The organism is Rothia sp. CCM 9419 (assembly GCF_048512815.1).
GTDB lineage: Bacteria > Actinomycetota > Actinomycetes > Actinomycetales > Micrococcaceae > Rothia.
The window spans coordinates 230,686-288,356 of the sequence record NZ_JBLXXY010000003.1; the positions used below are offsets into that span (position 1 = coordinate 230,686).

Here is a 57,671-nt window from a genome sequence, read left to right on the forward strand (position 1 = left end):
GGAGCGCTTGGGCGAGTTGCCGCCGAAAAATCAGCGGCTCTAGAACGTATCGACGCAGACCTCGACACCGTCCACCAAAAACTTGGTGAATACGACGGCGGAGGATACCCCGACGGTGTGACCGGCACCGGTGTGCGTCTGCTAGATCATGCGCTCTACGAAGCGAGTGGTGCACCTGCTGTTGTGAAAGTTGCTGAAAAATCTTATCGACTGCACGCAAGCGCACATACCGGTTGGATTGCAACCCGTTGGATGCTCAAATTCAAACCAGACCCTCTCAAACGACTCAACTTACATCGTGCTAGTGAAGAGAAAACGCTCACCCGTTCATCATTGCCACCGATGAATGAGACGCAAAAGTCAGTGATGAGTTCGGGGATTCGCCGTTTTGCAGATGGTGTTTCGGAAGGGGTTGGGCAGCCGTGGAGTCATAGTATTCGTGAAGCGGCTCGCTCCCGTCAAGAAGAACTTCCTCAAGCGCTTGAACGGTGTATTGCCACTACCGACTATCAGGCTCAGAAAAAACAATGGTGGTGGCATCTGCTGAACATAGTGCAGTGGCTTGCGCTCTTTAGCGCGGTTGCTGGTCTGCTATGGCTTACCGTTTTAGCGTGTGCCGGATATTTTCAGCTACGCTTACCAGCCCCACCCTATGTAGAAGGGTTCCCGTTCCCGCTCCCCACATTATTGGTGTTGACCGGTATTGGTTTGGGTTTGTGTGTTGGGTTATTGGGGCGTTTCTTCTCGTGGATAGGGCAGAAGTTCTATGCGCGAAAAGTGTCTCGTCAGATTGCTGGTAACATTGCCCATGTCTCTGAAGAGTACATTGTTGATCCTGTACGTTCGGAGGTCAGCAGACATGCCTTGTTCTGTGAATCTTTAGAGCAGGGGCAACGCTAAAAAATATTGAGGAGCCGTCGTGCCTGAACAAGAGATAACGTTACCGAAGGAGCTTTCTATCCGCTTATATGAAGAGCATGATGAGCTTTCTTGGGTGCGTTGTCGTCTCCTCTCCTTTTTAGATTGCAGTTATTTTGACGACGTACACCGCTACCGTGAACTCTACGAAAACCCTGCCGTCTGTGTGGTTGCCACTCGTGGTGAACACGTTGTGGGATTTTTAGATATTGAGTATGAAGAAGTCGCTGGGCAAGTGTGTAGCACCGAGGGGGAGCGTGGCGGTGTGATGTGGCATCTTGGTGTTTTGCCAGAATACCGGCAGATGGGTGTTGCCACGAAAATGTTTGAGTTCGCGTGCGAACGTTTACGTACTGCCGGCGTTTTTCGTATTCAAGCGTGGACTCAAGACGATGTGCCCGCGAACTCTTGGTATCGTGCTCAAGGATTTGAACAATTTACCGCACATTTGAATGTGTTTGCGCGAGGCCTTATAAGCAAGGGACAGATGAGTGACTTGCTACCTGGTATTGAAGATTCGTGGAAGTATCTTCCGCATATTCGTTCGCTGAACTTTGAGGCCCCTTGTGAAGCGCGTGAAGAGTTAGAGCGGCTTAGCTACCGTATCCATGAGGTGCGTGGCTATGAGTTGAATCTACAACCTGAGACCTCCTCGAATATGTAGAGGTGTGCTAAAAATTTTTTGATAACGCTACGGCACCCCTGTTGGTGTGTATTTTCCTTTGTGAAAGTTTCTTGGAAGATACACCCTTGGGGGTGCCGTAGTTTTTTGTCTCGTAGTGTTTTTAGGATGCGTTGCGTAGCGCGTCGGTTAGCTGTGCTGCTGCTTGGCAGACAACTTCTGCGTGGAGTCGCCCCGGCTGACGGGTGAGACGTTCAATAGGGCCCGAGATAGAGATAGCGGCGATGACTTTACCGGTTGGTCCGTGTACAGGTGCCGAAACTGAGGCTGTGCCGCGTTCTCTTTCTCCTACGGATTGTGCCCAGCCACGTCTGCGAACTGCCGCTAACATGGTGGCGGTAAAGCGTGCGTTGCGTAGGCCTTCAAGAAGTCGAGAGTGCTCTTCCCATGCGGTGAGTATTTGTGCGGCGGAGCCTGCCTTCATGGAGAGTTGTGTTCCTACGGGGATGGTGTCGCGTAGTCCGATAGGTCGTTCTGCTGAGGCGACGCATACACGCCAGTCTCCTTGACGGCGGTACACTTGAGAACTTTCGCCGGTAACGTTTCTGAGGTTGTTGAGGATAGGGCCGGCGGCACTGATGAGGCGGTCTTCGCCGGAGGCGGAGGAGAGCTCGCCAATACGTGGGCCGAGGGCGAATCGTCCTTGGGAGTCTCGTGAGACGAGTCGGTGGTGGACGAGTGCTACTGCTAGGCGGTGTGCGGTAGGGCGGGCGAGCGCGGTTGCTTCAACGAGTTGGGAGAGGGATGCAGGGCCAGATTCGAGTCGGTTGAGGATGGCTGCTGCTTTGTCGAGAACTCCTACCCCTGAGGATGTTTTGAGTTCTGGTTTGTCGTTGGTCATGGATTCCTCCAAGTGTGTAGCGTGGGGGACGCTTGATAGGTGCTTCATAGGTAGAGGTTACATAATCAGCACCATGATAGATATTTATGCATGTGTAGGTAAAATTATTACATTCTCAATATGTGATATGCAAGTTCATTTTATGGAAAGTTCCACTCTTTCTCGACAAAATATAAACAACATCACCACAGCACAAGGAAAAACCATGAAAGAAAGCACCCCAGACGCCCACATACACACACCCCGCACCCTCGCCGAAAAAGTATGGCAAGCCCACACCGTCGTCACCGGAGACAACGGAAAACCAGACCTACTCTACATCGACCTCCACCTCGTCCACGAAGTCACCTCACCCCAAGCATTCGAAGGCCTACGACTCGAACAACGCCCCCTACGGAGACTCGACCTCACCATTGCCACCGAAGACCACAACACACCCACCGAAAACATCTTCACCACCATCGCCGACCTCACCTCACGCACCCAAATCGAAACACTCCGCAAAAACGCCCAAGAATTCGGCGTACGCATCCACTCACTCGGAGACATCGAACAAGGCATCGTCCACGTCGTCGGCCCCCAACTCGGACTCACCATGCCCGGAATGACCATCGTCTGCGGAGACTCCCACACCTCCACCCACGGAGCATTCGGCGCACTCGCCTTCGGCATCGGAACCTCAGAAGTCGAACACGTCATGGCAACACAAACACTGCCACTAGCACCCTTCAAAACCATGGCCATCAACGTCGAAGGCACCCTCAAACCAGGAGTCACCGCCAAAGACATCATCCTCGCCGTCATCGCCGAAATCGGCACCGGCGGAGGACAAGGCTACGTCCTCGAATACCGTGGCTCCGCCATCCGCTCACTCTCGATGGAAGGACGCATGACCATGTGCAACATGTCCATCGAAGCCGGAGCACGCGCCGGAATGGTCGCCCCCGACGAAACCACCTTCGAATACGTCAAAGGACGCGAACACGCCCCCGCCGGAAAAAACTGGGAAGAAGCGCTCGCCTACTGGAAAACCCTACCCACCGACGAAGGAGCCGTTTTTGACCGAGAAATCTTCATCAACGCAGACGAACTAGAACCCTTCGTCACCTGGGGAACCAACCCTGGGCAAGGTGTACCACTATCACACAACGTGCCACACCCCGAAGACTTCGCAGAAGAAAACGACAAAGTAGCCGCAGCGAAAGCCCTCGAATATATGGGACTCACCGCAGGCACCCCCATGAAAGACATCCCCGTAGACGTTGTCTTCCTCGGCTCCTGCACCAACTCCCGCATTGAAGACTTACGTGCCGCAGCAGAAATTATCAACGGACAAAAAATTGCCCCCGGTGTACGCATGATGGTCGTCCCCGGCTCCCAAAAAGTACGTGCACAAGCAGAAGCCGAAGGCCTCGACAAAATCTTCCAAAACTTCGGTGCAGACTGGCGTTTTGCTGGATGCTCCATGTGCCTCGGCATGAACCCCGACCAACTCGCACCAGGGGAGCGCTGCGCCTCCACCTCCAACCGCAACTTTGAAGGACGCCAAGGCAAAGGTGGACGCACCCACCTCGTCTCACCACTAGTCGCAGCAGCCACCGCCATCCGCGGCACACTCAGCTGCCCCAGCGACCTCTAACCCTAACACCACACAATTAAGCCGCCCAACACACAAGGAACACAACACCGATGGAACCCATCATCAAACACACCGGAATCGGAGTACCACTACACGCCTCCAACGTAGACACCGACCAAATCATTCCCGCCGTCTACCTCAAACGCGTCACCAAAACAGGATTCGACGACGCACTCTTTGCCAACTGGCGCAAAGACGAAAACTTCATCCTCAACCAAGAACCCTACAAGAACGGCAGTGTACTAGTTGCAGGCCCCGACTTCGGCACCGGATCCTCCCGCGAACACGCCGTATGGGCACTCAAAGACTACGGGTTCAAAGTCGTCATCTCCGCACGCTTTGCCGACATCTTCCGCGGAAACTCCGGAAAACAAGGACTGGTCGCCGCCCAAGTACGCCAAGACGACGTTGAACTTATCTGGAAAACCCTCGATAACGAACCCGGTGCAGAAATTACCGTAGACCTCGAAACTAAAACCATTACTTGCGGGGCACTGACCGTACCCTTCCACATCGACGACTACGTTCGTTGGCGTCTCATGGAAGGACTCGACGATATCGGGCTCACACTCCAACACGAGGACGCCATCACCGAATACGAAAAAAACCGTCCAGCATGGCTACCTAAAACCCAATAAAATAGGTAACACCATTTTGTGCCAACATAAAAGGGGACAACCTTTACCCTCTTGATAAAGTTCACAGTGTACCGAATAGCACCCAAAACCCCTAAAAACTCGTGAAAAAATGTCATGAGAACCGCTTTTTGATATTGAACACTCAAACTAAACACAAAGACAGGGCTCTCATGACTTATTGTTAAGTAAAGTTCACTGTAGTTTTATGTGGACGACTCTTCACACGAGAGTCCAAAAACATAGGCACAGCACCAAGCTATGCCGGATCGCTCGCACATAAAGAACATCCGGTTCTTACTTATACGATTGGAAGCATATGATCAGCGCACTGCGAATTGAAGGTGGAACCCCACTAGTAGGTGAAGTGAAAGTACGCGGAGCTAAAAACCTCGTACCTAAAGCAATGGTTGCTGCTCTCTTAGGCAGCTCACCTTCTCTATTGCGCAATGTTCCAGAAATCAAAGACGTCAAGGTTGTTACCGACCTCGTAGAACTACACGGCGTCACCGTCGAACACAACCGCGAAACCGGTGAACTAACACTCGACCCAAGCAACGTCTCCCGCGCCGAAAACGCAGACATCCACGCGCACGCAGGAGACTCCCGCATCCCCATCCTGCTTTGCGGACCACTACTACACACCCTCGGCGAAGCCTTCATTCCAGACCTTGGCGGCTGCCGTATCGGCGACCGCCCCGTAGACTTCCACTTCAAAGTACTTCAAGACTTCGGCGCAAAAATCGATAAGCAAGAAAACGGTATTTCGATTAAAGCCCCTAAAGACGGTCTCAAAGGTAACACCATCAAACTCGACTACCCTTCTGTAGGCACCACCGAGCAAGTTCTGCTCACCGCTGTCCTCGCACAAGGTAAAACCGAGCTTAAAAACGCTGCCGTTGAGCCAGAAATCATGGACCTCATCGCCGTCCTACAAAAAATGGGTGCAATCATCACCGTCGAAACGGACCGCCAAATCATCATCGAAGGCACCGACCGTCTCGAAGGCTACACGCACGACGCACTACCAGACCGCAATGAAGCAGCATCATGGGCATCCGCCGCTCTTGCAACCGGTGGCGACATCTTCGTCCGTGGCGCACACCAAAAAGACATGAGCACCTACCTCAACGTCTTCCGCAAAATGGGTGGTGGCCTCGACATCCGCACCGACGGTATCCGCTTCTACCACCCCGGTACTGAGCTCAACCCGCTCTTCCTCGAAACCAACGTTCACCCCGGCTTCATGACAGACTGGCAACAGCCTCTCGTCGTTGCGATGACCCAAGCACAAGGCGTCTCCGTACTTCACGAAACCGTCTACGAAAACCGTTTCGGCTTCACCGACGCACTCATCAAGATGGGTGCAACCGTACAAGTTCACCGCGACTGCCTTGGACCTACCGAATGCCGTTTCGGAAATAAGAACTTCCGTCACTCCGCAATCATCACCGGAAAATCAAAACTTCGTGGCGCAGACATCAACGTCCCAGACCTCCGCGGTGGCTTCTCTCACGTTATCGCTGCACTTGCTGCAGAAGGCACCTCAAACGTCACCGGAGTATCTGTTATCTCCCGCGGTTACGAACACTTTGGTGACAAGCTCACCGCCCTTGGCGCAAAATTTGAGGTTATCGACTAAGATGGCAGGTTCACAGCCGCGGCAAGCATTGACAGGACTTAAACCCACTCCTTCTGGTGACGCACTATACCGCGTACTAGGACACAGTGCACGAGTGCTCTACCACTGCTTAATGGGACTGAAAATTGAGGGAATTGAAAAACTCCCACGAGACCGCGGATACCTCGTCGTCTCTAACCACCTTTCAGAAGTAGACCCCATTACGATTGCCTACCCTGTGTTCCTCACCGGAACTTTACCCAGATTCCTCGCAAAAGAATCACTCTTTAGAGCACCCGTCATCGGCTGGATTCTTCGCAAACTTGCTCACATCCCCGTGGCACGAGGATCCATCGACGCGCGTAAATCATTAGAGACCGCGCAAAACGTGCTCGAATCGGGGGGAGCGGTGGTCATCTACCCTGAAGGAACTCTCTCCGAAGACCCCCAAGGGTGGATGATTGCAGCACGAACCGGCGCCGCACGACTCGCCTTCGCAACAGGAGTTCCGGTTTACCCCATTGCCCATTGGGGAGACCAAGAATTTCTATCCCCAACAGGTAAGTTCCGCCCTTTCCCTCGTAAAAAAGTGCAGGTTAAAATCGGTGACCCTATCGACTTCTCTGACCTTCAAGGAAGCAGCCCTGCAGCGGCACCCACTAGGGAAGACCTCACTATCGCTACAGACCGTATGGTCTCAGCCATTACCGCACTGCTAGAAGACATACGAGGCGAAAAAGAGCCTGAAGGGCGATGGAACCCCATCACCAGACGGCGCGAACTACCCGGAGAAAAACATTAGGAGAACCATGAGTGTTGCCCCAGCTACCACAGCCCAAAACACCAATAGCATCCACAAAATTGCTGTTCTTGGTGCCGGTAGCTGGGGCACCGCTTTTGCTAAAATCACCGCAGACACCGCACGTGAAAAGAACAACGGAATACGAACCATCCTCTGGGGCCGAAACCCCGAACGTATGGAACAATGCCGTACTACACGGATGAACACCGCATACTTCCCACAACTCGTATTGCCGGAGAACCTAGAGTACACCTCCAACATCTTGGAAGCCTTAGCCGGCGCCGACATTATTGTGCTAGCAATACCAGCACAATCATTGCGCGAACAGCTCAAAAACCTCATCACACACATCCCTCCACACGCGATTCTGATATCACTTGCTAAAGGGTTAGAACAAAACACTGGGCTAAGAATGTCCGAAGTGATTGTTCAAGTTCTTGAAGAAGCTGGAGACCCTCACGCCATCGAACGCGTAGCTGTGCTCTCAGGCCCCAACCTCGCCCGAGAAATTGTTGCAGAACAACCAACAGCTTCTGTTATCGCCGCACACCACGAAACTACCGCGGCGCTACTGGCTGAACTATGCAACTGCTCATATTTTCGCCCCTACACAGGAACCGATATTATTGGTGTAGAAATAGGCGGAATTGTCAAAAACATTATCGCCTTATGCGTGGGAATCTGCGAAGGAAAAGACTACGGAGATAACTCCAAAGCATCAGTGATGACCCGTGGCCTTGCCGAGACTACCCGCTTAGCAGTAGCACTCGGCGCAGACCCCCAAACATTGAGTGGACTAGCCGGTATGGGCGACCTCATCGCAACCTGTTCCTCTTCTCTCTCACGAAACCACACCGCCGGGCGACTACTGGCTGAGGGAGTACGACCAGAACAACTCAATGAAGTGATGACGCAAACTGCAGAATCCATCAAATCGGCTGCAGCCGTCGTCGAACTTGCCCATCAACACCACGTTGAAATGCCTATCTGTGAAGCTGTCGTGGCAGTATTGAACGGCACCCTGACCGTTGAAACTCTTGCCCCACGACTCCTTGGCAGAACCCTCAAGCACGAAAACCATACACAACGCTAGAATAAGTGTTGTTATTTTTCCCCGACACACCTAAAAGAGACTTTGAGAGAGTTACATGTCTAATAGCACCATCACCAAACCCACCGTTGCAGTACTTGCCGGTGGAACATCTTCAGAACATTCCGTGTCTCTTGTGAGCGCATCGGGTGTACTCAACGCCATTGATACTCAAACCTACGATGTTGTCGTTATCGGCATCACCGAAGAAGGCCGCTGGTATTTAAGCTCCCCTGAAGAAATCAACAAACTCGTGAACGAAGCGGCACAAGAAACAGCTCGAACAGGTGAAGAAGTCAAAGCGTACTTCCGCGGTTCACAAGAACAAGTCTTCCTACCCCTTGGTGAAGGCGACTCAAAGCTTCGTCTATGCTCAGAAGGCGCCACAGAATTTCGTCTAGGCCCTAGCATCGACGTCGTATTCCCCGTCCTGCACGGACCCTTTGGCGAAGACGGAACGGTGCAAGGTCTCCTCGAAAGTGCAGGCCTCAAATACGTTGGATGTGGTGTTGCATCTTCTGCTATCGGTATGGATAAGCACTTCATGAAAGTTGCGTTCGAATCTGCTGGACTGGATGTTGGACCCTACGTTGTAGTAACACACCGCCAATGGGCAATGAACCCCAAACAGGCTCGACAAGAGATTAACAAACTCGGATACCCCGTGTTCGTCAAACCAGCGCGTGCTGGTTCCTCCTACGGAATTAGTAAAGTTGACAGTGAAGCAGACCTAGACGCCGCTATTGCCGAAGCACAAAAACACGACCCCAAAATTATTATTGAAGCAGGTATTGACGGTCGAGAACTCGAATGTGCCGTACTTGAAGTATCTTCTGCAGAACAGCCCATCAGTTCATGCGTCGGAGAAATCGTCAAAGAAGGTCAAACCTTCTACGACAGCACAGAAAAATACGATCCTAAAAGTAAAACCAAAACAGTGTGCCCTGCCGAACTAGATGAAGACGCTCAAACACGTCTTCGTGCTCTAGCAGTTCAAGCCTTCCTCTCCTTAGATTGTGAAGGTCTTGCTCGTGCAGACTTCTTCTACACTCAAGAAGGAAAACTCATCATCAACGAAGTGAACACAATGCCCGGTTTTACCCCTATTAGCATGTACAAAATCATGTGGGAAAAAACTGGACTCAAATACACAGAACTCGTAGATCGTCTCATCAAATTAGCACTTGAACGCGAACTCGGTCTACGCTAAAAATAAAGCGTGCCACGATAACAGCTAATACGCTACTGATCAGGAGTTTGGCGAACACAAAAAGTTCGCCAAACTCCTGATAACGTTTAAGATTCTAAACGAAGCTCATCGCTAAGATTCGTACACGCCTTAGTTTGGGGGAGTTGCTTGACCGCAGAACTAAGGTGAATTAATAACGTTGAAGAAGAAATTTTGTCGGCGTCAAAAGTGATACGTATAGCAGGTGAACGCCCGAAAGTTGTAGCATCCCACGTTCCAGTTGCCTGCTGAACCGACTGCTGAGCCTGTTCTTGCTCTTCTGCAGGTTTAAGAATCCAATCCACACCATTGACAGATACACAAGGATCTGACACCGGCTCTTGTACGATCACACCACATTTGAGGACAACAACACTGGGATCACCCCACGCTGTTGTTGCTTGAGCAGTCGTCTCACGTTGAGAAAAACCACCAATTTCTTGAGGCATCGCCACCATCGCATAGGCACAACGTGGGTTGGCTGCATCTTCTGCAGGAGTAAGGTACACCGCACCAGCACCGCACCCACTGAGCGGCATCGTCGCTAAACAGAGTGCAGAGGTGATACGAACAGAGGTTTTCTTCAAGATACTCACGTTCTCATTCTATCGTTGTGCTCAAGAAAATACCTCTTCACACTACTCGCGTACCCTCCCCGACACCTGATAGTGTGGGTAAAAGCTTGAGAACTTATCAAGAGAGTGAAGGAGGTTCACATGTCTAAACAACACAATATTGTGATGGTCAGCGTCGGTACTTTATGCGCATTAGCTATGTCTTTTATGACGTTCCCAGCAGACGCCCAAGACGCTTTACCTCCTACTGTTGAACCCTCTGCATCCCCCACAGAGCTACCACTGATTCCACTCAACCCGCCTATAATACATAATCCCACCGAAGAACCCACCACACCTGTCAGCGAACAACCTGCACCACCGGTAATCACCGAACCGACAACAACACCATCTGCACCTTCTGATGGCGACGACTTTCCTTTCCCCGAAACTTCATCACCAGCACCTGAAACCACTCAACCGAGTGAACCAACAGAACCTAACCAGCCTCAAGAACCACCAACACCTGAAACAACTCAACCGAGTGAACCAACAGAACCCAGCCAGCCTCAAGAACCACCAACACCACAAAATCCTGATGATGGAATCGGCTCAGGCGCAAACATTACCCCTGCACCGCCCCAAACCTCAGAACCAACAGCCACACCCTCACCAGCTGAAACAACAACACCCGAGCACAACGATCTGCCAACTCGTGGACAAGAAGAGAACACCACCCCAGACCCCTCACAAGAACAGGTCATACCTCATACCGAGGAAGCCACCCAACAGCTTCACCAATACGAGACTATTACACCCGAACTTCCTAACAACACACCTCACAACGAGCTACTTGAAGAAGCTACTCAAGGCAGAACCTTCTCTATGCAAGAACAGCTCAATAGCTTAGGAACACCACTAGAACCGTCGTTTTCGGCAGAAACAAACTCCACCGGAAAAAACGTGCCGAACTCTTCCCCTAACGACCGAAAAAACGCTCAACCTAGCACCGCAGAATGGGTGAAAGACTACCTCAATAACAACCATAAAACTGCTTATACCGAAAAGAACGCTCAACGTTTAGGCGTATTCGGCACTGAATCTGCAGAACATAGCTCAAATACGGTGACTGCTTCAAGTGCACGCACCCGCGGTAAAGCCATCATCGAAGGGTACACACCCACCGTCCTATTCTCTCTTTTTGGACTTGGCGGAATCTTCTACGTGATCCGTCAATTTATGCGCGAATCAACATCTAAAGACTTATGAACCTTACCTCGCACGTCAAAGACTTTAACGAAGAACAACTCTTAGACATGTTCTTACCCATCTTTGAAGAACACAACCAACGTGTTGCACAAAGACTCGAAAAGGTTCACAAACCGAACCCCTGTATTCTTGGTGCAGGAGATGACAGCGCCATCTTCTCTTTTAACCAGGGGCTAACCGTGATGAGTGTTGATACTCAAACAGAGAATCAAGACTTTCGCACCCAATGGGTGAGTGGCCACCAAAGTAGCGGATACGATGTCGGCTGGAAACTCGTCGCCCAAAACATTGCAGATATTGTGGCCATGCGTGCAGTACCTCAAACGCTATTGATAAGTCTTAGCCTTCCACCGCAGACGCCTTGCCAATGGTTACAAGACTGCGCACATGGAATTGTCGATGCTTTATCTCATCACGAAGCTGAAGAATGCACAATCTCTGGGGGAGACCTTGGCGCATCAACAGAAATATCTATTACCGTCACCGCGGTAGGACGGTGCCTAGGCGAACCGGTACGACGCAATAACGCACGTCCTGCCGACATTATCGCCGTTGCTGGTGAACTTGGCACTGCCGCGGCGGGGCTTGCTCTCCTTGATAGTCCCGAATTTTTAGGGGTTAATAACCCTGCATTATTAGACCTTGTATATACCCAAAAACGTCCCAGCACGCCTCTAACACTTGGGTTATCTGCAGAAACTGCTCATTCCATGATGGACATCTCAGATGGGCTTATCCGTGACGGGCAACGTATCGCCAAAGCGTCAAAAGTCTCGATGGATTTCTCTCTTGACCTTCTAGAAAAAGACCTGAAGAAGCTTCTCCCTGCCGCCCAGTGGCTCTGCCAACATACTCAAAAATACGCAACGTACACCCCCGAGCATCTGGCGAAGCAATGGGTTCTATACGGGGGAGAAAATCACTCTATGTTGGCAACTTTTTCATCGTTAGAAAAGCTCCCTCAAGGTTTTAGAGCCGTTGGCATATGCACTATTGCCACCTCCACGCCACAAATTTTTATTAATCACGAACCTGCAACAGAATACGGGTGGGATCACTTCTCATAACCTTGCACCTTATGGAAAATAAAGATTATGGTTCTGCCTGATACGTTTCTATAATGTCTCTTAGATAACGCACCATCCACACTTGAGGAAGAGTCAATGAGCGCGATGAAGAACACTCTCAACGTCATGTCTGTGTGGCCTCAATGGTGTCAAGAATCTACACAAATATTGAGTAGATACTGCCAACAACTCAACGACATTAATTTCTTCCCCGTCCCTGATAGCGATACTGGTTCTAACCTACTAGCTACCTGCCGTACTCTTTGCGAACATCTACACAACGGATGCGACCCCACGCACGCCACACAAGAAACCTTACGGACAAGCCGCGGCAACTCCGGAACATTACTCTCAGCATGGTTTAACGCTCTGACCCGCTCGCTAGGAAACGACGGAGAACTCACACCCGAAGCGTTGCATCTTGGATTATTTATCGCTCAAGAACACGCCCACGCCACCATGATAGAACCTGCCGAAGCAACTATGCTCACGGTCATGTCGGATATTGCGCGGGCACCTATTGCAACCTCGCATATTGAAGAACACGTGTTCTTCCTCGCCGAATGCGCCTATCAGAGCGCCGCCTCAACCCGCCACGTGCACGGTAGTGCAGATGCTGGGGCAGTCGGACTGTTCTTGGTTATCAACGCGCTCAGTAGCGTGTTAAACGGAAAAAGCATCGACGAGACAACGACGAACGACCTGTTTCAAATACCTGCCGAACTACTCGGTGAGCCGGATACACCGTCTGATGAACTGCGCGAACTCCTTTGCGAAATAGCGTTACCCCTAGAAAAAATGATGTTTTTGCGTTCACAATTAGAAGTATCTGGTCAGAGTCTGGCTATCGCTATGATTGATCAAACAGAGCACATCCCTCATTGGCGTATCCACATTCACGTGAAAGACCCACAACAGGTGAAAGAACTTCTCGAACAATACGGCACCGTTGAGAACCTCGAAATCCTAGCACTATGACTAAAACACCCAACGAACAGCAAGAACTCACCCAAAAAATTCACCAAAAATACCACCAAGAAGCACGCCTAGAGAACACAAAACTTAGCGTCTACCTCGGAAAAACTCTTGCCGCGCAATTATCAAAACACCTCGGCCTGCACACCGTTGAAGAACTGCTCAACTACCACCCCAAAAAATACCTCCCACGAGGCAAACTCACGCCCTTCTCAGAACTAGAATACGAACAAGACGTCACCCTCATGGCACAAGTGGTTGACGTCCGTACTCGATCCATGCGCTCTCGTCGAGGTTCTATCACCGAAATTATTATTAGTGACCAACTCTCTGACGAAGAAGACCATAACGACGAAGCGCCCCTTGGCACCGTCTACAGTTACCGAACCCAAAAACCCAGCCATCCGCTACTCACAGGTTCTGCCAGTGGATACTCTGATAGCTACGGTACGTTACCCTCACCAGCACACCAACTACACGGATACGCTCACCCCAGTAACGCCCACCGTATGACCCTCACCTTCTTCAACGCGTGGTCTGCAGCACGCGATATGAAAACAGGAGACCACGTCCTCTTCTCTGGAAAAGTAGGTGCCTACAAAGGAGAGCTGACCCTCACCAACCCCCACTATGCTGTGATTAGCGAATATCATCGTGCTACCGGAGACAACGTCTCATCACACGCCTACACTCAAGCACACGCACCCATTCCCGTCTACCGCGCAAACGCTAAATTTCCAACCGATAGAATCAGCGCCGCTATCGCAGAACTCCTTGACCACGCGCCATTATCTGAGCTAGAAGACCCACTCCCACCAGAAACACGACACAAACGAAAAATACCCACACTGGCATGGACATACCGTGCTCTACATACCCCCGATAGTGACGACACCTGGAAACAAGCCCAACATTCCTTACGCTATCGAGAAGCTTTCATCCTCCAAAGCGCACTAGCTCGTATCCGCGCTCAACGCGCAGAACACACCACCGACTCGTGGCCATACCTCAAAAACGGGTACGCACAACGTCTTCTCGAACTCTTGCCCTACCAACTAACAGACGGGCAAAAAAATGTAGGAGAAGAAATACGTCAAGACCTCAGCCAACGCACCCCCATGAATCGCCTGCTACAAGGCGACGTCGGCTCCGGAAAAACCGTTGTTGCACTACGGGCCATGCTCCAAGTCATAGACTCCGGCGGACAAGCCGCAATGCTTGCCCCCACAGAAGTCCTTGCCGAACAACACTACCAATCTGTGTGCGAAATCCTACGCCCGCTCACCAGCCACAACAACGATAAACCACCTGTTCACGTGCGTCTGCTCAAAGCGTCCATGCCTGCCGCCGAGAAAAAACAGGTTCTTCTTGACATCGCATCTGGTGCAGCGGACATCGTCATTGGAACGCACGCCCTGCTGAGCACTGACGTACATTTTGCACGATTAGGTTTAGCCGTTGTCGACGAACAACACCGTTTCGGCGTTGAACAACGTGATAGCTTACGCAACGCAGACGGAGAACTACCACACCGTTTAGTCATGACAGCAACACCCATTCCGAGAACCGTTGCCATGACAGTTTTTGGCGACCTCGATATTTCTGTACTCGACCAACTACCAGCAGGACGCCAAAAAATTAAAAGTGTTGTTGTTCCTCTTACAGAACATCCACGCTGGGAAAAACGCCTCTGGGAGCGCGCTCGCGAAGAAATTGATGCTGGACATCAGGTGTATGTCGTTGTTCCTAAAGTTGGTGAGGACACCTCTGATGATGAGACATCTTCTGGTGCTGAACATCTTTTCTCGACAGATCAGGGTAGTTCTCAGAAGAAACTTCATTCTGCGATAGAGGTTCTCGAGAAACTTTCTCATATGCCGGTACTTTCTGGTGTGCGTATCGATATGCTGCATGGGCGCTTGGATACTCAGACAAAAGCTCATGTGATGCAGAGCTTTAGTGACGGCGATATTCAGCTTTTAGTGTGTACTACTGTTGTTGAAGTTGGTGTTAACGTCCCGAATGCGACGCTGATGATTATTTTGGATGCGGATCGTTTTGGTATTTCCGGTTTACATCAGCTTCGTGGACGTATTGGGCGTGGACAGCTTCCGGGAACCTGCCTTTTAGTGACAGAACAAGAGCAGGGGAGCCCGTCACGAGATCGTTTAGATGCGGTAGCTTCTACAACAGACGGTTTTGAGCTTTCAAAGATTGACTTACGTCAGCGTCGTGAAGGCGATATTCTTGGTGCCGCCCAATCGGGCAAAAAGAGTACCCTCAAATTGTTAAGAGCTATTGATGACGCCGACATTATTGAAAAAGCTCGTGAAGACGCTCGTTCACTCATTGAAGAAGACCCTACGCTAGGTAAACATCCTGATGTTGCTCGATGGATTGAACGTTTTGTGGGTGCGGAACATGAACAATTCCTCTCACGAGGATAACTCAAGAGGGTTTTATATGATGGTTGATGTACGTTTACGGTTTAAGTTATGGAGGGCAGAAGATCATGAGCAGAATTATTGCTGGTCAATGCGGTAGTTTGACGTTGGCACACGTACCAGGGAATAAGACGCGTCCGACAACAGACCGTGTGAAAGAGTCTTTATTTTCTCGTTTAGAGGGGTACGAAGTTTTATCGCAGGGGCGTGTACTTGATTTATTTGGTGGCTCTGGTGCTTTAGGGTGTGAATCCCTAAGTCGTGGTGCTCGCCATGTAGATTTTGTAGATTCGTCTTCAACGGCTATTGCGACGATTCGTGAAAATGTGGCGCGTGTTTCTCAAGGGTTGAATTCTGCTGCGTCCACCATGATTTATACATCGGATGCCCAACGTTTTTTGGAGCGTTATCAGGGGGAGCCGTGGGATGTTGTTTTTGTGGATCCGCCTTATGATATGCCTAATGAGCAGGTGCACACACTTTTATCTCTCATCAAAGAGCATCTAAGTGATGATGCGGTTGTTGTGGTTGAGCGTTCTTCACGTATGGAGCCGGTAGAGGTTCCTGCTGGGTTAGAGGAGTTCCGCCAGAAAAAATATGGTGAGACTATTCTGTACTACGTGCAGTTAGTATCGTAGAGAGTTTTCTCGATACTGTTCATGGGTGCTCTCACTGTTAGGCTATAGGGTATGCAACTAGTTATTTGTCCCGGCTCTTACGACCCTATTCATAACGGGCATGTTGATGTGATTACTCGTGCCGCTAAAATCTATGGCAACGTGATTGTTGCTGTTGCCCGTAACTCTGCGAAGTCGTATCTTTTTAGCGATGAGGAGCGTGTGGCGCTGGTTCAAGAGACTTTTGGTTTTTTGGACGGCGTGAGTGTGGAGTTGATGCCTTCTATGCTCCTTGCTGATTATGCGAAGTCTCGTGGCGCGCATTTAATCGTTAAAGGTGTCCGTAATTCTTTAGATTGGCAGTATGAGTCTCAGATGGCTGTGATGAATCGTCATCTAAGTGGTGTGGAGACAAGTTTTTTGGTCTCGGATTCGCGGTATTCTCAGCTGTCGTCGACGCTTGTTCGTGATGTTGCCCGTTATGGGGGACAGCTCGATTCTTTTGTGCCTGTGCCGGTGCAGCGTGCTTTAACACAGAAAATATCACAAGAAAAGTGAGCTTAACAGCACATTAATGGTGCTTGAATAGAATCTGTGAAGCTGGAATAGTTGCTATGTAGCCGAACTGCAACTAGAGTTTGTAGTTGGTCAAAACTTATCATAAGGGAGTTCGTCATTTCACGAAAAGATTCATCGCCCCTAAAGGTTTCTGTTCGGAACCTGAGTCATCAACCTGGGACCATGGAAACCCTCGATAAAGTGATACCAGCGCCAAAGGATTTTGGCAATGCTCTGATCGGAGCGGAAGAAGGTTCGGACATTGAGCTCAATCTCCGACTAGAATCCGTTGTAGATGGTATTCTGGTTAGTGGCACTGCAACCGCCGACATGAGCGGTGACTGCAGTTTATGCCTTGATCCGGTTTCTGAAACCGTGTCAGCAGATATTCAAGAGCTCTTCGTCTTTGAGAAGGCACCCGCTGGTGGCCCAGAAGATGAAGAAGATGAGCAGTACACGGTAGAGGGCGATTATATCGACCTTGAACCGGCTCTACGGGACGCAGTCATTTTACAACTGCCGTTCCAGCCCCTTTGTAAGGACTCTTGTCAGGGATTGTGTTCCGAATGCGGAATCCGCCTGGAAGAAGAGCCGGGGCATCACCATGAGGTGCTTGATCCGCGCTGGAGTGCTTTAACAGGCATGTTCAACGAGGATAAATAAACTTAATAACCGTATTTTCTAGAGAAGAGAGATAGCTGTGGCTGTTCCCAAGCGGAAAATGTCCCGTGCTAACACCCGCGCACGCCGTTCCCAGTGGAAGGCGTCCGTACCTCAGCTGGTTAAGACCGTTGAAAACGGTCGCGTAACCTATTCTTTGCCTCACCAGGCAAAGCTAGTTACTGACTCTGCAGGTAACGCCTTGTTCTACGAGTACAAGGGTCGCAAGGTAGCTGACGCGTAAAGTTAGTATGAATAACTCTGATTCATCAGAATTGTTGAAACGTCTCGGTCTCAATATTGATACCGAGACGTTTCAGCAAGCACTCGTACACCGTTCCTACTCTTTTGAGAACCCTGGAACACCCCACAACGAAAGACTAGAGTTCCTTGGCGACTCCGTCCTTTCACTGGCTATTGCCGAAGATGTTTATCGTCGTTTCCCTAACGAACCCGAAGGGGAACTTGTACGCCGACACCATGTTGTTGTCTCATCGTGGGCACTAGCAAAAGTTGCACGAACCCTGAACCTCGGGTCTTACCTCTGGTTAGGAAAAGGCGAAGAAAAAACTGGCGGAGCAGATAAAGACTCCATTCTCGCCGATACCCTCGAAGCCATCTTTGGAATGTGCTATATCACCCTCGGTCGTGACCGTGCCCGCGACCTCGTCCTTGAACTCATCGCACCCATGCTCGATGACCAAGAAATTCTTGACGCCGGACGAGACTGGAAAACCGAACTTCAAGAAATTGTACAATCCCAAAAACTCGGGGACATCCGCTACGAAGTGTCTGTATCCGGTCCAGAACACGCACCCGAATATACTGCTACCGTTCACATTGGTGGCACCACCTACGATCAAGGTGTCGCAAGCTCCAAAAAAGAATCAGAACGTCTAGCTGCACAAAAAACCTGTAAAGAACTACGACCAAACTAGCAGGATGCCTGAACTACCCGAAGTTGAAGTCGTACGCTGTGGAATGCTCACACACGCCCTCGGCAAACGTATTACAGACGTCCGTATTCATGACACCCGCTCTATTCGCCGTAGTGAGCATACCGCTGAAGAATTTACGGGCACGCTCAAAGACACCATCATTACTGACGTCGTGCGACGCGGAAAATACCTCTGGATTATCCTCGAAAACGCTGATGGTATCCGTCTTCAAACAGCTCTTGTCATACATCTAGGGATGAGCGGTCAAGTCCTTTTTAAAACCTCAGAATTCCCGCCAGAAAAACACCTCAAAATCACGGTAACTCTAGGGAATCAAGACCATCACTCCATAGCAGAACCTGCTACTGAACAGCTACGTTTTGTGGATCAAAGAATTTTTGGCGGAATGTATCTTGATACGCTCGTACCCGTATCGGATACACAACAACACCCTGTATCCGCATCCAGCGCAAGCACATTATCGTTACCGTATATTCCGCGAAGTCTGAACCATATTGCACGAGATCCTTTAGACACGAATTTTGATATTGACGAGCTGCGACAGAAAATGCTCAAAACATCTACCGCCATCAAACGTCTACTACTGGACCAATCAACTATTTCAGGAGTTGGCAATATTTACGCTGACGAAGCGCTATGGCGAGCGCGTCTTCACTACGCGAAACCAGCGAAAACTATGAGCATGGCAAAGACCCGAGAACTCGTTCACTCAATACAAGAGGTCTTCTCACAGGCTTTAGAAGCTGGAGGAACCAGTTTTGACGCCCTCTATGTCAACGTTAATGGGGAATCTGGGTATTTTGATCGTTCTTTAAACGCTTATGGGCGTGAAGGTCAGCTGTGCTACCGGTGCCAAGAAAATGGGGTAGAGAGCACCATCATTCGTGAGGTGATGATGAAACGGAGCTGTTATCGTTGCCCGAGATGCCAACGTGCCCCGCGTCAAAAGAAAACTTCATCGTAGAGAAGTGCCCTGAAGCAGATACGCTTCAGGGCACTTTTTAGTGTCGGTATCGGTCTTGATAGAACTGCGCTAACCGTTCGTATCCTTCTTCTAACGATACTTTGGGTGCCCAATCGAGGAGTTTTTGGGTTCGCCGTTGGTCAAACCAATGAGCAGTTGATAACTGTTCTGCTAAGAAACGTGTCATGGGCGGTTCGTCTTCTCCAGGGTATTTTTCCCATACTTTCTCGATGACGCTACCGAGGGCGCGGGCTAATGTTGCTGGTACAGAGCGTTTGGGTGGTTCAATACCCACGGCCGTGCACATGTGGTGGATGATTTCTGCTACCGGTCGCGGCTGTCCGTTAGTAATCACGAGTGCTTGTCCCTGAATATTCTCTAAGCGTTCATATCCGGTGACGATAGCGTCTACCGCATTGTCAATATAGGTGGTGTCAATGAGTGCTATACCGTCGTTCAGCAGGGGGAGCCTTCCTGCTGCAGCTCGTTCTAAGACACGTTCAACAAGTTGCGTATCGGATGGGCCCCACACAATATGTGGTCGTAGCGCTGCCGTGTGGAAGCGTTCACTATTTTCTGCGAGTACGAGGTGTTCGGCAATAGCTTTTGACCGCGCATAATATCCTCTGGTGTGTTCTGGGGCGGCGGCAGTATTATCTGCACCCATAAAAGATACTCCCGTGTGAGCTACGGAGGGCGAAGAAATATACAAAAAACGGGTGATTGGGTGATGTGCCGCGGCTTGAAGAAGGTTCTGTGTGCCTTGAACGTTCGTCTGATAAAACTCTTCCCACGTTCCTGTAAAGGATACTTTAGCAGCTAGATGAACGACTCCATCACAACTGTTGATAGCTTCTTCTAAACGGTTCTTATCACTTAAATCGGTGCGTACTTGTGAAAGGTTTTGAGCTAAAGCCGGTGGTAATATCTTCTGAAGCTGCGCATCGCGGCGTTGAAGCAGGCGTACCTGATATCCGCGTCGTAAAAAGTCGAGGGCAACTTCTCGACCTAACAACCCTGAAGCGCCGGTCACAAGGACACGCTCTTGACGTTCTCTCACCGGCGCAATGTGTGGTAAGCGACGTAAAGAAACCGGTGTTTTTACCACAATATTTTCGCTTTCTCTCCAGAGAGAACTTTCTTTGCCCACTGTGCCAGTAATGTACGGTCAATTTTTGAGTTATGACGGATATCGGTTGGGTGCTCTTTCACGGCAAGTACCGCGCAGAGGTTAATTCCGGTTTCCTCAAACACTCGGTTACGAATTTTTTGTGTCAGCTTTACACTGGCAAGACCATTTTTACGGGTCTGTGGGTCTGTCTCCACCACCGCAACAGCTTGAGCGCAACCGGCAGGGCCAACAGGCACGACCGCTGCACGTCGTACGCCCATAATTTTTTCGGCGGCATGCTCAGCAGCTACAGGGGTGAGTATCCCTTGAGCACTCAACATAATATGTGAGAGTCTTCCTTCAACCCATAGTCTACCGTGCTCATCTAAATGCCCCACATCTCCGGTATGGTGCCAGCCCGGTGTTGCTATTGACTGGTTTTCTGTGATCCACAGTCTGTCGTAGCGGTCTTTGACGTGTGGTGCACGCACAAGAATCTCACCGGTTACACCGGGGTCTTGATGATGTTCTACTCCCGCTATACCGTTTTTGTCTAGCGGAGCTATACTCACCTGTGCACCCGCTATCGGCGTACCAACACAGACACCATTTCCTGCACCGACAACATTCTTGGAGAGGGCGTCGGCATTTGCCTGCTGTATCTGTTCGTAGGATATATCTGTGATGGGTAGAGCCTCTGTCATACCGTAGGGGGTGTGAATACTTGCATGTGGAAGAATCGCATGAACAGCTTCTAAGAGCGAGGTGTTCAATGGGGCACCAGCAGAAAGTACGGTACGTACCTGAGCTAAGGCATGCTTTTCTTGTTCACCTAATGAGGTGGAGGTTCTGACCACATTCATTAATGCGGCAGGGGAGAGGAACACCGTTTGCGCTGAAATTGCCTCTACCGCGTGGGCTAATGCTGAGGCGGTAAGAGTTTTAGGTTGGGTGACGTCCATCGTAGGAGTCACGCTCGTAATGCCAAGGGCTGGTCCTAATAAGGCAAAGGGTGCGAATCCTGCAACAAGTCCCGTATTTTGGTGCAAATGATAAGTGCTCATAATAGCATTTCGCATCGCGCTCAACTGTTGTTGAGTGTAGAGCACTCCCTTAGCTGGACCTGTTGAACCCGAAGTGTATAGCACTGCTGCATGCTCTTGAGCATCTCGAACGGGTCGAGGTCGAACACTAGTATCGGTAAAATCTGCCAGAGTCGCTCTAACACCAAGAACTTTTTTCATCACACCGGTGAGTGGCTCCGCCGAGATTCTGAACCCTGGCCAACCGAAAGTCTTTGCCGCTACTAACGCTTGAGGAATACCAATCAGATAATCTGGTCTTGCCCCCTTCAGCGCCCGAGTCAGGCCTTTGGTCCCAAGACCAGTATCAGCAACAACAACGATAGCCCCAATTTTCAAACACGCATAAATGCAGGTTGTCAGTAGTGCGCCGGGAGGAATCATCAAATTCACTCGTGACTGAGGTCGAACACCTAAATCTTCAAGCCCATTAGCAACACGTTCTACATTCTGAGCAAGTTCTGCCCACGTATAGTGGCGTGCTATGCGCGTAGAATCTTTAGGGTGCATATCGACAACAGCTAGCGTCTTTTCTTCACGCCGTTGTTCCAGTTGTGCGCCCATGGGAACAAAACTTTCAGCATGAACGTGCTCCGCACGGCGTTGAACATGCTGCTGACGTAACGTGTATTCCTGCACGAAATGTTCATGAAGCCATTCAAAAAATGGGGTAGCAACATCTTGGTCTTCCATCACCAAATGTGAAGAATTCTCATAACAATGAACATCTGCATGCGGCATTCTGTGCATCAAATCTGCCAAATAATGACGTGTAAAGACAGGATCCTGAACACCCCATTGAAAAAATGCGGGTACGTGAAGATGCCGGATACCCTCTGCAATACGTTGCATCATCAGATAGGAGGGGCTTTGAGGTGTTGCCGGTATATCGGCAACAAAATTGCGGATACCCTCACGAAGACTCGACGACGTATAAGGCGAACGGTACGTTGCACGAACCTGCTGAGATAATCGGTTTTGCCCCGCCAACGATAACGTCACATCTAAGAACGCGGTACTTTTTTGTGTTCCCCAACGGTGTACACCTGGAGTAAGGGCAACCTGTAATGGTGCTGGAATAGCTGAACCTTCTGCATGAAAGACCGCAGTATTGGTTAATAAGATTCCACTCAAAATATTTTGGTGTTCTAAAGCCCACCCCAAAGAGACTAAACCACCCCAGTCATGGGCAAGAGTCACTACCGGATGCGTCGTATCATCTAATCCGATTGTTTTCGTAAAATCTGAGAGGTCTTGCACCCTGTCTTCAAGACGGCGCACCGTGCCGGTACGCTCTGAATAGCCCATATCTAGCTGATCAACAGCAATAACACGCCACCTATTCTCAGGCAGAGCACCGGTTTGAAGGATATCCCTCCAAAGATATGACCATGTGGGGTTTCCATGAACGGCAAGAATTGTGCCCACCGGCTCTAAAGAATTCTTCTCCAACGTTGGAAGATTATCCAGATAACTCCAAGAACGTACCTGACCACTATCTACAGGGGCAGTAGAGCACACCTCAAGACGATGCAACCATTGAGGATCAACACCGGGCCATTGTTCGACAGAAGGAAAAAGAGAATGAGTCACGGTAGCAGAACCTTTCATGGAGTTTCTTCACCCCAGCTATGTAGGGAAAGAGGAGCCTCCTCACGGGGGAGAAGGATAGAAAACTATTATTCTTTTTGAGATACAAGAACAGGGCAGAACTACCAGTTAATTTCCATTAACGACGTATTCAACCCAGAACCAACACCCATACATAAAATACGATCCCCAGTACGATAAGTGGGTGCTTCTTGCGCTAATGTCATAGGCAAAGCAGCCGCCGCAACATTGCCCCAATACGGGAACGTCATCGGAATCTTTGCCGAATCAATACCGACAGCTTCAATAATGGCGTTTGTGTGAGCATTAGAAATCTGATGTGTCACATAAGAATCCATATCAGTCCAATCCCAGCCATGACGGTGAGCTTCTTCCCACGTTTGAGCAACCAATTCTAAGCCGTGCTTTAACAGTCCAGCTGCGTCAGTGTTCATCCCCTCAGCAGCATTCCCACCGATACAAAGATGACGGTGCTGGGTACCAGCACGAGAAACAGAACCTACCAGTCGATGCCCCTGAGGGTGCAAACTATGGCGACCTAAAACAGCTGCCGCCGCCCCCGAACCAAGAGTTAACGTCGCAAATTGTGCGAGTACGTCCTCACGCGTTGTCTCAGGCTTATCTAAAATCCGTAATGCTGTCTCATGCCACGGTGAAGGATCTTCCCCCGCAACTACCAACGCATAATCAATAGCATGAGCATCAATCATGGTAGCGGCAACCGTCATCGCGTTAACAAACCCTAAACACGCATTAGTCATATCGAACTCTAAGGCGTGTGCCGGAAGCCCTAAACGATCATGAATGCCCACAGCAACGGCCGGTTCAAAATGATCTCGGGTGACAGAAGCATTAATCATCAAACCAATACGCTCGCTAGAAATACCAGCAGCATCTAACGCCTTCTGCGCCGCAGAAACAGCACCATCTTCAAAGGTCATCTGCGCACCCCATGAACGACGCTCAGAAATACCCGCTAAACGCTCTAACAGCCCCTTCGGCAACTTCAAACGTTGATACGTTTTAGAGAGCTTCTCATCAAAATAGGTTGAGGTAACAACCTCAGAAGGAATCTCATGTTCAATGGATAATAACGCCACATCAGAATGACGGATATCAGAGTTAGCGGTCAATGCGATACTTGCTTTCGTCCACGTTCGGGGTGTATGTCTTAGACTTATCTATGAAAAGAACATCTCATAAACCCACAACAAACACCAGGGGAGAGGAAACCCTTGATGGCAACCTATGAGAACATTCTAGGTGTCAAAAACACCTCTAGTACATATTTAGCTCAAAGGATAATCTCACACTATATGTACTAGTAAAGAATGAAATCTTCTGAACACTACCAACCTCTAGCACCTTGGAGAAAGGAATCCTGTGCGCCTGATCTCTATGACCTTACGCGGATTCAAATCCTTCGCCTCAACAACGGTCTTTAACTTCAACGACGGCATCAACGCCATCATCGGACCTAACGGCTCAGGTAAATCCAACGTCGTAGACGCGCTCCTCTGGGTACTAGGAGAACAAGGTAGCAAAAACCTCCGTGGCTCCGCCATGCAAGACGTCATCTTCGCCGGGACAACACACAAAAGTCCACTCGGACGAGCCAAAGTTACCCTCGTCCTCGACAACTCAGAACACGAACTACCGCTACCACACAGCACTGTCGAAATATCACGAACCCTCTTCCGAGGAGGCGGCTCAGAATACGAAATTAACGGTGCCACCGTACGACTAAGCGACATCCAAGAACTCTTCAACACAGCCTCCATCGCCAAAGGAGAACACTCCATCATCGGGCAAGGACATATCGACAAAGTCCTACAATCCTCAGCTACCGAACGACGAGCCCTCATCGAACAAGCCGCCGGAATTCTCACCTATCGTCGCCGAGCAGAAAAAACAGAACGCAAACTCCACGCGATGAAAGTCGACCTCAACCGTCTCGAAGACCTCAACAAAGAACTCACCAACCAGCTCAAACCACTCGGAGAACAAGCCACTAACGCCCGCACCGCCTACGAAATCCAAGCACAGATACGAGAACTACGCGAAAAACTTCTCGCACACCAAGCCTTCACACAACACCAAGAACACACCCAACACGAAGAGCTCTACCAAAAAACACACACCCAACACCGAAAACTAACCGAAACCCTCAACACCTGCCACAACAAGAAAACACAACACCACACCCTGCGCACAGAACTAGACCAACACCGCCAAGAACACTACGAGAACCTCCAAGAACTCGAAAAAATCATGGCAGCAGCACAATCCCTCAAAGCGCTCGCACAGGAGAGAAGTCGCGCCACCGAGAAAAATAACTCCCTTGAAAGCTACCAGCAACATCTTCAACGCACCGAAGAATCCATCGCCCACGAAAAAGCAGAAGAACAGCAATTACGCCAACACTGTGAAGAACTGGAACACACCCTACAAGAGCTCACACAACGATACGAACGACAACACCAAAAACTAGAACAGTGCCAAGAACAGATACAACAACAGCAACAACGTCAAAAAGAGCATCAAGAACAGCTCACCCGAAACATTACTGAACGAGCCAGCTTACGCGCTAAATATGAAAGAATCCGCGCCGAACATCAACGCTACCGAGAAGAACTCGACAATGCTCAAACACAGCGCCAAGACTATGCCCAAAAACTTGAACAGCTCACACACACCTTGCAAGAGCACACGAAAACTCTTCAAGATGAGGAAAAACAACAGCAACAGCTCCGTGTAGAACGCGAAGAATACGCTCACAAAAGCGAACAGAGTAGAAACCTTTGCACACAACGCTCCATCACCGTACATACCCTGCAAGCTAGTATTGCCAGCCTTGAACAGCTCCTACAAACACACCACGAGAGCAAACCTGAACATACTGGCAAACCTTTGCACACCCTCATACACATTAAAAGCGGGCAAGAACGAGCAATAGCTCACGCCTTAGGAGCCTACGCACAAAGCTACCTCTACGAAAAACCCACCTACAACACTGCCCATAACACCATCTTTACCCCCAGTTCTCCAACGCCTCCCACAAAAAACCTCAAGGGGCTAACACCTGCCATACAATACGTGACCACAGAAAATACCACCGCACAACACGTACTCCAACAAGCACTAGCTAATATCTACCTCACCGAAGAGTTCACCACAGAAAATCAACAACTGCTAGAAGAACACCCGCACATCACCATCTACGATATTCGTGGGCGACGCTACAGTAACTACAGCTACAACACCGCTGAGCTAGAAGATAATCACCTCGAAATAGCAGCACGGGTTACAACACTCACACAAGAACTCAAAGAAGCAGAAATACTAGAAGAAGAAGCCCAAAAACAACACCGCGCCCACACCCAAAAACTTACTCAACTCAAAGAGCAAGAACACGAGCTTGCACGACGTCTCGGAAACACCCAAAAAACTATTTACCGTTTAGAAACAGAACAGGCTCAGCTCACCACACAACACCAGCACGAACAAGAACAATACCAATACCAGCAGAAAAAAATTGCACGATACCGTGTTGAAGAACAAGAACACGCACAATTACTAGAACAACTCAACCACAACATTGCTGTACTACAAAAACAACAACCTACTGACAACCCGCAACAACTCGAAGAGCAGAACACTCTCAAAGAAGAGCTCGAACATCTCACCCAAGAACGGACCATTGCTCAAAACTCACTCAGCCACACTCAACGGTATCTGCTGCTGAACCGCGAGAAACGCCAAGAGCTAGAAACACACCTCAACACACTTCAAGAACACACCGCACAAGAACAACACCACGAACAACAACGCCTACTCCAACAACAACGAGCGCGTACCGTGGCACGATGTGCCCAAAAACTCTTAGAAAAACTCACCCAAGAACGCAACAATCAAGAGCAAAAATACCGTGCTATCACCGAAGAGCTCAAAGCTCTCACCCACACCTGCCAAAACGTTGAAGACCAGTTAGCAGATATTACACACCAACATCAAACGTTGAGCAATACCTTACAAAAACTCACCCTCACACAAGCTCAAAGTAGTATTCGCTATGAAAATCTCAATCAACGTATCGGAGAAGAACTCGGCTGCACCCTTGAAGAACTCATCGAAACCCACCACGACTATCTTGCCCATCATGCACCCGAAACCTCAGAACTTGAGAAGAACCTGCACCAAGAACAACAACGTCTCAAAGCACTAGGAACCGTCAACCCTCTGGCTTTGGAAGAATACCAAGCCTTAGACGAACGTCAACAATACCTGCACACACAAATTACTGATATGAAAAAGTCGAGAGCAGCAATGCGCTCTCTCATTGCAGAGCTAAACCGTCACATGAAAACCGCCTTTGTCGAAGCCTTCGAACAAACAAAAGACGCCTTTGAAAGGATTTTTGCAGAATTATTCCCCGGTGGTGAAGGCACCTTAGCTCTCACCGACGACGAAGACTTACTTAACTGTGGAATAGAGATTCATGCACGCCCTGCCGATAAAAAAGTGCAAAGACTCTCCCTGCTCTCTGGAGGGGAACGGGCGCTGGCCTCTTTGGCATTAGTCACCGCAATTTTTGAGGCTAGACCTGCACCGTTTTACGTTCTTGACGAAGTAGAAGCTGCTTTAGATGACCGTAACCTCTCACGCATACTACCCGTTTTTGAACGTCTAGGTCAGAAAAGCCAACTGCTCATTATTACGCATAAACCTCGTACCATGGAAATTGCCCAAACCCTCTACGGTATCACCATGTTCCAAGGCATCAGTAATGTGATAAGCCAAGATACTCAAGCGATTCGCAATGCTTTAGAATCCTAGAGAGTGAAGAGCTGCCGCCTCATACACTTCACATCGTCCTAAACATTTTTAAGGAGAGTAAGATAAAGAACCATGTCTGATTCCTACCAACGTAATAATCATCTTGATACTGGTGCAATTCCTATCACGGCGGCGCACCCGACAGCAGCTCGCCAATATCAAAATCTTTCTGAAACTAGCACTTCTCAGAAACGTTCAAAAACTCCCATCCCGGGGCCTTTGAAAGTTCTTATTCTCGCTGCGTTTGTGATTGCGTTAGGTTTTGGACTCATCGCCCCAGTACTTCCTCGATACGCGGCAAGCTTTGATGTGGGTGTACAAGCAGCTTCTGCTGTGGTGAGCATGTTCGCTGCAACTCGTCTATTATTCGCTCCAGCATCTGGAAAACTTGTTTCTCGTTGGGGGGAGCGGCCCATCTATATGGCGGGTCTTATCATCGTTGCCTTAGGCTCACTGGGCGTTGCCATCTCGTGGAGTTACCCCGTTCTGATGGCATTTCGTGCATTGGGCGGTATCGGCTCTGTCATGTTTACCGTCTCTGCCATGGGACTGCTTGTACGTTATTCTCCTGCTCATCTGCGCGGAAAAATTTCTGGTTACTACGCAACCGCCTTCCTCATCGGTAACATCTTAGGGCCAGTAGTAGGTTCTCTTATGGTCGGACTAGGAATGCGTCTGCCCTTCGTTATCTATGCGGTCGTGCTATTCATCGCCTGTATTCTGGTGTTTTTCTACCTTAAAGAAGCCCAATATGCTGGTTCCATTCCGCCTAAAACACAACCCGAGCTATCTCTCAAAGATGCGTGGAAGTTCACGAACTTTCGTGCTGGTCTAGGCACAAACTTTGCCATCGGGTGGGCGGCGTTAGGTTTGCGGGTGGCGTTAATGCCTCTTGCTGCTGTAGCCCTTTTAACGAGTTACCATCAGGGAGAACATTACGACCCTGATCATGGCGGAATTGTTCTTGCCGGTTTGGCTATGGCATTTTATGCTGGCGGTAACGCCATCACCCAAAATATTTCGGGGCGTTTTTCTGATAAACACGGCCGCCGAAACCTCATTTTCTATGGTCTACTTCTTGCCGGAGTTTCTACGATTTTAGTGGGACTTTCTGGTTCCCCCGTACTCTTTATCATCTTCTCTATCACCACGGGTATCGGCACGGGAGTGCTCGGACCATCGTTACAGGCCGCTGTCGCCGATATCGTCGGTAATGAACGCTCTGGCGGTACAGTCCTTGCAACCTATCAGATGTTCGCCGACCTTGGACAAATTGTCGGGCCACTACTTGCAGGATGGATTGCCGACCATTGGGGATATAACTGGGCATTTGGTATCTCGGGTGCACTATTGCTGGTGATGATGCTTGGATGGTTACCTTGGCGTTCTCCACGTTTCCCGAAAGAACTCGCTGAAACTGGGTACACCGGCCGATAAAAACTGTGAAATACCGTGACAGGGCTATGCCCCTCCCAATATTTTTTATGAAAACTTATGGTGAAGTTTTCCGATGGATGGGGCACATGTGAGAAGCTAGAAGGGTGAACGATACCCTGACTCTTATCTTGTACATAGTCCTCGGTGTTCTTGTCCTCGCCGGTGTTTTAGCGGTATTACTGCGTGGGCCAAAGGCCCCACCAGAAGGCTACGATTCCACACGAGACGTGAACGACCTTGAACCTGCAGACACTAGCGGACAACCTACTATTGACCGTCCGGCACCAGTTGCTGGACGTCTCGTACGGTTACGTGCCCGTCTGGCTCGCTCTAATAACCTCCTTGGAAAAGGTCTTCTTTCTCTTCTTTCACGTGACAAAATTGATCAAGACGTGTGGGATGAAGTAGAAGAAACTTTACTTCTTGCAGATCTAGGAGCTGACGCAGCCGGACGACTCGTTGAAAACCTGCAGCAGCGAGTACGCATTGAAGGTACCGAAAACCCTGCACAGGTCAAGCAGATGCTCAACGAAGAACTGCTAAAGATTGTTGGTGTTGATACTGACCGCTCTCTACAGACCACAGGAGAAAACGGTAAACCCGGTGTAGTTCTTGTGGTGGGAGTCAACGGTGTTGGCAAAACGACCACTGTCGGAAAGCTCTCTCGTGTGATGGTCGCTGAAGAGAAAAAACTCTTATTGGGTGCTGCTGATACCTTCCGTGCAGCGGCTGCCGACCAGCTGCAAACGTGGGGAGATAGAGTTGGCGTCGAGACGATACGTTCTGAAAAAGATGGTGCCGACCCTGCTTCAGTAGCTTATGAAGCAATCCGTGAGGGCGTTTCTCGTGCCGTAGATACCGTGATGATTGATACGGCTGGACGTCTACAAAATAAAGCTGGACTGATGGATCAACTCGGTAAAATTAAACGAGTTGTCGAAAAAGAAGCACCCGTAACGGAGGTGCTACTCGTTATTGATGCAACAACCGGACAAAACGGTATGATGCAAGCAAAAGTCTTCTCCGACGTTGTTGATATCACCGGTATTGTGCTGACGAAACTCGATGGTTCCGCCAAGGGTGGCATCGTGGTCGCTATTCAAGAAGAGCTTGGCGTTCCTGTCAAACTTGTTGGATTGGGCGAAGGCCCCGACGATCTTGCCCCCTTCGACGCACAAGAATTTGTCAACGCACTCTTAGACTAAAGCCGTTCATCTGAGCTTAAGAATCTTCACTACCGTATGAGGTAGTGAAGATTCTTTGCTATCTGGTATAAGTTCTTCACCAGAATATGAATGATGAGAGGGCACATCTTCTCTAAGTGCGTTATCCTTAGAAGTTGATTCAGAAAAATTACGAGGTCCTCCTCGATCTACCCAAATAGCGAAAGTGGTTCACGACTCGTGTTCAATTCACTCTCTGACCGGTTGACAGCAACCTTCAAAAACCTCCGCGGCAAAGGTCGCCTCTCCGAAGCCGATATTGACGCTACCGTACGGGAAATCCGTCGTGCGCTCTTGGACGCTGACGTTGCAGTGCCGGTGGTACGAGAGTTCACCGCTCACGTTAAAGAACGTGCACTGGGTCAAGAAGTCTCTGAAGCGCTTAACCCTAGCCAGCAAATCGTCAAAATTGTTAACGAAGAACTCGTCAACATTTTGGGCGGTCAGACTCGTCGAATCAACATGGCAAAGTCTGGGCCTACCATCATTATGCTTGCCGGTCTTCAAGGTGCTGGTAAAACCACTCTCTCGGGGAAACTATCTCACTGGCTCAAAAGCCAAGGACACACACCCATGTTGGTGGCTTCTGACCTTCAGCGCCCTAACGCCGTTAACCAGCTAAAAGTTGTTGGTGAACGCGCTGGAGTTCCTGTTTATGCTCCACATCCCGGTGTCACTTCTGAATTTGATGTACCCACTGGCGACCCTGTACAAGTTGCTCGCGATGGTGTGGCAGAGGCCCGCGCAAAATTGCATGACGTGGTCATTGTCGATACCGCAGGTCGTCTCGGCGTCGATGCTGAATTGATGCAACAGGCACGAGACATCCGCAACGCGATTGAACCGGATGAGGTTCTTTTCGTCATTGATGCGATGATTGGTCAAGATGCTGTAAACACCGCACTTGCCTTTAACGAGGGCGTCGACTTTACGGGTGTTGTCCTTTCAAAACTTGATGGTGACGCACGTGGTGGTGCGGCACTTTCTGTTGCATCGGTAACGGGCAAACCCATTATGTTTGCTTCAACTGGTGAGAACCTTGACGAGTTTGAACAGTTCCATCCTGACCGTATGGCATCTCGTATCTTGGATATGGGCGATGTGCTCACTCTCATTGAGCAAGCAGAAGCCAGCTGGGATAAGGCTGAAGCTGACCGCATGGCCCAAAAATTTGCTGACCAAGAGGACTTCACCTTTGAAGACTTCCTCGCTCAGATGCAGCAGATTCGCAAAATGGGTTCTATGAAAAAGCTGTTGATGATGATGCCTGGTGCTGCTCAGATTCGTCAACAACTCGACGCATTTGACGAACGTGAAATTGATCGTGTTGAGGCCATCGTCCGTTCGATGACCCCGCATGAACGTGTTGCCCCCAAAATTATTAACGGTTCACGACGGGCTCGTATTGCTCGCGGTGCAGGCGTCACTGTTTCTGAAGTCAATCAGCTCATGGAGCGTTTTGCTCAAGCTCAAAAGATGATGAAGAAACTTGCCTCTGGCAATATGGCAGGTCTGCCCGGTGGAATGCAAATGCCTGGAATGGCAGCTGCTGCCGGCGCTGCACGTAAAGCGAATAAGAAGAAGGGCAAGAATGCGAAGAAGGCTCGTTCTGGTAATCCCGCAAAGCGCGAACAGCAATTAGCGGCAGCTCAGAAGAAACACAGTGCACCTGCTGGTTCTGCCTTTGGAAACACCGGACAAGATTTTGACGCCTCAGAGCTGAACCTTCCTAAAGGTTTTGAGAAGTTCTTAGGTTCAGATAAATAAAGTTTCTTGACCATATGTGAGCTACGGTTACGTAGCTCGTACAGAAGTCTTTAGTACTCAAAAATCATTGTGTGTGGTTATCAAGCACTAAAGATTTCTGTGCTTTTTCCTGTTGCCTCAACACTACGTATGGCGTGACATCGTACTCTTTGGTTTCTTGGGGTACACCAGAAAAATAAGAATCGTTATTCTTGTGATAAAACAAGAGAGCTTAGGGAGAATCCCTGTAGTGTTATGCCTAAGACATAGATACCGATAAAAACTCACGTGAGGGTTTTTATGGCTAAGGGTCAGGAGAAGATGATGGCTGATACTTATCTTTCTGAAGAAGAACTCATCCAATTTATTGCGACTTTACCGACACGGCGTATGGCTGCTGGCGCGTTAATTCGTAATGAGAAGAATGAGTTTCTTGCTGTACAACCCAATTACCGTGACGGGTGGGCTCTTCCTGGTGGCACTATTGAAACGGGAGAAGCCCCTCAACGAGGTTGTTTCCGTGAAGTTCTTGAAGAAGTCGGTTTAGAACTTGTGCCAGGGCGTTTACTGGTCATTTTTCATGGACTGCAAATGGGTGTGTGGGGTGATTCTTCATATTATTTCTATGATGGTGGTGTCATTGACTCTGATACTCCTATCAACGTGCAGTCGGAAGAACTTTTAGGGTACCGTTGGGTGGCATTAGAAGATGCTTCACAATATTTTAAACATTCTTTAGCAGACCGCCTTCATACCTGTTATGAGGCTTTAGAATCTGGAGAGATGATTGAACTGAGTTCTGAAGATTCGTAGAAGCTATGTTCTCACGGTATCCTTATCAGAAGGTGCTTTAGCCATCACAGGTGTGCGTAGAAAGGACGTGATGATGTCGAACAATTTCCCTGAAAATTCAGAAGAAAACGTGCCTTGGGGACGAGAGAACGCTATATGGGCAGAAATTCATCTCAGCTACTGTGTAGCCCTTGATGGCGAGAGAGAATATGGTATCGACCAAAACGGTCCTATCGACGCCGGAATAACCTATGAAGAACTCACCGAACTCTTCTCCTTAAAATGTGATGAGGTCAAAATTCCTGACGCTGAACAGCTTTCATCACAAGAAATAGAACAACAACGTGAGCAAGATGGCGCCAAGAACACAACAGAAGACGAAGACCTCTTCTATGCTGATGAAGAAATTCTTCAACAACTCACTAATATTCTGGGGGACCTGCCAGAAATCATTGTCTATGAAAAAACTGTTACGGCAGTAGTTGCCCACGTACTGTGTACACCCGATGATTCTGAAAATACTGACGTTCTTCGTGTACTAGTACCTCAACAAGATGGGGCATTCTTACGGGGAGAAACCCTTGAGAACTACGCTCAAAAAATCCAAGAACGTATCGAGGCGGATATGATGAGCATCGTTTTACCTCGAGACCGTGACTATTCCATAGAGCTAACTTCTTTAGGAGAGACCCTAGATATTAACACTTTTGCGGTAGGTACGGCTGCTACTTTTCCAATATCTTCTGAGATTCTTCAAGAACAGATATGTCTGCTCTCAGCAACAGAACAGCTTGAAGTTAAAGACTGCGAATCTGGTTGGTCTATCGTATGGGGAAATTCTCTTCTGATTGCTCAACTGATACGTCAGTTACAGTATCCGGCAATCATGGTAACCTCATCTGCCCATGGGGTACATATGGCGTGTTTTATTCCTGAACAAAAGGAAAACCATGATTGGCATAATCAGCTATGGGATACGTGGATTGAGAAACTGCGTGACGGTTTTAAAATGCCTCTTCCACTCATTGATACGACAGAAGGGCACTTAGTTGACTTCTTCTGGGGGCCGTCGAAAACTATTAACCCTCATCTTCCAGAATCTTTGTATGCGAGGGGTACTTTCTTAGCGGAGATGGTACAACGACTGTCTGGTGTTCTTCCTGATTCTTTTCAAGAACAACGTATCTTAGAGCATCTTGAACAATTCATGTGGGCATACCATGTCGATGAGAATTTTATGCACCGTCTTCACCTATATTTACAAGATTATGGGTCTTTGCTGAGTGCTGAATCAGTGATACAACTTTTATGCGCTCCAGCAGAATTGCAAGAGTTCTTTCGCGAGATATCTGATGCAACATTTTTTAGTGCTCATGAACATCAACATGAGAGAACACCAACGGTAGAGGACTCTCAACAAGCAATTCTGGTGATGGCTGAACCGATGAATGAGTTAGAGACTCAAAAAATAGTTGAGTCTCTTTCTCTTTTGATTCAGGATTCGCCAGCTGAACCTGAATCTTCTTCGGAGCCGGAAGAAGACATCGAAGAAAAAGATGTGTTTGAGATACTTCAACAGAACCCTTGGATACTACGGGCAGATGCTGCTCTGACATTGAGCATTTCAGCAATTCTCGGAATTTTAGCTTATCGTGACAAGAAACATGGGGGCTCTGCACCTCTGAAAATGTTAGCTTCCTTAGCCGGTGCTGGGGTGGGCACAGCGGAACTTCTTTGGGGGCAGAAGTACCTACAGCAGAAAGAATTAGACCGGCAGAAGTCAAAGCAGGATGATGAGGTGTATCAACCTCAAAAATCTGTTCTCGAAGAACTACGAGAATACGCTCTTGAGGTCGAAAAACAGCGTCAGGAGAAAAAACAGAACCAACTGTCAGGGGCGAAACAATATATTAAAAAAATATTCCGTTCCGTACGTTCACGATCGTCGGAGAACTGATGGAACACAGCATTTCTCAGTATGTTCGAAAGAGCATCGATATTGATCCTGATTGGCAACGTCCCACTCCGTCCCAACGGTCGTTACGTTACGACATCTGGCTGTGCCTTGCTACCTCATTATTGGCTTTTGTGTCGTCTATTAGCTATCAGAGTTTAGGTCTTTTTGGTGATGACCATCAAGAAATTTTGTGGTCTTATATCTTGGCTCAGCTGATGGTGCTACCCTTGACCGTTCGACGACGCTACCCTTTGACGGCCTTTGCTGTTGCAACGTTGATATTCTTTGTTCCATCTTTAATGATATCGTTGCCGATTTACTACACGTTAATTTTTCAAGGAACCTACTTATTCCTGCTATATACGGTGATTGCATGGGGAAAAGACCGAAAAATCGTGTGGATGTCTGTATACATCGTCATCTTTTGGACGGTTGCGTGGATTATTATTGCGTGGACTCTTCAGGGCGTTGCACTTTTTAACGTCAACGAGATGGCGCAGAACGGGCCTATCGATACTTCACTTGCCACGTTGCTGACCTTATGCATAAATAATGGGCTGTACTTTGGTTCAGGTATTGCTTTGGGGCGTATCTCATGGATTCGAGCTTACCAAAGTGAAATATTAGAAAATCAGCGTCATGAGCTAGAACAACAAAGCGAACAACTCGCACAAGATAGAGTTGTTCGTGAACGTTTACGTGTAGCACGCGAACTTCATGATTCGGTAGGTCACCATATATCTGTTATTTCACTTCAATCTGGTGCTGCTCGGTGCCTGCTCCATAAATATCCTGATAAAGCCACTGAAGCATTACAGAACGTTGAACAAAGCGCCAGTACAGCCATCACAGAGATGCGCTCTATCGTGCGTCTCCTACGTCATGATGGGGAACATTCACAGGCTGAAGGAAACCTGACCTATAATGAACCGACGCTAGAACAATTGCAACAGCTTTTTATCGAAGTTGAAGCCTCGGGGATTCACGTAGAGTATTTAACGTCCGAACATCAGGAAAAGTCTTTAACAAAAATTCCGCAGGGCACACAGAGCTCCATCTACCGGATGATTCAAGAATCTCTAAACAACGTACGTCGTCACTCTCTTGCTCGTACAGTGCACGTCATTGTTCGTTCTGTCGAGGTCAATTATCGAGTGTGGATCGAAATAGAAATCATTGACGATGGATGTTTGAAGAAGGAACATACCGATATACCTTCTTCACGTTATGGGCTACGTGGTATTAAAGAACGCGCTGAAGCCTTAGGTGGCTCAGCAACTTACGGACACCGCACTAATGCTCAGGGTTGGTTCGTGTACATTCGTATACCAGAAAGACATAGTGAGAACACATGAGTGTAGATACTATTCGAGTGCTTTTAGCAGATGATCAAGACCTTGTCCGTAATGGTTTTTCGATGATTCTTTCTGTCGAAGAGAATATTCAGGTGGTGGGGGAGGCTCACAACGGTCAAGAAGCTTTAGACTTGTGCCTTCAGCTCAAACCTGATGTCGTGTTAATGGATGTGCAGATGCCTGTCCTTGACGGTATCAGCGCAACCTCACAGATTGTTCAGCGGACTGATTCAAAAGTCCTTGTTTTGACGACTTTCGATCGTGATGACTATCTTTTTGGGGCGCTTAATGCTGGGGCGAGTGGCTTTTTGCTGAAAACCTGCACTGCAGAAAAACTGATAGAAGCTATTGAACAAGTTCACGGAGGTTTAGCTTTGCTCAGCCCAGAGGTGACTTTACCGGTAATTCAAAAGATTATTGCCGCTGCTGAACCTTCAACATCAAGTACGCGTTCAGGGGCTGTAGCTGGTTCTATTGTGTCGTCACCAGAATGTTCTGCAGAAGACCAATTATGCATTGAGTCTTTGACAACTCGTGAACGGGAAACCCTGAACTATTTAGCAAAAGGTATGACAAATGCAGAGATTGCAGAACAAATGTTTTTAGGGGCCTCCACCGTTAAAACCCATGTGTCTAATATTCTGGCAAAAACTCATTCTCGAGATAGAGTTAACGCGGTTATTTTTGCGTATCGTACCGGTCTCGTGGAGTAATACAACAGTAAATCCCCTCAATAAATCAGTCTGATGGGGGAGTTCTTCCGTGACGGAAGTTTTTAGACTAATAGTGATTAGTCACATCAGATGTGGCTTCTTGTGAAAGCTACTGATGGCACAACGAAAGGTTCACTATGGTCGAATATTTAGGCACTCATATACCGCCTAATGGATCTCTTGAAATTTCTCATGTGAGTAAAAGTTTTGGAGAGAAAAAAGTACTAGAAGACATTAATTTCACGATTAATGCTGGCGTTCTTACCGGTTTCTTGGGAGCGAACGGCTCTGGTAAAACAACAACGATGCGTATCATCATGGGGCTTCTAGAGCCTTCTCAAGGTGAAATTTTTTATCGTGGCGAGAAGATGACCAGCCAGCACCGTAAAACGTTTGGTTATATGCCAGAAGAACGTGGTCTATACCCTAAACAGCCTCTTCTGTCTCAGCTGGTGTACTTGGGACAATTGCACGGAATGGATGTTAGCACGGCAAAGAGCGAAGCTACCGATTACCTTGAATTTATGGGATTAGGAGAGCACCTCAATAGCAAACTTGAATCTCTTTCATTGGGCAATCAACAGCGTGTACAAATTATTGCCTCCATCCTGCATCATCCGCAGGCTTTAATTCTCGATGAGCCATTCTCTGGCCTTGACCCGCAGGGCGTAGAAAATATGGTTCAGCTATTGTATAAAATCGCTCGCTCTGGTGTTCCAGTAATGTTCTCTTCACATCAGCTAGATTTGATCGACAGATTATGTGAAGAAGTTGTGATTTTGCATCAGGGGACTATTCGTGCTGCGGGCGATGCTCAGCAACTGCGTGAAGACACCCCGAAACGTTTTAAGATGCAGGCAACAACAGAGTTGGGCTGGCTTCGAGATTATGAAGGCGTCCATGTGCTTGATTTCCAAGGAACTCAGGCCCTTTTAGAGTTTATACATCCTATTGAACAGGTGCGTCCTGAGCTGCTTCGTCATGCTATAGAACGAGGGATGACGGAGTTTTCGCGTGTATTGCCAACATTAGGGGATATCTATCGAGGAGTAACTGAACAATGAATAAGTCCGTTGCGCCGTGGCGTATTGTTATGGTTCGTGAAATAAGCACAAAGCTTCGAGATAAAACTTTTATCATTAGTACGCTTTTTTCTGTCGTGATTATTGTCCTCAGCATGGGTCTTAACATATGGTTAGGGCAGAAAAATAGTCACTACACTGTTGCTGTTACTAGCCAAAAAGCTCAACAATTAGTGGAAAGTTCTACGAAAGTTATTCAGGACCAAGACCCTGACGGTTCTTTAGACGTTCAGCTTTTTGACTCTGAACAGTTAGCTCAGCATGCGGTAGAAGATGATGATGTTGATGCGTACCTCAAAGAGCTTTCCTCTGAACAGGGATGGGAATTGGTCTATAAGGATTCTGCGCAGAATACGTTGACGCGTGTTCTTGAAGATACTGTTTTTACGCAACAAATAGAACAGAATGCTGCTCAAGCCGGTATCTCTTGGCAAGAGTTACAGCAGGGGACCTCTCTGAAAGTTTCCATGCTTAAGGAATCCGATAATCACGGTATTGCTTTGCTGGTTGGCGTTATCTTTGCCATGGTTTTCTATATGTCGTCACTGATTTTTGGTCAGTTGATTGCCATGAGCGTGGTTGAGGAGAAACAGAATCGTATAGTTGAGATTATTGCTACGGCAATTCCTATTTCTCAACTTTTGGCGGGAAAAGTTCTTGGTAACGTTATTCTTGCAGTTGGGCAAATGCTGCTCTACGGAGTTGTTGCTCTAACGGGTCTGAACATCTTTGGTATTGCTCAGGAATATGCGTGGATTCTTCCCTCTGCCGGTTGGTTTGCGGTGTTCTATGTGGTCGGTTTTGCGGCAGTTGCGACGATATGGGCTGCTGTTGGTGCAATGTCTTCGCGCGTGGAAGATATCGGTTCGTTAGCTTCTCCTTTGACGATTATTCTGATGGCTGCATTTTTTGCTGGTATTTACTCTTCGGGGGTTATCCTAACTGTTGTCTCCTATCTTCCTATTGCTTCTTCTATTGCAATGCCCATGAGGATGCTGCGAGAAGATGTCTTTTTCTGGGAGCCAATATTGTCTTTGGTGTTTGCGCTGGTAGCGACGTGGGGTATGACGTTGTGGGGTGCCAAGATTTATCGTCATCAAGTGATGCGTTCGGGCAGTGCCGCTACGTGGAAGCAAGTTCTTTTGAAAAAAGAACAGAAATAGTTTGTGACTTTATCAATAACATCGTGAAAATACCTGCGAAGTTCTGGATTAACGTTCACAGCTCTGGCATACTTGCACAGGTACCCGATAGGTGCGGGCCTCTCACCGCATCGTATTGTGTTCATTTTAGAGATTGTATGGACGGCCGGCCCCACCGGAGCAGAAATGCAATTTCGCCTGAAACAAAGAAACAGGAGAGTCCACTACAGTGGCTGTTAAAATTCGTCTGAAGCGTATGGGTAAGATCCGCGATCCTCGTTACCGTGTTGTCGTTATGGACTCACGTACTAAGCGTGACGGTCGTGCGATTGAAGAAATCGGTCTATACCATCCGACCGAGAACCCTTCCTTTATCCAGATTGATTCTGAGCGTGCTCAGTACTGGCTATCTGTTGGCGCACAGCCAACCGAACAGGTACGCGCATTGCTCAAGCTCACCGGTGACCTGGCAGCATTCAAGGGTGAAAAAGCAGAATCTGCTGTAAAGCCTGTAGACGCTAAGCCTGAGTTCGTTGTCCCTGAAAAGGGCTCCGTCATTCTTCCTGAAGCTATCACCCCCAAGGCTGAAGCTAAGGAAGAAGAAGCTCAGGTAGCTGAAGAAGCTACTGAGGAAGCAGCTGAGTAATTATGTTGGCCGATGCCCTTGAGCACCTCGTTCGAGGAATAGTCAGCAACCCCGACGACGTTAAAGTTCGTTCTCGTAGCGGTCGTCGTGGTGACTTCCTAGAGGTTCGGGTTAACCCTGATGATCTAGGTCGTGTGATTGGGCGTCAAGGACGCACCGCGAATAATATTCGCACCGTTATTGACGCAATCAACGATGGCGACCACATTCGTGTGGACGTCGTCGATACTGATCGCCAACGCTAAAAATTTTATAAACAAAGCATGTTTATCGGGGAGTCCCAAGCCTGAACTAGGCTTGGGACTCCTTTGCGTAGAGCTGTTATAGCTCAAACACGATAGACTAGAACCCAAGAACTGACACTTTAACGCTCACCGCTATTGAGCAGACCATTCGAGGAGAACCTCATGCAAATTTTAGTTGCGCGTATCGGTAAGCCACACGGCATCCGCGGAGAAGTAACCGTAGAACTTTTTACTGATTCTCCTCAAGAACGTTTTGCTCGCGGAGAGCAATTGAGTATTGAAAATTATCAGCCTGAAACTCCCGTAGGAGCTATCGCACCTGAAGGGGTTTTGACGGTGGCTCAAAGCCGGTGGAATAAGAAAATTCTGGTTGTTCGTTTTGAAGAGGTTACTTCACGCAACCAAGCTGAAACCCTACGAAATACACGGTTAACTTTTGACGCTTCTGAGGTAGATTCTTCAGAAGGATACTACGAACATGATGTAGTAGATTTACCCGTCTACTTATATCATGACATTCCTGAGGGGGAACTTCCCGAAGGCGAAGGCATTGGCACTGTTACCGGATTACAAACAATGCCAGCTCAAGATTTACTCTTAGTACGATTACACAATGGCGAAGAAACAATGATTCCTTTCGTTGAACAGATTGTTCCTGAAGTGGATATCGAAGAAGGATTTGTTTTGATTGATCCGCCAGAAGGTCTTTTAACCCTAGGCAGTGAAGAATCAGAGGATCAATAGAATGCGTTATGATGTTGTCACCATTTTCCCTGAATACCTTGAGCCTCTACGCTTATCACTTCTGGGCAAGGCTCAAGAACAGGGAATTGTAGATATACGTATTCACCATCTTCGTGACTACGCCTTTGACCGCCACAAAACTGTAGATGATACCCCTTACGGTGGTGGTGCCGGGATGGTCATGAAAGCAGAACCTTGGGCATTAGCTTTAGAAGATGTTTTAACAACAAAAACGTCACAAGAGCGTCCTCTGCTGTTAGTGCCATCTCCTGCTGGAGTAGTTTTTAACCAGCGTTTAGCTGAAGAACTTTCAGAGCGTGAGCACCTAGTGTTTGCCCCTGCCCGCTATGAGGGGATTGATGAGAGAGTCTTTGACTGGGCAAAAACCTCCTTCGACGTAATGCCAGTATCCCTTGGAGACTATGTGCTGTATGGGGGAGAAGTTGCTGTTCTTACGATGATTGAAGCGATTACTCGTCTGCTCCCTGGGGCAATGGGCAACCCCCAATCGTTAGAAGAAGAATCCCATACAGGCGGATTGCTAGAGTACCCCGTGTACACAAAACCTGCTCAATGGCGTGGGCATGATATTCCAGATGTTTTATTATCTGGTAATCATGCGATGATCGCTCGGTGGCGCAGAGATGAACAACTAAGACGGACATTTACCCGCCGATATGACATGATTGAGTCGTTGTCCGAAGAACAATTAGATACACAGGATTTATCCTTACTCCAAAAATTACGAGAGCAAAACTAAAAAATCTTTTATGAGCTCTTGATATGTTAATCCTCTAAAGTTCTGGTCGTAGAGCCGTATTTATGTCATAATTATTTTTCGTGTTCATTTTGGGTACGCCCCTGCCGTAGGGGGATGAGCGACCATAACAAAATGAACCGTAGACTCCACCTAACGGTGTCTACGTATTTTGGAACTCTGTCACTTCAGATATGTAGATAGTAGACAGAAGTATCACGAGACTATTAGACCTACGGCTGGTAGCTCATGGAGAACTCAATGCAGACTCTTGACTTCATTGACAACAAGTCACTTCGTAACGACATCCCCGAATTCGGCCCCGGCGACACCCTCAACGTTCACGTTAACATCGTTGAAGGTAACCGCTCTCGTGTTCAGATCTTCAAGGGATTCGTTGTAGGCCGTCAGGGTGCTGGCGTTCGCGAAACCTTCACCGTCCGCAAGGTATCCTTCGGTGTTGGTGTTGAGCGTACCTTCCCAGTACACTCCCCGGTTATCGACAAAATTGAGGTTGTTACCCGCGGTGACGTTCGCCGTGCAAAGCTCTACTACATGCGTGATCGCCACGGTAAAGCTGCACGTATCCGCGAAAAGCGCGAAAAGACCGCGTAATCTTTCACGGATGGACCATACTTTAAGGTCACAACCAACGAACAGGCGCCCCATCCGTTATGGGTGGCGGCGCCTGTTCGCTGTTATTTTTTCGATAGCGATTCTCTGCGTCATTCTTATCAGAGCCTTCCTCTTCGATGTTTTTTATATACCTTCCTCATCGATGGAACCGACTCTAGAACCTGGTGATCGTATTCTCGTCAGCAGACTCGATACATCAGTCCAACGAGGAGACCTCGTTGTTTTCGATGGAACAGGCTCTTTCGACCCCTATCGTGGAACAAATCCTTGGCTACATGACCCTCTAGGAACTTTAGGGCAATGGGTTGGTTTGAAAGGCTCCCAAACTATTTACGTTAAACGTGTAGTGGGTGTTGCCGGAGATAGAATAACTTGTTGTTCAGATACTGGTACTTTGTTGCTTAACGGTCAAGAACTTGAAGAACCCTATCTTTTTCCCGGAGATGACCCTTCCACCGTCAACTTTGATGTTATTGTGCCATCGGGGCGTATCTGGGTGATGGGGGACCACCGTTCAGTATCAGAAGATTCTCGTGCTTTGTTAGCGGCACCGGGCGGAGGTATGATTCGGGAAGAAAAAATTATCGGTAAACCCATTTACCGTATTCTTCCCCTCCAACATTTTGGAGCTCTTGAACACATAGCAACTCATTAACCCAATATATACAGCGGATTTTCAGTAAATATCCTTCTAAATATGGGCCTATTGCCCAAGAGTTTTCCCGTATCCTTAATTTTAATAATCTTATAGAAGGCAGAAAGAACGGTATGTCTCAGTCTCCAGACCATGAAGAATCTCAACCGCAGAACAATGCAGAGGGTAATGTCGATGCATCACTCTTACATAAGAATGTTCCCCCTGCAGGGCACACCGGATTCATCGGACAAGTCAAAGAATTCGCTACAGTTATACTCTATGCTTTGGTGATTGCTTTCATTCTCAAAACATTCGTTACTCGAGGGTTCTACATTCCTTCTGGATCAATGGAAAATACCCTCGAAATCAACGACCGTGTCTTTGTAAATGTTGCTGGTTCAATGTTTAGCCAAGCTGAACGAGGCGATATTATCGTGTTCAAAGACACTCAAGGGTGGATTGAATCCTCTCCTCATCGTTCTAACCCCATTGCCGATGCACTATCCTTCGTCGGTCTCCTTCCTGATAGCTCCGATAAATATCTTGTCAAACGTGTCATTGGTGTTGGAGGTGACCATGTTGTCTGTTGCTCTGCAAATGGCAGAATCATGGTCAATGGTGTAGCTATCGACGAAACATACCTTTATCCAGGTGCAAAGCCTTCTGACATTCCATTTGACGTCATCGTCCCTGAAAACTCATATTTTGTTCTTGGCGATCACCGCAATAATTCAGCAGACTCTCGATACCACATCGAAGATGGTCATGAATTTATTAGCGATAGCGACGTTGAAGGCAAAGTCTTTGTGCGTGCATGGCCGCTTAACCGCTTCGAATTTATTGGCGGAGCACATGATGTCTTTGCAGACGTCCCCGGAAATAAAGCTTCAGAAAAGTGAGTGTTATCCAGCAAACTGCCTCACTCGATATTGAACAAGAATATTTCTCTGAAGGTGTTCAACTCATCGTGGGTATGGACGAAGTCGGTAGAGGTTCTCTAGCTGGGCCGGTTGGTGTTGGTGTTGCACTTCTTTCAGCTCAACAACACCATATCGTAGAAGGGCTAACTGACTCTAAAGCCCTCAGCGCCAAAAAAAGAGAAGCTCTCGTACCTATCATCAAAAACTGGTGTGCTACCGGTCTTGGATATTCTTCTGCTCAAGAGATTGATGCGATGGGTATGACGCTGGCCTTACGCCTAGCGGGACAACGAGCTTTATCTCAGGCTCTTCTTGACCCACGAGTTAGCTCTTTCCCCTCGCAAATTCTTTTAGATGGTTCTCATAACTGGTTTACTCCTCACCCGCCTGACTTACTGAGTGCATTAGATGAAGCACATCAGCTCTACCAAGAACTTGCTGACGAGAACTGGAACGAACACGTCGCCTCAAAATATCCAAACCAACAGCCTTGGAACATACCGGTCACAACAATTGTTAAAGGTGACTACCGTTGCGCATGTATTGCAGCTGCATCAGTAATAGCGAAAGTTCATCGTGACCATCTCATGGAAAAACTAGCACAAGAAAACACCTCGTATGGTTGGGACAAGAACAAAGGTTATGGTTCAAAAGCACATCGTGAAGCATTAGCTGCATACGGGGCAAGTGCTCATCATCGGCTTAGCTGGAACTTAGGCCTTGAACCGCAACAACTCAAAGAGGCATATATACAACGAATGGTAGAAACATTATGAGTGCAGAAGATCTCGAAAAATACGAAACTCAGGCACAACTAGCCTTATATGAGGAATACCAGAAAGTTTTTGAACTCTTCCGCTATGTTGTCGAGACCGACCGTCGTTTCTATCTAGCTAATAGCGTAGAAGTTACCCCACATATACAACAGGGAAGCGTCTACTTTGAGGTGATGATGAACGACGTATGGGTATGGGATTTTTTCCGATCATCACGTTTCGTCAAAAATGTACACGTTTATTCTTTCAAAGACGTAAATGTTGAAGAGCGTCTTGCGGATGCTGAGCTTGTTGTTCCACACATCCCTGGTTTTGGTGAAGAATAGTACCCTGTATCGCGGTCTAAAACTACGATAAAACCACACACCATAAGACTGTGGAGAAACTCCTCAACCCCTATCGAAGGCTCTCTTATCCCCAAAATCTTGTTGTTAACGCTGTAAGAGTATCTACTATTGCATGCTGGTATCCAAGAAAACATACCTGCAATGAACGGATACCAGATACTTCATGACACAGCACCTACTCACCGGAGCATGGGGCGAACGTCTTGCCCTTGAAATACTCACCTGCCAAGGCTACACCCTTCTCGAGAAAAACTGGCGGCCACAGCCCCTTCCCGGAGAACCACCACTACGTGGAGAAATAGACGCCGTTCTACTCGACCCCGAAACAAACCTCATCTTCCTCGAAGTAAAAACCCGTACCACACAACACTACGGACACCCCTTTGAAGCGATTCACCACGGCAAAACAAAAAAGCTCAAACAGCTTGCCTACCACTGGTGCGCCACCCACGAAATGCACGATATCGCACATATTCAGTTAGACGCCGTAGCCATCACTGGCACCCCAGAAAAGTTCACCTTCGAACACCTCAAAAAGGTCAGCTGATGGCATACGCAAAAACCTATTCTGTTGCATTAGTAGGAATCAACGGACACCTCATCGAAGTTGAGGCTGACATCTCCCAAGCCTTGCCTGCCTTCGTCCTTTTAGGCTTACCCGATAGCTCTTTAAACGAAGCGAAAGACAGAATACGCTCTGCTGTCAAAAACTCGGGAATGTCACTAGCACAACGAAAGATAACGGTAAACCTCAGCCCCGCAACTTTACCTAAACGCGGATCAGCATTTGACCTAGCCATGGCCATAGCAGCATTAACCGCAGACCAAAAAATACGTCATATCTCCGATACTGTATTCCTTGGCGAACTCGGACTAGACGGTAGGCTCCGAAGAATACCTGGAGTTCTCCCATCTGTTAAAGCCGCAATAGAAGCAGGCTTCTCCCACGTCGTCGTTCCCGAAGAAAATGCCCAAGAAGCCCAACTGATCCCAGGCGCTTACATCACCGCATGCCGTTCCCTTGCACAAGTTCTCGCACTCCTAGGAGCAGACCCTACAACACTTAAAGAAACACCACCAACACCGCCCAAAGAACGCCCCAACACCACAGAAAAACCCCAGCTCACAGCAGATATGGCAGATATCGCAGGACAAGCAGAAGGCCGTCTTGCCTTAGAAATTGCAGCTGCAGGTGGACACCATCTACTCCTCAAAGGACCGCCAGGCTCTGGCAAAACAATGCTCGCTGAACGGCTAACAACCATCCTGCCTCCACTAGATGACATCAGCGCTATGGAAGTTACCGCTATACATTCTTTAGATATGGGAGAACAACCCTGCCAAGAACTCATCCGAACACCACCTTTCCAAGCACCACACCATACGGCATCAGCAGCATCAATACTAGGTGGAGGCAGCGGAATACCACGCCCTGGAAGTATCTCTAAAGCACATAGGGGAGTGCTCTTCCTCGACGAAACCCCCGAATTTAAAAGAACAGTCCTCGATGCCCTCCGACAACCACTAGAATCTGGCGAAATCACCCTACACCGTGCAACAGCAACAGCAACCTACCCCGCACGTTTCCAACTCATTCTCGCTGCAAACCCCTGCCCCTGCGGCCATAACGTTGGACAAGGACTAGAGTGCAGATGTACCTCTAAAGAACGAAGAAACTACTTCGGAAAACTCTCGGGACCACTACTTGACCGAATAGACATACACATCACCATACCTAAAGTCCTCTCCCACGAATTAGACCACCACCAAAAACCTGAAGACAGTGCAACTATCTGCGCACGAGTACAACAAGCACGCAACCTTCAAAAAGAACGCTTAGCACCTTATGGGCTACTCACCAACGCTGACATGAACGGCCAACTACTCCGCGGCACCTTCAAACTTAATACCCGACTCACCAGCGGACTTAACCGTGCTATGGACCAAGGCAATCTGAGCGCTCGCGGATACGACCGAATCCTCAGAACAGCATGGACTCTAGCAGACCTTGACGGCACCAGCAGCCCCACAACACACCATATTGACACCGCACTATACTTCCGACACCTCAGCCAAGAACACCTCAACGCATAGAATACCGACCAAGGAAATTACTGATGGAATACCACTACGCTTACGCCCAAATCCTGCGCATTGCAGAACCACAAGACCCCCATATCCACCACGCTCTTGAAGTCTTAGGAGCTCCTCAAACAGCACACATCCTCAGCGGTAAAAAATCGCTAGATTTTAAAGAATGGAAACAAGCCCTCCGAACAAATCCCTCATCTATTAGTGAAACACTCAACAAAAGCGCCGAAGAAACATACCTAGCATTACAAGAAAGAATTCAGCGCTGGTCTCAGCGAGCCGAAACCCTTAGCCCCGAACAAGAACACCGCTCTGCACAAAGTCTCAACAGCTGGATATGCATACCTGAAGACGAAGACTGGCCCGAAACCCTCAACGACCTAGACACTTCACGTCCCTACGCACTATGGGGACGAGGCGACCGCGAACGACTACAAGAACTACAACACACACCTGCTATCTCCATCGTTGGTTCCAGAGAACCAACTCAATACGGGCATAGTGTAACTAGCCACCTCGTTCAAGACCTCGCACCCACACAAACACCTATTATCTCTGGGGGAGCACTAGGAATAGACGGCATCGCGCACCGCACAGCCCTAGAAACCTCACCGAGCAACTTACCCACTGTCGCATTGATGGCTTGCGGAGTAGACCGTCCATACCCCAAACAACATCAACAACTTCTTGAACACATCATCAACCGAGGACTACTCCTGAGCGAAGTATCCCTAGGAACACCACCCACACGATGGCGGTTTCTTCAGCGGAATCGCATGATTGCTGCACTTAGCGAACTCACCGTCATCGTCGAAGCACGCTGGCGTTCAGGCGCGCTAAACACCGCCCACCATGCCCTAGAACTAGGTCGGGAGCTACGAGCCGTACCAGGATCAATCTTTAGTCCCACCTCACAAGGCTGTCACAGACTACTACGCGAAGGACTAGCACAACCTATCAGCTGCGCCCAAGACATCATTGATGACTTACACCTAGAAAACCTCAACACCGACTGCAACACCGACGAAACACCACCGGTAGAAAATCTGCTACTGACCGAACTCCACCAACGAATCTGGGATGTACTACCACTACACCAAGGAATAGACATCGAAAAAATTAGCACACTCATCGGGACAAACCCACGAAATATTATGAGCGCACTCGGCTACCTCAGCCACCACCACCTCGCCGAAAACACCAATCAACTCTGGCGTAAAAAGAAACGGTAGAATCAACAGAAGACACCCAACAGGAAAGGAACCCCGCACATGGAGAAGACTAAACCCATTGAAACAGCGGAAACCCTACCTCTGGAACACTCTGCACATTTAGAAGAACAAATCTTCTCACAACTGATTGAGAACTTCACCCGATACCTACGCTACGAAAAATTTCGTTCCGAAAACACCATCAACTCTTACCGAAGCGACCTCAAAGCCTTCTTCACATATGTCCAAGAACAACGCCTACACAACATCAACGACATAGACCTCACATTCCTCCGCTCGTGGCTCTCTCACCAACACGAACGTAGCCAATCCCGTAACTCTACTGCCCGAAGATTATCTACCCTGAGAGTATTTTTCTCATGGGCACAAGAAGAAAAATACATTCAACAGAACCCCACACTCGCTATAGCCACTGCTAAAAAAGAACACAGACTTCCCACCGTCCTCACCAAAGAACACCTTCAAACACTCTTCAACGAAATAGAAGAACGACTGGCACAAAACCCCCATGACCCGCATACGCTAAGAACCCACGCCGTTGTTGAACTCCTTTACGCTAGCGGCCTACGAATTTTCGAACTATGCAGTATCAACCTCTCAAGCATTGACAGAGCACAACGAACATTAAGAGTTATCGGTAAAGGCAACAAAGAACGAACTGTCCCTTTTGGAAAACCCGCTTTAGAGGCCATCGAACAATGGATACATAAAGGACGCCCACAATGGCTCAAAAACTCAAAAGGACCAATAGAAGAAGCTCTCTTCATCGGACCACAAGGCGCTCGTGCAAACCCTCGACAACTACGCGAATGCATTAACCAGCTTTTAGATCTTTTAGAAAACACCAATGCTCGTGGTGCACACGTTTTTCGCCATAGTGCAGCAACACATATGGTTGATGCTGGAGCTGATATTCGCACAGTGCAAGAACTTTTAGGGCATAGCTCTTTAGCTACCACACAGATTTATACGCATGTCTCCATGGAAAGACTTACAGCAATCTACGAAAAAGCGCACCCTCGCTCATAAACTGAGGTACTCTACTACTGTTACTAAACGAAATACCGTCTATGGGAAGTGTCCGATGACAAGCGGGGGAATACTCTATATCCATGCTGTACCTGCTGTGGCTATGCCACACCTAAAATGGTCTTTAGAAAACCTTATCGAAGGTATCTCATCCGTCACGTGGGACGAACAAACTCAAAAACCCGAGCACTACTGTGCCACCCTAGAATGGAAAGGCTCAGAAGAACGAGCTGCACAAATCATCTCAGCTCTTATCCCTCTCAAAAAAATCTGGTTTGAACTGAGCTTCTACGGTGATGAGCAAGAATTACCAAGCTGGTGGATGCACACTCCCGAACACGGAACTTTCTATGCACCTACTGATACTTCCGGAAACTTTCTCATTAGCGAAGACCGTGTACGTTCTATCTATGAACAAAGTGGTGGAGAACCAGACGAACTCTTACAACTCTTCTCCCAAGCACTCGGTGAACCATGGAATAACGAACTTGAACCGCTTCGGGAAAGCACTGCAGACCTTCAACAACCTATCATCCTAGAACGACGTATCAATATGTAGATTCTTCTGTCGAAGAAAAGAGTACAAAAGTACGCCGGTTCTTTAGCGTCTATTCATCATAGAACAGCTACTAAAGAACCGGCGTACTTTTATGAGGAGAAGACTTTATGCCTCAACAGATCGGAACGCAACTACCGCGTTATGACCACCAAACCCAAACGAATTAGAAAGAGCTGTAATCTCACCAGCTGGCAAATCACGTGCATCAGTCACAATATCTAAGTTAATCTGAGGGTCTTGATGCTCAAGATTAATAGTGCATGGTGCCTTACGGTGGAAAACTGCTAATACCGTCAAAACAGCTTCTAATGCGCCAGCAGCTCCAAGTAGATGCCCTGTCATAGACTTTGTTGCAGAGACTGCGATACGTTGCGTATGCTCACCAAAAACTTGGTGTAAAGCAGAAGACTCCGGAACGTCTCCTACAGGGGTAGACGTTGCATGAGCGTTGACATGAACGACTTGTTCAGGAGTAATATTGCCGTCTGTTAACGCTTGATTCAACGCTCGGACTGCGCCCAGAGCCTCCGGATCAGGAGACGTAATATGATACGAATCAGCAGAAACACCGGTTCCCGCTAGCTCAGCATAAATACGTGCTCCGCGGGCACGGGCATGTTCTTCTGATTCAAGAATCAGAGCTGCCCCACCTTCACCCATCACAAAACCATCACGATCCACATCATAAGGACGTGAAGCAGCAGCAGGATCATCATTGCGGGTGGAAAGAGCCTGCATCTTAGCGAAAGCTGCCAAAGGAAGCGGATGAATAGCTGCTTCTGCACCGCCGGCAATGACAACATCAGCTTTTCCACTGCGAATCATTTCGATAGCAAGGCTCATCGCTTCGGTCGAAGAAGCACACGCAGAAACTACTGTTTGTGCTGCTGCTCTAGCGTTTAACGCCATAGAAACTGCTGCCGCGCAACTATTAGGCATAAGCATAGGAACGGTTAACGGCAATACTCGACGAGGGCCTTTTTCACGGAGAGTGTCCCAAGAATCAAGAAGAGTCCAGACTCCGCCGATTCCGGTACCAAAGGCAACTCCAACACGTTCGGGGTCAAGTTCGGGGGCGTCTGCTGTGTTCTCTGCACTAAAGCCTGCGTCCTCCCAGGCTTCTCGAGCCGCAACAAGAGCAAATTGTGCAGATGGGTCTTGACGTTTTGCTTCAACTTTCGTCAAACGTCCTGAATCGAGGGGAGCTGTTGCAGCTTGTCCAGCAATATAGACAGGCAGTTCATAGCGTTCTACCCAATCTTTATCAAGCTGTTTAATACCCGAAACCCCATTGAGGGCGTTGTTCCAAGTGGTGCTAACATCTCCGCCGATGGGAGTGGTCGCACCTAAACCGGTGACCACGATTTTTCGAGACATGTGCATACTTTCTTCTAGAATTGGATAGTTCATAGAAAAAGACGGACGCGGAACATCACCTGAGGACGAACCGCGTCCATCTTTTGATATGAGCTAATTAGCTTGCGTTCGCGATGAAATCAACAGCATCGCCTACGGTAACGAGGTTCTGTACTTCTTCATCGGGGATAGTAACACCGAATTTTTCTTCAGCGTTGACAACGATGGTCATCATAGAGATGGAGTCGATATCGAGGTCTTCGGTGAAGGACTTTTCACGCTGTACATCAGCGACCTCAACACCGGTTTCTTCGTTAACAATTTCTGCAAGACCTGCGAGAATCTCTTCTGTGTTAGCCATGGTGGCTCCTTTTACTATTGGTAGGCAATCATGGTGATCATGAATGCGGTTTTCTCCCTGATGTAGGGAATAACATCGTCTGCACCGTAGCGCATACGAAAACTATGGGGGCTAGGGGAGGATAACAACCTGAGCTGCAAAGGCTAAACCTGCACCAAACCCGATCTGTAACGCAAACTTTCCAGAGAGCTCTGGTTGTTCGGAGAGAAGCCGATGAGCTGCTAACGGAACTGAAGCCGCAGAAGTATTTCCTGCTTCGACAATGTCTTTAGCAACGATGACGTGTTCGGGAAGTTTAAGAGTCTTTGCGAGCTGGTCGAGAATGCGTTCATTTGCTTGGTGAGCGATAAGAGCGCCTAAATCTTCTGGGGTAATCCCTGCAGCTTTGACTGCTTCTTGCGCAACTTTTGCCATTTCCCAGACTGCCCATCTGAAGACTGATGGACCGTCCTGCCGGAGGGTTGGCCAAATTTTTTCGCCCTCTTGTATAGGGTTTTTCACAAAATCTCGGTTACGCAATTCGAGTAGGGAATGTGTCATTCCGACGGTTCCCCATCGGGAACCATCTGAACCCCAAATAGTGGGCGCAATCCCTGCAATGTCGCTACGGCCGATAACGGCTGCTCCTGCACCATCTCCTAAGAGAAAGGAAATAGATCTGTCCGTGTTATCGATAAAGTCAGTCAATTTTTCGACACCAACGACGAGGACGTTTCGTGCCATTCCCGAACGGACGAGAGCATCTGCCTGCGCAACACCATAACAAAACCCTGCACAAGCAGCTGAAATATCATAGGCAGGTGCTTTTGAACCTACGCTATCGGCTACAAGAGTTGCTAATGAGGGAGTTGCATAAGGATGCGAAATAGTTGAAACAATAACAGTATCAATGTCTTCTCCCGCGACCTGTGCATTTTTAAGAGCGTCAGCTGCTGCACCACAAGCCATGTCTTGTACTGAGATTGCTTCGCTGGCTCGTTGACGTGTGCAGATGCCGGTGCGCTGTTTAATCCATTCATCTGAAGAGTCGATGGCTTCAACAAGTTCACTATTGGGTACCGATAGGTCAGGGCGAAAAGCTCCGTAACCAAGAATGCGCGAAAATTGTTGTGGTTGGTACTGGTTAAGAGTTGTCATAAAAGTTTTTGCACCTATGCTGCTTTAGGACTGTGAAGCCTCTACGAATAGTTTTAATTCTTCTGGGGTGTTCAACGTTACGCGAGAAACCTGAGGAATAGTTCTACGTACTAGACCAAGAAGTGTTCCTGCCGGAGACAGCTCAACAGCTGTTTGAACACCACACTTTTTAAGGGTTTCCATGCACAAATCCCACCGAACAGGAGCTGTTACTTGTCTGATAAGACGCTCGATACATTCTGTTCCGGTGTCTAAGGTTGACCCATCGTAATTTGAGATAAGGATTCCTTGTGGGGCTGACGGGCTAATAGTCTGTGCGTATTCGTTGAGCGGTGTTTGTGCTGGCTCCATATAGGGGGTGTGGAATGCTCCGGCAACCTTGAGCGTAATAACACGGGTCTTTGCTGGTGGATTCTGCGCTAAATTTTGCAGATGTTCTTCTGCACCAGCGGCAACGATTTGTCCGGCACCGTTCATATTAGCAACATACAATGATGCTTCCTTAATGGCTTCAGTGATGCTTTTCTCGTCTGAGCCGAGAACCGCTGCCATGCCTGTTGTTTCTTCGGCGGCAGCCTGAGCCATACCTTGCGCGCGTACTCGAGTAAAAGCCATTGCTTCTTCTTCTGTCAGAACGCCGCTGAGGGTTGCAGCTGTAATCTCTCCAACGGAGTGACCTGCAAAAACGATATTTTTTTGAAGGTTAGATGTGGCTTCTAGGTAACGTGTGCCAGCAATAATGCCAGCAGCAACAATAAGAGGCTGGGCGATAGCAGTATCTTTAATGGTTTGTTCGTCAGCGACCGTTCCGTAATGGATGAGGTCGAGTTCTGCAGCGTCAGAAAGTTTCTCAAGATGGTTTTGCACCCCAGGAAGTTCTAGCCATGGTTGAAGAAAGCCTGGTTTTTGTGAGCCCTGTCCGGGGCAGAGAACTGCAATCATGGAGTCCCTTTCCTCTAAAAATCTGTGTTGATATAAGAAAATGTTCAACACGCTCTCATCAAAATCCTACCCATGTTATATGAACAAAAGAGTGCCTATTACCTGTATAAAAGCAAGATATTTCGTATTCTGATGGATATTTTTTAAGCTCTTTAGACTCACCGTTCAACTAAAGCCTTTGAAAGGTCATGGTGAAGGAAGCTCATAAAGAACGATGTCAGAGATAAAAAATGATAAAAGGCGGGCTGTTCTCTACCTGAACACGATAGAGAACAGCCCGCCTTGACTAATGAACTAAGGTCTCAAAGAAATGAACCTTTAACACCTGTTCACTGTTACTCAGCGTTTTGTGCCAGCGTTGCTGGGGCATTAACGTCGAGCTGATACTTAGCAAAGGCCTGAGCTGGAGCTTCTGCAGGAACTTCTCCACGCTTTGCAAGCATTTGTAGTGTGCGTACAACAATGGACTCTGCGTCAACGTTGAAGAAACGACGTGCGCCAGCACGGGTATCAGAGAAACCGAAGCCGTCTGTTCCTAGAGTTGCGAAGTCGTTAGGAACATACTGGCGAATGCCATCCATCAAATCAGAGTTGTAGTCAGACACTGCAACAATAGGGCCAGTCGCACCATCAAGCTGCTGTGCAACGAATGGTACGCGAGGTTCTTTTCCGCTGAGGAAAGCTTCACGCTCTGCTTCGATACCATCACGGCGGAGGTTAGTCCAAGAAGTGACAGACCAAACGTCTGCAGAAACTCCCCAGTCTTCAGCCAAAAGCTCAGATGCTTTCATCGCCCAAGGAACGCCAACACCAGAAGCTAGTAGTTGCGCTCGAGGTCCTTCAAGCTGGCTTTCTTTGACTCGGTAGATACCACCGATGATGCCTTCAACGTCAACATTCTCAGGCTCTGCAGGCTGAATAATGGGTTCGTTGTAGACGGTGAGGTAGTACATGACGTCATGGTCTTCATCTTTTTGACCGTACATATGCTCGATACCGCGCTCAACGATGTGTGCAATTTCGTAGCCATATGCTGGGTCATAATGAATCACAGATGGGTTCTGTGACGCCAAGATAGGTGACTGTCCGTCCATGTGCTGTAGGCCCTCACCGGTAAGGGTCGTACGACCTGCCGTACCGCCGACGATAAAGCCACGAACAAGCTGGTCAGCTGCTGCCCAGAATGCGTCACCAGTGCGCTGGAAACCGAACATCGAGTAGTAGATGTAAATCGGAACCATAGGAACACCATGGGTGTCATATGAGGAGCCCGCCGCTGTCAATGCAGCAACGCCGCCGGCTTCGTTAATGCCAACGTGCTGAATCTGACCGGCAGGAGATTCCTTGTATGCAAGCATGAGCTCACGGTCTACTGCAAGATAGTTCTGACCCAAGGGGTTGTAAATCTTTGCAGAGGGGAAGAAAGAATCCATACCAAAGGTACGTGCCTCATCAGGAACAATCGGCACGATGCGCTTACCAAAGTCTTTTTCGCGCATGAGGTCTTTCATCAAGCGAACAAAAGCCATGGTGGAAGCAGCCATCTGTTTACCGGAGCCCTTCTTGGCGCCCTTGTATGCCTTTTCACCAGGGAGTTCAATCTCTGGCTGAATCTGGCGACGTGCTGGCAAGAAACCGCCTAGCTCTTGGCGACGCTTGAGCATGTACTGAATTTCGGGGGCGTCCATACCAGGGTGGTAGTAAGGAGGGTTGTAAAGATCTTTTTCAAGTTCTTCATCAGAGATGGGGATGCGAAGGTGGTCACGGAAAGCTTTGAGATCTTCCATCGTGAGCTTCTTCATCTGGTGGGTTGCGTTACGGCCTTCAAAGTGAGTACCGAGACCGTATCCCTTAATGCCCTGAGCCAAAATAACGGTGGGCTTACCCTTGGTCTCCAAAGCGGCCTTGTATGCGGAGTAGACCTTCTGATAATCGTGTGCACCTCGCTTGAGTGCCCAGATTTCATCGTCGGTCATATCAGCAACGAGTTCTTTGGTTTCGGGTGTCTTGCCGAAGAAGTGCTCACGAACGAAGCCACCGTCTTCTGCCTTATAGGTCTGGTAGTCACCGTCGAGGGTTTCGTTCATAATGCGAACGAGTTCACCACTCTTATCTTTTTGGAGGAGTGAATCCCACTCACGACCCCAAATAACTTTGATGACATGCCAGCCTGCGCCACGGAAGAAGGACTCAAGCTCTTGGATAATCTTTCCGTTACCGCGCACAGGGCCGTCAAGACGCTGGAGGTTACAGTTGACAACGAAGGTGAGGTTGTCCAACTTGTTGTTTGCCGCAACCTGTAGTGCGCCACGTGATTCGACTTCGTCGAGTTCGCCGTCACCGAGGAATGCCCAGACATGCTGTTCTGAGGTGTCTTTGATGCCGCGGTCGTGGAGGTAGTGGTTAAACTGTGCCTGCCAGATAGCGTTGATAGGACCTAGACCGAGTGAAACGGTTGGGAACTGCCAGAATTCTGGCATGCAACGGGGGTGTGGGTATGAAGGGATACCTTTATCGCCCTTGGTTTTTTCTTGGCGGAATCCGTCGAGGTGCTCTTCGGTGATGCGTCCTTCGAGGAATGCTCGCGCGTAGTTACCAGGGGATGAGTGTCCCTGCCAGAAGATTTGGTCGCCTCCGCCGGGGTGTTCTGGTCCGCGGAAGAAGTTGTTAAGACCAACTTCGTATAGGGTTGCGATGCCAGCATAGGATGAAATGTGTCCGCCAACGCCGATAGTTGATTTTTGCGCGCGCTGAACCATGATTGCTGCGTTCCAGCGTAGGTATGCGCGGTATCGGCGTTCCATCTGTTCGTCGCCAGGGTATTCAGGCTCTTGGTCAACGGGGATGGTGTTGATGTAGTCAGTAGTAGTGACCATTGGCACCTCGACACTGCGGCTGCCTGCTCGCTGCAATAGAGAGCGAACGATGAACTGTGCACGTTCAGTGCCTTGGGTTTCTACCAGTTCGTCGAAAGATTCTAGCCACTCGGCTGTCTCTTCGGCGTCGGTGTCTTTGAAGCTATTGGTGAGTGCGCTTAAGACATGGTCGTTTGTATTGGAGGGTCCCACTAGTCAACCTCTCTTTGTTGATGTTTATAGGGTGTGGCGTGTGAACTGTTAGCACAGTTCCTGCCTTCCTCGGCACAGACTCTCGAGTTCTCGAAGGTCTGATACTTTCTTCTTCTATGTTGTCACACCTGCACCGTTTTTTAGCCATTGTGGGGGGATACTTCCACTAAAACGCTGGGTAGTTTAAGTCACATCGTTGCTTGATTCTAAGAAATGTGGCGAAAATTAGCGTGTTTAGTTGCTTATTTGTTCGTTGCCGTGTTCAGTTGTGTTTAGGAATTGGTGGTATATGTTTCGACTATATTGAGCTGATTCTAATAAGTGCATGACGGATATGTGTCCGGTTTATTTTCAGGAGGATGTCAGTGAACGAGACCAAGACCGCTGCGGAACAAGCAGTTGTCCAACTTGGTTTCAAGGATGGGGATCTCATCCAAGAATTTGGGTATGACGATGACGTGGACTTTGATCTACGAGATGCGTTGATGGATCATATTGGCTCGGATCTTCTTGATGAGGATGATCAAGATGTTGTTGATGGGATTCTCGTTTGGTGGCGCGAAGAACGCTTCGGTGAC

53 protein-coding genes (2 of these 53 only partly in view) are annotated in these 57,671 nt (G+C 48.5%); 43 read left to right on the forward strand and 10 right to left on the reverse strand.

The window, feature by feature from the left end; all coding sequences use genetic code 11:
* Together ACN08W_RS04300 and ACN08W_RS04305 are read left to right on the forward strand one after the other, a co-directional pair.
* Nucleotides 1-900: the 3' portion of a dynamin family protein gene (locus ACN08W_RS04300; RefSeq protein WP_419108896.1), read on the forward strand. Its footprint begins 816 nt before the window's first position; 900 of the gene's 1,716 nt are visible here — the last part of the coding sequence; its start codon lies off the left edge, out of view; its stop codon occupies nucleotides 898-900.
* Between the two features lie 19 nt (nucleotides 901-919).
* A complete protein-coding gene (locus tag ACN08W_RS04305; protein ID WP_419108897.1) occupies nucleotides 920-1,582 on the forward strand; it encodes a GNAT family N-acetyltransferase in 663 nt (220 codons plus the stop codon).
* Between the two features lie 121 nt (nucleotides 1,583-1,703).
* On the opposite strand, the gene ACN08W_RS04310 is transcribed toward ACN08W_RS04305, so the two are convergent.
* Nucleotides 1,704-2,441, reverse strand: a complete 738-nt coding sequence (locus ACN08W_RS04310) for an IclR family transcriptional regulator (RefSeq protein ID WP_419103718.1) — start codon at nucleotides 2,439-2,441, stop codon at nucleotides 1,704-1,706.
* Nucleotides 2,442-2,646: 205 nt separating this feature from the next.
* Between ACN08W_RS04310 and leuC the strand changes: the two genes are divergently transcribed.
* The 6 genes from leuC (at nucleotide 2,647) to ACN08W_RS04340 (ending at nucleotide 9,438) form a co-directional block, all read left to right on the forward strand.
* On the forward strand, nucleotides 2,647-4,080 hold the full coding sequence (gene leuC, locus ACN08W_RS04315; RefSeq protein ID WP_419108898.1) for a 3-isopropylmalate dehydratase large subunit: 1,434 nt from the start codon (nucleotides 2,647-2,649) through the stop codon (nucleotides 4,078-4,080).
* A gap of 50 nt (nucleotides 4,081-4,130) precedes the next feature.
* Nucleotides 4,131-4,718, forward strand: a complete 588-nt coding sequence (gene leuD / locus ACN08W_RS04320) for a 3-isopropylmalate dehydratase small subunit (protein ID WP_419103716.1) — start codon at nucleotides 4,131-4,133, stop codon at nucleotides 4,716-4,718.
* Nucleotides 4,719-5,034: 316 nt separating this feature from the next.
* Nucleotides 5,035-6,357, forward strand: coding sequence for a UDP-N-acetylglucosamine 1-carboxyvinyltransferase (murA, locus tag ACN08W_RS04325; protein ID WP_419103715.1), 1,323 nt, complete (start codon nucleotides 5,035-5,037; stop codon nucleotides 6,355-6,357).
* Nucleotide 6,358: 1 nt separating this feature from the next.
* Nucleotides 6,359-7,138 carry a lysophospholipid acyltransferase family protein gene (locus ACN08W_RS04330; protein WP_419106972.1) on the forward strand — a complete coding sequence of 260 codons (780 nt, stop codon included), beginning with the start codon at nucleotides 6,359-6,361 and terminating at the stop codon, nucleotides 7,136-7,138.
* 7 nt (nucleotides 7,139-7,145) lie between these two features.
* Nucleotides 7,146-8,231 carry an NAD(P)H-dependent glycerol-3-phosphate dehydrogenase gene (locus tag ACN08W_RS04335; protein WP_419108899.1) on the forward strand — a complete coding sequence of 362 codons (1,086 nt, stop codon included), beginning with the start codon at nucleotides 7,146-7,148 and terminating at the stop codon, nucleotides 8,229-8,231.
* A 55-nt stretch (nucleotides 8,232-8,286) separates the two neighbouring features.
* Nucleotides 8,287-9,438: a D-alanine--D-alanine ligase family protein gene (locus ACN08W_RS04340; RefSeq protein ID WP_419103712.1), complete on the forward strand. Its 1,152-nt coding sequence runs from the start codon at nucleotides 8,287-8,289 to the stop codon at nucleotides 9,436-9,438.
* A gap of 86 nt (nucleotides 9,439-9,524) precedes the next feature.
* On the opposite strand, the gene ACN08W_RS04345 is transcribed toward ACN08W_RS04340, so the two are convergent.
* The gene (locus tag ACN08W_RS04345; RefSeq protein ID WP_419108900.1) at nucleotides 9,525-10,052 is read right to left on the reverse strand and encodes a DUF3515 domain-containing protein; all 528 of its coding nucleotides are present in this window, start codon (nucleotides 10,050-10,052) and stop codon (nucleotides 9,525-9,527) included.
* A gap of 120 nt (nucleotides 10,053-10,172) precedes the next feature.
* Between ACN08W_RS04345 and ACN08W_RS04350 the strand changes: the two genes are divergently transcribed.
* The 10 genes from ACN08W_RS04350 to mutM all read left to right on the forward strand — a co-directional run bounded on the left by ACN08W_RS04350 (nucleotide 10,173) and on the right by mutM (nucleotide 19,523).
* Complete coding sequence (locus ACN08W_RS04350; protein ID WP_419108901.1) at nucleotides 10,173-11,279, forward strand: hypothetical protein; 1,107 nt, start codon at nucleotides 10,173-10,175, stop codon at nucleotides 11,277-11,279.
* On the forward strand, nucleotides 11,276-12,346 hold the full coding sequence (locus ACN08W_RS04355) for a thiamine-phosphate kinase (protein WP_419103709.1): 1,071 nt from the start codon (nucleotides 11,276-11,278) through the stop codon (nucleotides 12,344-12,346). Before ACN08W_RS04350 ends, ACN08W_RS04355 begins: the two co-directional genes overlap by 4 nt.
* Nucleotides 12,347-12,442: 96 nt before the next feature.
* The gene (locus ACN08W_RS04360) at nucleotides 12,443-13,324 is read left to right on the forward strand and encodes a DAK2 domain-containing protein (RefSeq protein ID WP_419103708.1); all 882 of its coding nucleotides are present in this window, start codon (nucleotides 12,443-12,445) and stop codon (nucleotides 13,322-13,324) included.
* Nucleotides 13,321-15,768, forward strand: coding sequence for an ATP-dependent DNA helicase RecG (locus ACN08W_RS04365; protein WP_419103707.1), 2,448 nt, complete (start codon nucleotides 13,321-13,323; stop codon nucleotides 15,766-15,768). The genes ACN08W_RS04360 and ACN08W_RS04365 overlap by 4 nt, the downstream gene beginning before the upstream one ends.
* 65 nt (nucleotides 15,769-15,833) lie before the next feature.
* Nucleotides 15,834-16,403: a 16S rRNA (guanine(966)-N(2))-methyltransferase RsmD gene (gene rsmD / locus ACN08W_RS04370; RefSeq protein ID WP_419103706.1), complete on the forward strand. Its 570-nt coding sequence runs from the start codon at nucleotides 15,834-15,836 to the stop codon at nucleotides 16,401-16,403.
* A gap of 51 nt (nucleotides 16,404-16,454) precedes the next feature.
* Nucleotides 16,455-16,940, forward strand: a complete 486-nt coding sequence (gene coaD, locus ACN08W_RS04375) for a pantetheine-phosphate adenylyltransferase (RefSeq protein ID WP_419103705.1) — start codon at nucleotides 16,455-16,457, stop codon at nucleotides 16,938-16,940.
* A gap of 183 nt (nucleotides 16,941-17,123) precedes the next feature.
* Nucleotides 17,124-17,603, forward strand: a complete 480-nt coding sequence (locus tag ACN08W_RS04380) for a YceD family protein (RefSeq protein WP_419103704.1) — start codon at nucleotides 17,124-17,126, stop codon at nucleotides 17,601-17,603.
* Between the two features lie 37 nt (nucleotides 17,604-17,640).
* Complete coding sequence (rpmF, locus tag ACN08W_RS04385) at nucleotides 17,641-17,844, forward strand: 50S ribosomal protein L32 (RefSeq protein ID WP_419101406.1); 204 nt, start codon at nucleotides 17,641-17,643, stop codon at nucleotides 17,842-17,844.
* Between the two features lie 7 nt (nucleotides 17,845-17,851).
* Entirely contained in the window at nucleotides 17,852-18,538 is a 687-nt protein-coding gene (rnc, locus tag ACN08W_RS04390) for a ribonuclease III (protein ID WP_419103703.1), read from the forward strand.
* 4 nt (nucleotides 18,539-18,542) lie between these two features.
* Complete coding sequence (gene mutM, locus ACN08W_RS04395) at nucleotides 18,543-19,523, forward strand: bifunctional DNA-formamidopyrimidine glycosylase/DNA-(apurinic or apyrimidinic site) lyase (RefSeq protein ID WP_419103702.1); 981 nt, start codon at nucleotides 18,543-18,545, stop codon at nucleotides 19,521-19,523.
* A 37-nt stretch (nucleotides 19,524-19,560) separates the two neighbouring features.
* Here mutM and ACN08W_RS04400 read toward each other — a convergent pair whose 3' ends face one another.
* The 3 genes from ACN08W_RS04400 to ACN08W_RS04410 all read right to left on the reverse strand — a co-directional run bounded on the left by ACN08W_RS04400 (nucleotide 19,561) and on the right by ACN08W_RS04410 (nucleotide 24,460).
* Entirely contained in the window at nucleotides 19,561-20,631 is a 1,071-nt protein-coding gene (locus tag ACN08W_RS04400) for an NAD-dependent epimerase/dehydratase family protein (RefSeq protein WP_419108902.1), read from the reverse strand.
* Nucleotides 20,625-23,309, reverse strand: coding sequence for an alpha/beta fold hydrolase (locus ACN08W_RS04405; RefSeq protein ID WP_419108903.1), 2,685 nt, complete (start codon nucleotides 23,307-23,309; stop codon nucleotides 20,625-20,627). Before ACN08W_RS04405 ends, ACN08W_RS04400 begins: the two co-directional genes overlap by 7 nt.
* A gap of 119 nt (nucleotides 23,310-23,428) precedes the next feature.
* Nucleotides 23,429-24,460 carry a 3-oxoacyl-ACP synthase III gene (locus ACN08W_RS04410; RefSeq protein WP_419108904.1) on the reverse strand — a complete coding sequence of 344 codons (1,032 nt, stop codon included), beginning with the start codon at nucleotides 24,458-24,460 and terminating at the stop codon, nucleotides 23,429-23,431.
* A gap of 250 nt (nucleotides 24,461-24,710) precedes the next feature.
* On the opposite strand from ACN08W_RS04410, the gene smc reads away from it, so the two are divergent.
* The 24 genes from smc (at nucleotide 24,711) to ACN08W_RS04530 (ending at nucleotide 50,229) form a co-directional block, all read left to right on the forward strand.
* A complete protein-coding gene (gene smc / locus ACN08W_RS04415) occupies nucleotides 24,711-28,163 on the forward strand; it encodes a chromosome segregation protein SMC (RefSeq protein WP_419108905.1) in 3,453 nt (1,150 codons plus the stop codon).
* A gap of 72 nt (nucleotides 28,164-28,235) precedes the next feature.
* Entirely contained in the window at nucleotides 28,236-29,600 is a 1,365-nt protein-coding gene (locus ACN08W_RS04420; protein ID WP_419103697.1) for an MFS transporter, read from the forward strand.
* A gap of 104 nt (nucleotides 29,601-29,704) precedes the next feature.
* The gene (ftsY, locus tag ACN08W_RS04425; protein WP_419106987.1) at nucleotides 29,705-30,805 is read left to right on the forward strand and encodes a signal recognition particle-docking protein FtsY; all 1,101 of its coding nucleotides are present in this window, start codon (nucleotides 29,705-29,707) and stop codon (nucleotides 30,803-30,805) included.
* Between the two features lie 198 nt (nucleotides 30,806-31,003).
* On the forward strand, nucleotides 31,004-32,590 hold the full coding sequence (gene ffh / locus ACN08W_RS04430) for a signal recognition particle protein (protein ID WP_419108906.1): 1,587 nt from the start codon (nucleotides 31,004-31,006) through the stop codon (nucleotides 32,588-32,590).
* A 303-nt stretch (nucleotides 32,591-32,893) separates the two neighbouring features.
* Nucleotides 32,894-33,382, forward strand: coding sequence for an NUDIX domain-containing protein (locus ACN08W_RS04435; protein ID WP_419108924.1), 489 nt, complete (start codon nucleotides 32,894-32,896; stop codon nucleotides 33,380-33,382).
* Nucleotides 33,383-33,452: 70 nt separating this feature from the next.
* Complete coding sequence (locus tag ACN08W_RS04440; protein WP_419108907.1) at nucleotides 33,453-35,318, forward strand: hypothetical protein; 1,866 nt, start codon at nucleotides 33,453-33,455, stop codon at nucleotides 35,316-35,318.
* Nucleotides 35,318-36,673, forward strand: coding sequence for a sensor histidine kinase (locus ACN08W_RS04445; RefSeq protein WP_419108908.1), 1,356 nt, complete (start codon nucleotides 35,318-35,320; stop codon nucleotides 36,671-36,673). The genes ACN08W_RS04440 and ACN08W_RS04445 overlap by 1 nt, the downstream gene beginning before the upstream one ends.
* A complete protein-coding gene (locus ACN08W_RS04450) occupies nucleotides 36,670-37,386 on the forward strand; it encodes a response regulator (protein WP_419103692.1) in 717 nt (238 codons plus the stop codon). Before ACN08W_RS04445 ends, ACN08W_RS04450 begins: the two co-directional genes overlap by 4 nt.
* A gap of 194 nt (nucleotides 37,387-37,580) precedes the next feature.
* Nucleotides 37,581-38,450 (forward strand): ABC transporter ATP-binding protein, encoded by an 870-nt coding sequence (locus ACN08W_RS04455; protein ID WP_419103691.1) that lies wholly within the window; start codon nucleotides 37,581-37,583, stop codon nucleotides 38,448-38,450.
* On the forward strand, nucleotides 38,447-39,631 hold the full coding sequence (locus ACN08W_RS04460; RefSeq protein WP_419108909.1) for an ABC transporter permease: 1,185 nt from the start codon (nucleotides 38,447-38,449) through the stop codon (nucleotides 39,629-39,631). The genes ACN08W_RS04455 and ACN08W_RS04460 overlap by 4 nt, the downstream gene beginning before the upstream one ends.
* 208 nt (nucleotides 39,632-39,839) lie before the next feature.
* Nucleotides 39,840-40,256, forward strand: coding sequence for a 30S ribosomal protein S16 (gene rpsP / locus ACN08W_RS04465; protein ID WP_419103689.1), 417 nt, complete (start codon nucleotides 39,840-39,842; stop codon nucleotides 40,254-40,256).
* Between the two features lie 2 nt (nucleotides 40,257-40,258).
* Complete coding sequence (locus ACN08W_RS04470; RefSeq protein ID WP_419103688.1) at nucleotides 40,259-40,501, forward strand: RNA-binding protein; 243 nt, start codon at nucleotides 40,259-40,261, stop codon at nucleotides 40,499-40,501.
* A gap of 162 nt (nucleotides 40,502-40,663) precedes the next feature.
* Complete coding sequence (gene rimM, locus ACN08W_RS04475; protein WP_419103687.1) at nucleotides 40,664-41,245, forward strand: ribosome maturation factor RimM; 582 nt, start codon at nucleotides 40,664-40,666, stop codon at nucleotides 41,243-41,245.
* Between the two features lies 1 nt (nucleotide 41,246).
* Entirely contained in the window at nucleotides 41,247-42,005 is a 759-nt protein-coding gene (gene trmD, locus ACN08W_RS04480) for a tRNA (guanosine(37)-N1)-methyltransferase TrmD (protein WP_419103686.1), read from the forward strand.
* Between the two features lie 258 nt (nucleotides 42,006-42,263).
* Nucleotides 42,264-42,617: a 50S ribosomal protein L19 gene (gene rplS, locus ACN08W_RS04485; protein WP_419103685.1), complete on the forward strand. Its 354-nt coding sequence runs from the start codon at nucleotides 42,264-42,266 to the stop codon at nucleotides 42,615-42,617.
* A gap of 10 nt (nucleotides 42,618-42,627) precedes the next feature.
* Nucleotides 42,628-43,293, forward strand: a complete 666-nt coding sequence (gene lepB / locus ACN08W_RS04490) for a signal peptidase I (protein WP_419103684.1) — start codon at nucleotides 42,628-42,630, stop codon at nucleotides 43,291-43,293.
* 113 nt (nucleotides 43,294-43,406) lie between these two features.
* Nucleotides 43,407-44,174, forward strand: coding sequence for a signal peptidase I (gene lepB / locus ACN08W_RS04495; RefSeq protein WP_419103683.1), 768 nt, complete (start codon nucleotides 43,407-43,409; stop codon nucleotides 44,172-44,174).
* Nucleotides 44,171-44,971, forward strand: a complete 801-nt coding sequence (locus ACN08W_RS04500) for a ribonuclease HII (RefSeq protein ID WP_419103682.1) — start codon at nucleotides 44,171-44,173, stop codon at nucleotides 44,969-44,971. The genes lepB (ACN08W_RS04495) and ACN08W_RS04500 overlap by 4 nt, the downstream gene beginning before the upstream one ends.
* Nucleotides 44,968-45,297 (forward strand): DUF2469 family protein, encoded by a 330-nt coding sequence (locus ACN08W_RS04505; protein WP_419103681.1) that lies wholly within the window; start codon nucleotides 44,968-44,970, stop codon nucleotides 45,295-45,297. The genes ACN08W_RS04500 and ACN08W_RS04505 overlap by 4 nt, the downstream gene beginning before the upstream one ends.
* Before the next feature lie 184 nt (nucleotides 45,298-45,481).
* Nucleotides 45,482-45,865 (forward strand): YraN family protein, encoded by a 384-nt coding sequence (locus ACN08W_RS04510; RefSeq protein ID WP_419103680.1) that lies wholly within the window; start codon nucleotides 45,482-45,484, stop codon nucleotides 45,863-45,865.
* A complete protein-coding gene (locus tag ACN08W_RS04515) occupies nucleotides 45,865-47,412 on the forward strand; it encodes a YifB family Mg chelatase-like AAA ATPase (protein WP_419108910.1) in 1,548 nt (515 codons plus the stop codon). Before ACN08W_RS04510 ends, ACN08W_RS04515 begins: the two co-directional genes overlap by 1 nt.
* Before the next feature lie 23 nt (nucleotides 47,413-47,435).
* A complete protein-coding gene (dprA, locus tag ACN08W_RS04520) occupies nucleotides 47,436-48,641 on the forward strand; it encodes a DNA-processing protein DprA (protein ID WP_419106995.1) in 1,206 nt (401 codons plus the stop codon).
* Nucleotides 48,642-48,680: 39 nt separating this feature from the next.
* Nucleotides 48,681-49,670, forward strand: coding sequence for a tyrosine recombinase XerC (locus tag ACN08W_RS04525; RefSeq protein ID WP_419108911.1), 990 nt, complete (start codon nucleotides 48,681-48,683; stop codon nucleotides 49,668-49,670).
* Nucleotides 49,671-49,725: 55 nt separating this feature from the next.
* Nucleotides 49,726-50,229 carry a DUF3145 family protein gene (locus ACN08W_RS04530; RefSeq protein ID WP_419103676.1) on the forward strand — a complete coding sequence of 168 codons (504 nt, stop codon included), beginning with the start codon at nucleotides 49,726-49,728 and terminating at the stop codon, nucleotides 50,227-50,229.
* 105 nt (nucleotides 50,230-50,334) lie between these two features.
* On the opposite strand, the gene fabF is transcribed toward ACN08W_RS04530, so the two are convergent.
* From fabF to aceE, 5 genes are all read right to left on the reverse strand, one after another.
* Nucleotides 50,335-51,606, reverse strand: coding sequence for a beta-ketoacyl-ACP synthase II (gene fabF / locus ACN08W_RS04535; protein WP_419108912.1), 1,272 nt, complete (start codon nucleotides 51,604-51,606; stop codon nucleotides 50,335-50,337).
* A 97-nt stretch (nucleotides 51,607-51,703) separates the two neighbouring features.
* On the reverse strand, nucleotides 51,704-51,946 hold the full coding sequence (locus tag ACN08W_RS04540) for an acyl carrier protein (RefSeq protein ID WP_419101377.1): 243 nt from the start codon (nucleotides 51,944-51,946) through the stop codon (nucleotides 51,704-51,706).
* Between the two features lie 111 nt (nucleotides 51,947-52,057).
* Complete coding sequence (locus ACN08W_RS04545; RefSeq protein ID WP_419108913.1) at nucleotides 52,058-53,083, reverse strand: beta-ketoacyl-ACP synthase III; 1,026 nt, start codon at nucleotides 53,081-53,083, stop codon at nucleotides 52,058-52,060.
* Between the two features lie 24 nt (nucleotides 53,084-53,107).
* Complete coding sequence (locus tag ACN08W_RS04550; RefSeq protein ID WP_419108914.1) at nucleotides 53,108-54,025, reverse strand: ACP S-malonyltransferase; 918 nt, start codon at nucleotides 54,023-54,025, stop codon at nucleotides 53,108-53,110.
* 335 nt (nucleotides 54,026-54,360) lie between these two features.
* Nucleotides 54,361-57,093 carry a pyruvate dehydrogenase (acetyl-transferring), homodimeric type gene (gene aceE / locus ACN08W_RS04555; protein WP_419103672.1) on the reverse strand — a complete coding sequence of 911 codons (2,733 nt, stop codon included), beginning with the start codon at nucleotides 57,091-57,093 and terminating at the stop codon, nucleotides 54,361-54,363.
* Between the two features lie 365 nt (nucleotides 57,094-57,458).
* On the opposite strand from aceE, the gene ACN08W_RS04560 reads away from it, so the two are divergent.
* Nucleotides 57,459-57,671, forward strand: the 5' portion of a protein-coding gene (locus ACN08W_RS04560) for a DUF3052 domain-containing protein (protein ID WP_419103671.1). The gene runs 210 nt beyond the window's last position; only the first 213 of its 423 coding nucleotides appear in the window; its start codon is at nucleotides 57,459-57,461; the stop codon falls past the right edge of the window.

Coding starts and splice junctions, on each gene's coding strand:
- ACN08W_RS04310 (WP_419103718.1), bottom strand. CDS start 2,441: ATGACCAACGACAAACCAGAACTCAAAACATCCTCAGGGGTAGGAGTT.
- leuC (WP_419108898.1), top strand. CDS start 2,647: ATGAAAGAAAGCACCCCAGACGCCCACATACACACACCCCGCACCCTC.
- leuD (WP_419103716.1), top strand. CDS start 4,131: ATGGAACCCATCATCAAACACACCGGAATCGGAGTACCACTACACGCC.
- murA (WP_419103715.1), top strand. CDS start 5,035: ATGATCAGCGCACTGCGAATTGAAGGTGGAACCCCACTAGTAGGTGAA.
- ACN08W_RS04330 (WP_419106972.1), top strand. CDS start 6,359: ATGGCAGGTTCACAGCCGCGGCAAGCATTGACAGGACTTAAACCCACT.
- ACN08W_RS04335 (WP_419108899.1), top strand. CDS start 7,146: ATGAGTGTTGCCCCAGCTACCACAGCCCAAAACACCAATAGCATCCAC.
- ACN08W_RS04340 (WP_419103712.1), top strand. CDS start 8,287: ATGTCTAATAGCACCATCACCAAACCCACCGTTGCAGTACTTGCCGGT.
- ACN08W_RS04350 (WP_419108901.1), top strand. CDS start 10,173: ATGTCTAAACAACACAATATTGTGATGGTCAGCGTCGGTACTTTATGC.
- ACN08W_RS04355 (WP_419103709.1), top strand. CDS start 11,276: ATGAACCTTACCTCGCACGTCAAAGACTTTAACGAAGAACAACTCTTA.
- ACN08W_RS04360 (WP_419103708.1), top strand. CDS start 12,443: ATGAGCGCGATGAAGAACACTCTCAACGTCATGTCTGTGTGGCCTCAA.
- ACN08W_RS04365 (WP_419103707.1), top strand. CDS start 13,321: ATGACTAAAACACCCAACGAACAGCAAGAACTCACCCAAAAAATTCAC.
- rsmD (WP_419103706.1), top strand. CDS start 15,834: ATGAGCAGAATTATTGCTGGTCAATGCGGTAGTTTGACGTTGGCACAC.
- coaD (WP_419103705.1), top strand. CDS start 16,455: ATGCAACTAGTTATTTGTCCCGGCTCTTACGACCCTATTCATAACGGG.
- ACN08W_RS04380 (WP_419103704.1), top strand. CDS start 17,124: ATGGAAACCCTCGATAAAGTGATACCAGCGCCAAAGGATTTTGGCAAT.
- rnc (WP_419103703.1), top strand. CDS start 17,852: ATGAATAACTCTGATTCATCAGAATTGTTGAAACGTCTCGGTCTCAAT.
- mutM (WP_419103702.1), top strand. CDS start 18,543: ATGCCTGAACTACCCGAAGTTGAAGTCGTACGCTGTGGAATGCTCACA.
- ACN08W_RS04420 (WP_419103697.1), top strand. CDS start 28,236: ATGTCTGATTCCTACCAACGTAATAATCATCTTGATACTGGTGCAATT.
- ACN08W_RS04435 (WP_419108924.1), top strand. CDS start 32,894: ATGGCTGATACTTATCTTTCTGAAGAAGAACTCATCCAATTTATTGCG.
- ACN08W_RS04440 (WP_419108907.1), top strand. CDS start 33,453: ATGATGTCGAACAATTTCCCTGAAAATTCAGAAGAAAACGTGCCTTGG.
- ACN08W_RS04445 (WP_419108908.1), top strand. CDS start 35,318: ATGGAACACAGCATTTCTCAGTATGTTCGAAAGAGCATCGATATTGAT.
- ACN08W_RS04450 (WP_419103692.1), top strand. CDS start 36,670: ATGAGTGTAGATACTATTCGAGTGCTTTTAGCAGATGATCAAGACCTT.
- ACN08W_RS04460 (WP_419108909.1), top strand. CDS start 38,447: ATGAATAAGTCCGTTGCGCCGTGGCGTATTGTTATGGTTCGTGAAATA.
- ACN08W_RS04470 (WP_419103688.1), top strand. CDS start 40,259: ATGTTGGCCGATGCCCTTGAGCACCTCGTTCGAGGAATAGTCAGCAAC.
- rimM (WP_419103687.1), top strand. CDS start 40,664: ATGCAAATTTTAGTTGCGCGTATCGGTAAGCCACACGGCATCCGCGGA.
- trmD (WP_419103686.1), top strand. CDS start 41,247: ATGCGTTATGATGTTGTCACCATTTTCCCTGAATACCTTGAGCCTCTA.
- rplS (WP_419103685.1), top strand. CDS start 42,264: ATGCAGACTCTTGACTTCATTGACAACAAGTCACTTCGTAACGACATC.
- lepB (WP_419103684.1), top strand. CDS start 42,628: ATGGACCATACTTTAAGGTCACAACCAACGAACAGGCGCCCCATCCGT.
- lepB (WP_419103683.1), top strand. CDS start 43,407: ATGTCTCAGTCTCCAGACCATGAAGAATCTCAACCGCAGAACAATGCA.
- ACN08W_RS04505 (WP_419103681.1), top strand. CDS start 44,968: ATGAGTGCAGAAGATCTCGAAAAATACGAAACTCAGGCACAACTAGCC.
- ACN08W_RS04510 (WP_419103680.1), top strand. CDS start 45,482: ATGACACAGCACCTACTCACCGGAGCATGGGGCGAACGTCTTGCCCTT.
- ACN08W_RS04515 (WP_419108910.1), top strand. CDS start 45,865: ATGGCATACGCAAAAACCTATTCTGTTGCATTAGTAGGAATCAACGGA.
- dprA (WP_419106995.1), top strand. CDS start 47,436: ATGGAATACCACTACGCTTACGCCCAAATCCTGCGCATTGCAGAACCA.
- ACN08W_RS04525 (WP_419108911.1), top strand. CDS start 48,681: ATGGAGAAGACTAAACCCATTGAAACAGCGGAAACCCTACCTCTGGAA.
- ACN08W_RS04530 (WP_419103676.1), top strand. CDS start 49,726: ATGACAAGCGGGGGAATACTCTATATCCATGCTGTACCTGCTGTGGCT.
- fabF (WP_419108912.1), bottom strand. CDS start 51,606: ATGTCTCGAAAAATCGTGGTCACCGGTTTAGGTGCGACCACTCCCATC.
- ACN08W_RS04540 (WP_419101377.1), bottom strand. CDS start 51,946: ATGGCTAACACAGAAGAGATTCTCGCAGGTCTTGCAGAAATTGTTAAC.
- ACN08W_RS04545 (WP_419108913.1), bottom strand. CDS start 53,083: ATGACAACTCTTAACCAGTACCAACCACAACAATTTTCGCGCATTCTT.
- ACN08W_RS04550 (WP_419108914.1), bottom strand. CDS start 54,025: ATGATTGCAGTTCTCTGCCCCGGACAGGGCTCACAAAAACCAGGCTTT.